Raw genomic sequence first — 55,322 nt, forward strand, 5'->3', positions numbered from 1 at the left:
CCCCGCTCAATTAATCTAAACGTCAGAAGCTTGCGGAAATCGTACCTACGATCGCGTCATCGGTCAGACCGTCGATGGACGGACCTTCAACTCCGATGTAGGCGATACCCACTTCCAGTATCCCATGTGATACGCTTGCCCCGATTGACCAATCGAGACCTGTTTCATCGGTTGCCCCAGCCAGAATCGGCGGCGCGAGAACTCCATCAGTATAGCCGAGGTGCGCAGAGAGCGACACCGGCGTGGAAGGCAATGAATAGCCAAGATCGGTATAGATATAGAGGTTGTCATCGCCGCCTAACGAATCCTGCTCGAAAGCATAGGCCGCGCCGACAGTGGCTTCGGCACCCCCGAGGTTGAAGCCGACCGAAGCATAAGGCTCCCAATAATCCGTATCGAGGCCCAGTTCTTCAGTGGGATAGACGTAATACAGCACACCTACGTCGAGAGCGACGCCCTCCGATACATCGCCCGACCAGCCACCGTAGATGTCGAATTCCATCTCACCGTAGCTGTCGCCGCCGTCGATGGACGATGCCCATGTACCGACATAAAAACCGCTTTCATGGGCGACATCGACACCGCCTTGAATGGCAGGGTCTCCCCCAGACAAAGACACGCCGCGAAAGCGGTAGTCGGTCGTCAGCGCCACATTGGCGGAAACAGTAACACCGTTATCATCTGCAGTTTCCTGCGCATGGGCCATCGATGGTACCGCAAGGCTCGTCACCATTGCAGCAAGAGAGACGGCAAATTTGCCGTGAAAGGACGTTAGCATTCTCGAACTCCTATTGGTTCGTTAGGGTGCTTCGTCCCACCTGCGCTTTCGACGGGTCCATATTTTAATACCGGCTCCTCGGTCGAAATCGCAATAATCGTGCCTCAATTGCCAAAAATACGCAAGAACCGCTCTTGAATGAAACCCTTTGGTATCAAAAAGCGTGTCTATTGTGCAACTGCGGTTCGTTGATGCCCCGGTTCCTCTCTTGCTGGTTTTGCTGCGCTACTCTAAGCGCTCGCTTCTCCTCTCCTCTGCAAAATCATCGTCATGTTCGATTCCATTCGTCGCATCTTTTCCAGTGGTCCTTCCGCTCGCCGGGTTGCACGCGTTCCAGAAGGCGAGCGTTGGTACGTCATCGGCGACATTCATGGCCGGCTTGACCTTTTCAAAGAGTTGAAGGCGGCGATCGATGCGGACGATGCGACCCGCCCCAGCGCGAAGACAACCATTGTATTATTAGGCGATCTTATGGATCGCGGACCGGATAGTGCCGGAGTGATCGCGCTCGCGCGCAAATGGGGTGAGGAACGTAATGTCCGGTACGTGTCGGGTAATCATGAGGAAATGTTTCTCGACAGCTTCAAAGATCGAGAAGTACTCCGCCATTTCCTGAAACACGGGGGACGCGAGACTGTTTTGAGTTATGGCATCAGTCTGGATGACTATCGGCGGATGGATCTTTCGCAGATGAAGGAGGCCATAAACCGGCAGGTGCCTATGGCTGACCGGGAGTTTGTGGAGAGCTTCGAAGATCTGATTATCGTTGGTGACTATGTGCTGGTGCATGCAGGCCTTAATCCGAAGCATCCTGTCGAAGAGCAGAAACAATCTGATCTCCGCTGGATCCGTGATCGCTTTCTCAAGCATCCTGAGCCATTCAGCCATGTCGTGATCCACGGCCATACGATTTTTGAGGAAGTGGAAGACACTGAACACCGGGTCGGTATCGATACTGGAGCATTCCGCACCGGGCGCCTTACCGCGCTAATGCTGGAAGGCGACCGACGTCGCATTATACAGTCGGTTGCCAGTGAAGATGGCACGATCAATATCGAAAAGGTGGACTGATTATGAAGATCGCGATGGTCGGCTCGGGTTACGTTGGCTTGGTCTCGGGCGCCTGCTTTGCCGATTTCGGGCACGAAGTTGTCTGCATCGACAAGGACCAATCCAAGATCGATCGCCTTCATGATGGCATCATGCCAATCTATGAACCGGGCCTCGCAGAGTTGGTAGGTACAAACGTTCAGGCCGGACGCCTCAGCTTTACCACCAGCCTTGTCGAAGGCATCCGCGGTGCGGACGCGATCTTCATCGCTGTTGGAACGCCTAGCCGCCGCGGTGATGGGCATGCCGATCTCTCTTTCGTATATGCTGTAGCCGAAGAGATCGGGGCTAATCTGGCCAATGATGCGGTTGTGGTGACCAAATCCACCGTTCCGGTCGGCACAGGCGATGAAGTAGAACGGATTCTCAAAGACAGTGGCACCAGCCACCGTATCTCTGTTGTGTCAAATCCTGAGTTCCTGCGGGAAGGCGCAGCAATAGGCGACTTCAAGCACCCGGACCGTATTGTGATCGGAGCGGAAGACGAATTCGGGCGGGACGTCATGCGCGAAATCTATCGCCCGCTGTTTCTCAATGAGTCCCCGATCCTGTTTACCGGTCGTCGGACCAGTGAACTGATCAAATATGCGGCCAATGCGTTTCTGGCTACCAAGATCACCTTCATCAATGAGATGGCGGATCTTTGCGAAAAAGTCGGCGCCGATGTGCAAGACGTTTCCCGCGGCATCGGTATGGACAATCGCATTGGACCGAAGTTCCTTCATGCTGGTCCAGGCTACGGGGGATCATGTTTTCCCAAAGACACTCTGGCCCTCCTAAAGACGGCGGAAGATTACGACAGCCCAACCCGCATCGTTGAGGCCGTGGTCAAGGTCAACGACGCTCGCAAACGAGCGATGGGGCGCAAGGTGCTCGACGCCATTGGAGGCATTGAGCAAGCGCGGGGCAAGAAGGTCGCAATGCTTGGTCTGACTTTCAAACCCAACACTGACGACATGCGCGATTCGCCCGCCATTGCCGTGGCACAGACACTCACCGATGCAGGCGTCGAGGTTGCAGCCTACGATCCCGAAGGCATGGAACTGGCCAAGCCGCTCATGCCGGAGGTGACCATGGTCGACGATCCTTACGTCGCGATTGAGGGAGCGGACGCTGTCGCGATCGTCACCGAGTGGGACGCTTTTCGCGCCCTTGATTTCGACCGCATCAAGGGTCTCGCCAACGCTCCTATCCTGATCGATCTGCGTAATATCTATCGTCCAGAGGACATGCGCGGGCTCGGCTTTGAATATCTGAGTATCGGGCGTGCCTGATTTCACCGCTCGTGCATTCAGGCACGAGCAACCGCATCATGTGAAAGACACTGCGATGAGTCTCGACGAATCCGAAGGACTGGATAATCCGATCGCGAAATGGACCGTGATCGTCACCATGACTGCTCTGGTCCTCATGCTCGCGATCGCCAGCTGGCTGGCCTTTTCGGTCAAGCTGGATACCGTCACCGAGGTCAGCGAGAAGAGCGGACAGATACATATCCGGGGGAGCGAAACCAAGTTCGTCGGCTATGCGAAAGGCACCTATTCGGGCCACGAGGTCCTGATCGAAGGCCTCCCCAGCACCGAGCAGTTGCAGGAGCTTCCCCTTGCCTGGCGGGCGCTGTGCGTCGTGCGTGACGATCCGCGTACCGACTGGAGCGAGTCCAATCCGATGCTGAAAGTCCATCTGCACTCGGACGAGATGAACGAAGCGTGCCGGCCCTTCGAAGGGCTGGAGATCGAAGGGTCGCCGCCGGTACCGGCAACCAACCCTCCGCCCAGCCTTCCCAAGGTGATCAGCGAGGAAATCGGTCAGCCGAACCAGTGATAGCGGTTCCGCCGCTTACCCAATCCGATAGCTGCCGCGATCAGCACCAACAGGCCGGATAGAGCGGCAGCGATGGCGATCGCCTGGTGCGACTGTCCGCCGCGCAGGAAGATCGCCAGCAGCGCCCAGCCAAAGACCAGCGCGTACCAGGGGTTGCCCCGGCTGCGCAGGACGGCAAGGCTAGCAATCACGCCCCCCACCAGAACCACGCCTGCTGCGATCATGGGGTGGGCGCTGCCGCCCCCGACCCCGTGATAGACCAGCGAGGCGGCGATATTCACGATGCTGGCGGCAGTCAGCCATGCCGCCAACGCGCTGAACGTCACCGCCACGATGATCCGCTCGGCACGTGAGAACGGCCGTTCGAAGTGGACCAGCGCGCGCAGGATCTGCAGCAGCGCGCCCAGCGACACCAAGATGATGATCGCGCTGACGAAGGTCAGGTTCGCGAACTGGGTATAGACCGCCCACACACCCTGCAGCGCGAGCGCCACCACGGACGCCCAGCCGATTTTGTCCAGCAGCACATTGTCCCGCTGCGCCGGGAACGCCTGCCAGATCGCATAGACCGCGCTGCCGAAGAACAGCGGCCCCCAGATCGCAAAAGCCCAGCCCGCCGGCGTGATCAGCGTTCGCACGCTGTCCGAGCGATCGCCGATGGATTCGCCCAGCCCAAGCTGTGGCAGGAAGGTCGCGCCGATCTGGACGATGACGGCAAGGACGATCGCAAGCCGCTGGATCGCGCTGCGGTGAAGATGCTGGTTCATGCCGCGCTCAACCGCCAGAGCGGCGAACCGGTTCCGCCATGCGGGCCGATATGCAGCGAAATGCCAGGGGGCCTGTAAGCCGGGTTCTGTTCCGCACGCGGTATGCCCAATGCAAGCAGAGGGACACCAGCCGCACGGCGGCAGCCATTCGTCTGGGCCATGGATTGCTCCATGGCTCGAGCAGCCAACCCGGGTGGTCGCCGTTTGCACGAGGGGCGAAACACCCCTGCCCTCTTGCGAGAGCGCGCCACCCCTATTCGGCCTTGCTCCGGGTGGGGTTTACCATGCGGGCCGCGTTGCCGAAGCCCCGGTGCGCTCTTACCGCACCCTTTCACCCTTGCCTGATCCCGCGAACGGGCCATCGGCGGTATGCTCTCTGTGGCACTTTCCCTATGGTTGCCCACGGCGGGCGTTACCCGCCACCCTTGTTTCGTGGAGCCCGGACTTTCCTCGCGACACGAAGTCACGCGGCTGCCCGGCCCCCTGGCACGCCAAGCGATAGAAGCCTTGGCCCTCCTCGCCAAGCAAAACCCGCCCTGCGTTACATCAACAGGGGTATTTGCAAAAACTCTGCCTACCGGCTTTATGTTTGATAAACAGCCGCCTGTTGCGGATTTTGGTGTTTGCGCTGTCAACTTCCACTTCCCGCCAGATATGATCGCTCCAGGTCCCCGACCGGCCCTAACGCCGCCACGCTTTTAAGCGCAGCGCCCATCACGCCAGCTAAGCAAGACGGTCCCGTGTAGGAAAGCACTCATTAAACACCCCCAGCTATATTCCCTCACACGCTCGTATCGCCCACCGACATTGCCGGCGGCGATAACAATGAGCGCACAGTATGATTGTGCAGCCGGTTTTGCCTTCGGCTGCCTCAGCCCTTTACTGTGGTTGATTGCTTGGGATGCGGGTCATGAAAGTTTACACAGTAGGTACAAAGCCCGTCGGTGGTCATTATCCAAGGGTGGATTGGGGAGAGGATGTTTTTCCGACGCCGCCTATGCTGGACGACAATTTCGACGATGGCCTGCCGAATGCCAATGGCCAGAAAGGCGGTGTACGCGTTTATGGAGGTGCGCTTCCTAAGGTGGTGCGCTGGGACGAAGCGGCCGACAATCCCCCGCCTGATTTCGACAATATGCCGACGATGAATGTGTCGGAACGCGCCAAGCGGGTGATCGAGTCCGTCGAGCCGGGCGTGCATCAGTTTTTCCCGGTCGAATATATCGACCGGCAGGACCAGCCGATCGAGACTCGATACTGGTTCTATATCTGCAATCGGCGGGACACCATTCACCCGACGAAAAGCAATATGCTGCTGAATAAGTGGGGGGAATACATTCCACCGATCGACGCAGTTCGCCGGAAACTCGAAATTCCACCCCATGTCGACACCAAGTCACCAGGAAAAATCGTAATCGACAGTTCGAAAATCGGTTCAGAACACATGTGGTGTGAACCACGCGCCGAAGGCGCACGCCTCATGTCGGAAGCGATGTGGCAGGCCATGCAGATTGCTGGCCTGACCGGCATGCAGCCCAAAGAGATCGAGACCGTCTGATGAGTTGCAACGACGGATCAAACAATACGATTGTGCAGCCGGTTTTGTCGTCGGCTGCCTCAACCCTTTTCTGCGGTTGATTGCTTGGGGGTGCGGGTCATGAAAGTTTACACAGTCGATGCAGAGCCGGTCGGCGGTCATTATCCGAGGGTGGATTGGGGCGAGGATGTTTTTCCTACCCCGCCCACGCTGGACAACAATTTCGACGACGGTCTTCCAAATACCAGCGGCCCGAAATCCGGTATGCCGCTTTATGGCGGCGCGCTTCCCAAGGTGGTGCGGTGGGACGAACCTGCCGACAATCCGCCACCCGATTTCGACGGTATGCCGACGATGAATGTGTCGGAACGCGCAAAGCAGGTAATCGAATCAATCGAGCCGAATACGCATCAGTTCTTTCCGGTTGAATATATTGATCGTCAGGACCAGCCAATCGAGATGCGATATTGGTTCTATATCTGCAATCGCCGGAACACCATTCACCCGACAAAGAGCAATATGGCGCTGAATCCTATGGGTACATTCAGCCCAGCGAGAGATATGCGAGAGATGGGGTGGGACTTACCGCCGCACGTTGATCCAAAACTTCCGCCCAAGACGCGGCTTGATTCTTCCAAACTTGGTGATGCTCACATGTGGCGAGAGGCGCGTTCTGGCAGTGGAATGCGCCTCATGTCGGAAGCGATGTGGGAAGCTATTCAGGCTGCCGGGCTAAATGGGTTGCGACCTAGTCAGATGGAAACCGTCTGACGGGGTTCAGTGACAGCACCTTTAAAACCGCCGATGGCTGAGCATGAAGGTCTTCGGGGTTTAATTTGATATTACGGCCCTTGGCCCTCCCGGCAACGTCTTCGGGAAATCAGCCATGAGCCGGACCTCCCGCTGCGGCACCGACGGATTCGCGAGGCACAGCATCGAACCCGGCAAAGCTCTGCCCAAGCGCCGCTTGCGCGAAGGCATCCGAGCAAAGCCCGTTTGCAAACGTCAGCAAATGCGGGTCGTGCCAGATATGATGATGACCCACCTGCCGGTTGTTGAAGACTAGCTTGCTATCCGGGTAACGGATCATCTTCGAGGTCTTAGGATCGAACTCGCTGTCGACCCAGTAGCCTTCATCCGGCTCATCCGCCGGAGCCTTCCAAACAAAGGTCGTATGCTCGCGATCGATGCTGTCGACCCGTTGGCAGATGATGAACCAGTAATAGGTCGCCACAGCCGGACCGTCGGGTGTCCGGCAGATTTCGACCGGCACGAACTGATGCACGCCCGGCTCGAACTGCTGGACCAGGTCGCGAAAGCGCGGTGAAACCATGAAGCCGGGCAGGAACTCGTCGAGATCGTCCGAGGCCCACAGATATCGTTTGGGGAGGGTCTCCGGCTTCAGCGGATAGCCCTGCTCGCGCGTGACGACATTATCCTTCTTGGCGCGCCAATGAACCGCATCGGGATCGGCGTACTCCAGCCTCGCATCAGCCTCGACGTTGGAAAGCCCGATCGGTCCGGAATCCGGCGCGTAGTCGCGGGTTTCCTTGTGGTACATGAACCAGACCATCACATTATCTCCATCGCCACGCATAATGGCCGTCCTGTCAACGCGCGCTCCTCGCTACTCGCTGCCTCCGTTCAGCAGCACGTTTTCCGGCGCGGCGCCGATCACGCCAGATAAGCTAGATGGTCCCGTGTACGAAAGCACTAAACGGCCGGTCGGTCAGAGCACGGGAGAGCCCTCACACACCTTCTTAAGGCGCTGAGGGATGGAGGTGCGCTCAAGCCGCAAGCGCCAGCCGCGTTATTTGCGCTTGTGCTGATAAGCGCTACGGTCCCCTGTCTCAGCTTGTTTTCCCGCCATGCAGAGGGGTTCGATGCGCGATTACCGGATTATGCCATGGTTTGTTCTTGGTGGAGCGGTTCTGGCCCTTGCCGCCTGTTCGAAAGCCGACAGTCGGATAGGTTTCGAAAAGCTCGACGACTGCCGTGACCGGCTTCCGACGGTACCCGGAAATATCTCCCCTCAGTCACCCGCTTGGCAGCCCGGTTGGCCCCGGTTTTCACGTTCGACATAACAGGGATGGATCGAGCAGCGCTGTCCGAACTCGCAAGGGATACCGGCGCCCGCGTGTTTGACATGTCCAGGCCCATTCCATCTCCAGAAGACATGCAGGAAGACACGCTTATCTATTGGCAGGGCGAAACTGCCTACCTTCGCTTACGCGACAGACCGGTTTCCATCCTCAATGCGACAGCAGCAGGTTGTACACTGCAACGCCCTGGGATGCGACTTGTCGGCTGGGTAATGAACCCATCGCCAAATGCCTCCGACACGCAAAATATTGATCGAATTCCTGAACAGGCAGTGGGAGTTTTGGGGGATGGCAGCTAACGACCCATTCCAGTCATTGCGAAACGCGGTGTTTGCGTTCAGATCCCCAGATATGAAAACAGCGCTCGAGCTTCACGAAACTGAACTTGACTCTGCCGATCGCGACTTCCTTGCACAAATCCGTGAGCATGGTTGGTTCAGCACACGCGTTTTTGATCCAGAAAAACAAGAACCTGATTTCACCTACTCAACCGGTCTCTTCCATAGCCTAGGCCATCCAGAAATCATTGTGTTCTCATTGCCAAAGCAGGTATCCCATGAGATTTTATGGGATCTTTACCGCGACATTCGCAAGGCCAATCTTCCGAAACCAGCCACACAGCTCTCGGGTATATTCGGGGACTATCAGGCTGTGCTCCTTCCTGTTTCAAAAGACTTCTACGCCGAGCATCTTGGTTGGAGTCGGTGGTTTTACCGCGGTGATAATTTCCCCTGCCTGCAGCTCATTTGGCCGGACCGTGCGGGGGTCTTTCCGTGGCAGCCGGGCTTCGATCCAGCATTCGCAGGCGATCAGCCCGATTTAACAGATGGCAGTTGGACTGGCCTTGCAGTCTGACGGCAGAAATCCACCCCAATCGCCGACTTTTCCGGTCGCGAATACTGCATACCAACCGGACCGACCGCTAATTCTGTAACAGGATAAAAAGAGGCCGTCTGCAAACGACCCGATTGCAGACATCAAGCGTCGGGCTTGCACTGCAGGGGGAAGTTGCGTGTAATTGGGCTGAAACCTAACCCGTTTGCCTGAGATGTTTCTCTTCGCAAACGACTGACTTCAACTCGGAGGGGCATCGAGCATGAAAAGGGGATGGAAGCTAGCAGTTCTAGCGCTTCTGGCCTCGATCGGTTCAGCGAGTGCGGCAAGCTCGCAGACAGATGCTTTCATAGAGGGCGAGCTATCACGAAGTGCGGCGCCGGGTCTGGCCTATGCGCAAGTGGAAAACGGAGAGATCACCGCGGAGGGGTTTGGCGAGCGGATCCAAGGAAGCGCTGAGAGCGTGACCTCGAATACGGCTTTCCCAATCGGTTCGGTCACCAAGAGCTTTACAGCGCTTGCCATTATGCAACTGGTAGAAGCCGAAAAGCTGACGCTGGAAGACCGTGTTTCGCAGCACTTGCCCGGTTTTTCCGACAGTTCGGCGCGTGGTGTGACGGTGCGCCAGCTTCTCAATCATACCAGCGGGTACTCGACCGTCCAAGGTAACAGCCGAATGGGTGATGCCGAAGCTTCGCAGCTTGGACTTGGCAAATATGCGGAGCAGCTTGGGCAAGTTGGCCCTGTAAACGCGCCAGGTGTTGTCTGGGAATATTCCAACGCGAACTATCAGATTTTGGGAGCGGTGATCGAGCAGGCAAGCGGCCAAAGATACGCAGACTACATCGACCGACGGATCTTCAAACCTATCGGTATGAGAAATAGCTCGGTGCTCATCGAATCTTACCCTGCTGATATGGTGACCGGGCATCGCCCTTGGTTTGGCAGTGTCCGCGCTTATGATGGCGATGAGGGGTACTCGATCAACGCACCGGCTGGCGGGATCGTGGCGAGCGCTGAAGACATGGGACGCTATCTTGCCATGTGGCTTAATGATGAAGACGATGTCGTTTTGGCCAGTACCAAGGCCAAGATGATGACAGCCTGTGGTCCTGCCTCACCCTCCTATGGACTCGGGTGGTCGATCGATAATGAGAGCGGATCTGTCTACCACACAGGACTGGTTCCCGGAGCTGAAGCGCTCATCTCCATCAAGCCCGCCGAAAAGAAGGGTGTCGTGGTCTTGGTGAACGCCAATGGCGGTTTGGGTTTTGCCGATATCTGGTATCTTATCGGTGGTGTTCAAGCGCGAGCCTTGGGCGAGCCCCATGACGATGATGGTTCTCGATGGGGGCCAAAAATTGCCTATCTCTCGATTGTAATCCTGCCACCTTTGTTTCTGCTGTTTGCAATCGTCTCCTGGAGGAGAAGATCATCCTTGGTCGCCAAAACCGAGAGCATGAGCGGGAAGCTCAGCCTTTGGCTCCCATTGTTCGCGATGCTTGCACTGGCATGGTTTGTGATCTGGCCGCTACCGAGGATATTCGGCGGCACGATCGCGACCCTTCAACTATATCAGCCTGACTTCGCGTGGTGCTTGATCGCTACGGCGATACTCGCACCCATTTGGGCATTGCTTCGTTTGGCATTGGCATATTCAGATAGCAGAGGCCCTGCCCATAGGGGGTGAGATTCCCGGAGATTGTTTGTCGGCTTCCCACCTCATATAAGCGGCCTGTCAGCTAACGACGCGATTGCGGAGATGAAATTACCCGGCCAAGCAAGGTCCATCGGGAGATCGAAATGGTAGATACTGAAGGTCGGCGCGTGATTGCTAAAGCGGCGTGGCTGCGGTGGTTCATGCTTTGGATGGCCATCATCCTAGTACTCGGCGTCGCCAGCATCTGGTTCGACTTCATCGCAATCATGGGTGTTTTGCTATCGGCACTGGCTGTTGTCCTACTCTACCAGAGGTTCATCAAAAAGCGTTCGTGGCGATCAATCATGTGGGGAGTTCACGCACGTGGGTAATGACCACTTCGCATCCAATTGCAGACTTTCCCGGCTATTTGCGTAGCGGATGAACGCAGGACGGCTCCTGACCAAAACGGGTTAACAGTGGTCGGGCTATAAACGAGAACACCGTTCGCGGTTCGAAGGCCTTGTGTCGTTCGCCGGAATTGGACAATCTGAGACCCGTGGCTCGTCGCAATTCGGGAAGTACGAAAAATTGGCTCCATTCGTCCGAATTTTTTCTGCTGCGAGCGCGATGATCGTTGGCAGTTTGCTGTCGACCCCAGCAGGCGCATCTTGCGATAGCGATGGTGACTTTCCCAACATCTACGACCTCGATGCGAGTTTTTCACCGGCATCCGGTGAGCTGTCGGTCAGGGGGAAAATGGTCCTCGTCGCCGATGCCGAGACCGCGTCAGTTGAATTGCTGCTCAATAAAGCGATGCATCTCGAACGCTTTGCAGCGACTGGCAAGCCAGTCAAAATGGCGGTGGAAGATGACATCGAAATCGCGGGGCAGCCCTTGCCTCGAACCCGCCGCATCACTCTGACACCCGCCGAGCCCTTCAACGCCGGAGAAAAGCTTGAAATCGACCTGCAATACCGCGGACGGCTGACTAACGATGATATCGAACTTGGCAGGGGAGCCGTCTCAACGGACTGGACCGAACTGACTTTCGAATCCGTCTGGTATCCAATTTGGCTCGCTGAACCGCTTGTCTGCTCGACAGTCGATCTGGTTCTTCCGGAAGGGTTCGACGCTATCGGTCCGGGGACCACCACTCAGATCGGTCCAAACAGATGGCATCTTGCGCCCGGCGCGCCCGTCCTTGGACGGATTACCTTCGCCGCATCCAACAGCTGGACCATAGAGCGACGACAATTCGGATCACTCTCCGTAGCACTCTACAGCGCAGTTCCCGAGCCGCGTGCGCCTCAGATATTCGGCACCGTCGAAGGCACTTACGCCTACTATCAGGACCTCTTCGGCGCACCGGACGGATCGGACAAATCGATCACCCTGCTTCTTCCGAATGGGGAAGTCGCACTCAAGCAGGCCAACCAGTCTTATTCGACCAATGGCGATTTCATCGCGATGGATCAGTCCGATCCCATCGTCCAGCTCGATGCGCTAAATCATGAGGTCGCTCATTTGTGGTGGTCTTCCGGGAGGTCAGGAACGCCGGACGAATTCTTGTCGGAGTCAGTCAGCGAGTATCTAGCCATGCGGCGAGGGGGTCAGATATGGGGAGATGACTGGCTTCGCCAGCGACGCGCGTCTTCCGCCAACCGTTCGGTAGCAATCCCAAGCTCGCTTCGACAAATCGACGGCCCGGGGGGCGACCGGCAGGGCCTCCTTTACGACAGGGGCCCCACGGCGCTCTGGGCGCTTCACGATCGGATCGGAGAAACTGCTGTCGACGATATCCTTCGCTCGGTCCGAAGCTCGCATATCGATACGCTCGAAGGTTTTCTAAACGAGGTCGAGCGTGAACATCCTGCCCCCGCTCGGGTGTTGAGCGAGGAACTCTAGTGATCGCTGTGGTGGTACTCAGAACTCAAGATGACGGTCGGCAACCCACCCATTAGCCGACGTTTCTACCCTATCGCGTATGCCCCCGGTCGCGGTCGAGCAGCAGCTGGAATAAAATCGCGCGTACTTCGCCGTCGATTTCGCCGTTGATCTTTTCCGGGCGCCAGCGGCGCTGGAAGGCTTCTACCGCCTTGTGCCCATCGGTGATGTCATAGCCATAGCGTTCGAGCGCGAGGTAGAAGGAGGCGTCGTTGTCGAAGGGATCGCCGCGCTCCAGCTTGGTGGGGCGCGGGAGGCAGAGGCCGTATTCGGCCAGCCGGTCCCATGGAAACAGTTCGCCCGGATCGATCTTGCGGGCGGGCGCGACGTCCGAATGGCCGACCACGTTGGCGCGCGGGATGTCGTAACGCTTCACGATCCGCGCGACGAGCGGGACCAGCGCTTCGAACTGCGCATCGTTGAATTCGCGATAGCCATATTTGTGGCCCGGATGATCGAGCTCGATGCCGACGCTCACCGCGTTCACATCCTTGTGGCCGCGCCAATATGAAAGCCCTGCGTGCCAGGCGCGCTTTTCTTCGGGCACCAGCCGCACGACCTCGCCGTGTTCGCCGATCAGGTAATGGGCGGACACCTTAGCTTCGGGATCGCAGAGGCGTTCGATGGCGAAGCCCTTGTCCTGCATTTCGGTGTAATGGATCACCAGCATCGAGATGGGCGCGCCACGCTCGTCGTGGTTGGGCGAGAGCACCTCGCGGTCGACCAGCTCGTCCTTGCTGACGGGCAGGCCTTCGCCCAGTTTGCCGAAATCTGACTTCATCCGATCAGTCCTTCCGCTTCGGGAAGGATGGCGCCCAGCACCAGCGTTTCGTCGGTGCGGGCATATTGTACGCCGCCACCCGATTGCGCGGCGAGCAGATGGATCATGTGGGCCGCCGCCGTGCGGCTGGAAAGCTCCGACCGGTCGAGCGAGCCGTCGAGCGCCTTGCCGATCGTATCGTCGAAGGCGATCTTGGTGCCGGTGGCGCGGACCACGATCTCGCAATTGCCGCCGCGCACCTCGGCCCCGATATCGAGCGAGCCGCCGCGCACCAGCGCATCATTCGCGATCTGGGCAAAGTTCAGCAGCACCTTGACCGCGGGCTTGGCCAGATTGGCCGCCTCGACCGCCCAGTTGATCTCGACCTTGTCACGGTCGGACACCAGCGCCTCGATCAGCGCCTTGGGTTCGCCCACATCGACCCGGTCGCCGAAACCGCCGGCAGCCCCGAAAGCGAGGCGGAAGAACTTGAGCTTGTTGGTGGATGTCCTGGCGCTTTGTTCAAGCAGCGCGATCACGCTTTTGCGCATCTCGGGATCGTCTTCCATGGCCAGCAATTCGAGCCCGTTGTTGAGGGCGCCCACCGGGCTGAGCATATCGTGGCACAGGCGCGAGCAAAGCATTGCTGCAAGATCGATCGATTCTTGGTCGTTCATGGAATTCCAGTCGAAACGCGATTTATACGGTCTTCTAGCGAGGGCAGGCTTCATAGGGAAGCGCTGCGAATCGCGCATCCCCTTCGCGCCAGAAGGTGACGCGGCCTGCCGCGATTATCGCCCAGATGAGCCGCTGTCCGGTCGCCATGGCCTCGTCGGTCGCGGACGGGCGGGCAAGGCCATTGGGGTGGGAATGGTAATAGCCCAGAACTTGCGGCCCGCCGCCGCGCGCATTGCGGTGGGCGTCGACCAGCGCCTGCGGGTCGATTTCGAAATGGCTTTCGGGGCTTGCATGGACATTGGCCGCGGGCACGATGGCGGTGATGGTATCGCCCTCGCCCAGCAATATGCCGCAACATTCGCGCAGGTGCGCGCGCGCGGCTTCGGAGAGCATGGCATCGAGAATGGCGGTTGAGACTTCCAGCTTCATCGAGCATGGCCCTAGCATGTCCGCCTCCGAAATCCTCACCGGAACTCTCGACGCCCCCGGCCGCCTCGACAAGGCGCTGGCCGAGGCGACGGGGCTTTCGCGCGAGCGGGTGAAGGGGCTGATTGCCGGCGGAATGGTGTCGATCGGCGGCTCTCCCGCAAAATCCGGTTCGGCCAAGCTTTCCGGGGGCGAGGAGTATCGCATCACCCTGCCCCCGCCCGAACCGCTGGAGACGGTCGCGCAGGACATTCCGCTCGAGGTGGTGTTCGAGGACGAGCATCTGCTGGTGGTAAACAAGCCCGCGGGCATGGTGGTCCATCCCGCGGCAGGCAATCCGGACGGCACCCTCGTCAACGCGCTGCTCCATCATTGCAAGGGGCAGCTTTCAGGCATCAACGGTGTGGCCCGGCCCGGCATCGTCCACCGGATCGACAAGGATACGTCGGGCCTGTTGGTCGTCGCCAAGAGCGATGCGGCGCATGAGGGGCTGGCGAAACAGTTTGCCGACCATTCGATCACCCGCCGCTATCTGGCCGTGTGTGCGGGCCATCCTAATCCGCCCGCGGGAACGGTGTCTGGTCGGCTCGGCCGGTCGGACAAGGACCGCAAGAAGATGGCCGTGCTGCCGGACGACAGCAGCCGCGGCAAACATGCGGTTACCCATTTCGAGACGGTCCGCCGCCTCGACCATGCCGCGCTGATCGAATGCCGGCTGGAAACGGGGCGCACGCATCAGGTCCGCGTTCACTGTGCGTCAATCGGTCATCCGCTATTGGGAGACCCTGTCTATGGACGTACTCCCAAGCCGCTCCGCGCGACGCTTCAGCAGCTGCAATTCGCCCGCCAGGCGCTCCACGCAGCTCGCCTCGGATTCAAACATCCTATCAGCGGCGAAAGCTTGGATTTCTGCGCCGAACTGCCTGTCGATATGCGGGAACTCATCGATGAAATCGCTCGTTGAAATCGATGAAACGCGAGTGCAATTCCGGCTACGTCCTGCTATTAGTGAATCAGTGGCCCGAATGACCGGATGCCCATCAGGGGTCCGGCGAGAGAGGTCGACGGTAGAAAGGTCAGGGTTAAAGTGAGTAGTTCCAGAAGTTTGAGCGTTCCGGCGCTTGGTGGTGAGCAGAGCCTCAACCGCTATCTTTCCGAAATCAAGAAGTTCCCCGTGCTGACGCAAGAGCAGGAATACATGCTCGCGAAGCGCTATGAGGAACATGAGGACAGCGAAGCTGCGGCGCAGCTGGTGACCTCGCACCTGCGTCTCGTGGCGAAGATCGCCATGGGCTATCGCGGCTACGGCCTGCCCGTTTCGGATCTCATTTCCGAAGGCAATGTCGGTCTGATGCAGGGCGTCAAGAAATTCGAAGCCGATCGCGGCTTCCGTCTGGCCACCTATGCCATGTGGTGGATCAAGGCGAGCATCCAGGAATACATCCTGCGCAGCTGGTCGCTCGTGAAGATGGGTACCACCGCCGCACAGAAGAAGCTGTTCTTCAACCTTCGCCGGATGAAGAAGAACCTTGATGCCTATGAAGACACCGATCTTCATCCGGACGATGTGAACAAGATCGCAACCGATCTCGGCGTGCCCGAGCAGGAAGTGGTCAATATGAACCGCCGGATGATGATGGGCGGTGACGGTTCGCTCAACGTGCCGATGCGCAACGGCGAAGAAGGTTCGGGCGAATGGATGGACTGGCTGACCGACGACCGTCCGCTGCAGGATGAAACCGTTGCCGATGCCGAGGAAAAGGAAGTGCGCCACGACATGCTCCTGGAGGCGATGGACGCCTTGAACGAGCGTGAACAGCACATCCTCACCGAACGCCGCCTGACGGAAAACCCGCAGACGCTCGAAGAGCTGAGCCAGGTCTACAGCGTCAGCCGCGAACGCATTCGCCAGATCGAAGTGCGCGCGTTCGAGAAGCTGCAGAAGGCGATGAAGGCCATCGCCGGAGAAAAGCTTCTTCCCGGCGTCGCCTGAGGCGAAATCCGCTAATGACACGAAAAGGGGTGCATCCTTCACGGGATGCACCCCTTTCTCGTTAGGCTACGTGTTTGCTCAGAACTGCTTGGTCATCTCCAGCGCTTCGGCGAACCGGCCTTCCGCTTCCGCATTGCGCAGGAAGAGCACGTTGTCGGTAAGAACCTCCGCCGGTGTTTCTTCCCACTCGAAGCTCTGCATCGTCTCGTCGATAAACTGGTCCAGCGGCATGTAACCTTCACGCATGGACTGACCGGGTGTCAGTTCGGTCTGCACGGCAGGCGGCGCAATCTCGATGATTTCCACCTGTCCTTCCAGCTTGGCGCGGAGCGAGACGGTATAGCTATGCATCGCCGCCTTGGTTGCCGAATAGGTCGCCGTGCGGGGCATGGGCACGAAAGCGAGGCCGGAAGTCACGTTGACGATTGCAGCATCGTCCTGCGCCTTCAGATGGTCGATCAGGGCGTCGGTCAACCTGATCGGGCCGAGCAGATTGATGGCGATCGTCGTCTCCGCGTCGTCAAGATCACGCGCGCCGGTAATATCCTCGAACCGCATGATCCCGGCATTGTTGACCAGCACGTTGAGCGCCGGGTGCGCCGCCAATACCGCCTCGGCAAAGCGCGCGATGTCTGCCGTATCGGCCACATCGAGCACCATGGGATGGATATTGGCATGACCCGCCGCCGTTTCTGCAAGCGCGCTTTCGGTCCGCCCGGCCACGATCACGGTGTTGCCGAGATCGTGCCAGCGATGCGCCAGCTCGCGCCCGATGCCGCTGCCGCCGCCGGTAATAAGAATGGTGTTGCCACTGATTTTCATGATGTCTTTCCGTTTTGGTGTGTGGACAGACAGCGAGATAATCCAATACTATCCTTTAGAAAGAAGGCACTCGAAAGTGCTGTACTTACCCAGGAGTAAGAAATGGCGAATGCGCCGGTTACGAGCTATTCGGACGACGAAAAAATCGATTTGCTGGTCAATGAAACCATTGCGCGCGTAGCGGATAAATGGACATTCCTGCTGATTGAAGCGCTGGAGGATCGCGGCGCAAAGCGGTTCAGCCAGCTATCGCGCGAAGTGCCGGGTATCAGCCAGAAGATGCTGACCCAGACGCTGCGCCAGATGGAACGTGAAGGCCTGGTATCGCGCACGGTCTTTGCCGAAGTACCGCCCCGGGTGGAATATGCGCTGACCGATCTGGGTCACGATCTGGGCGAGGCGTTCTGCGGCGTTTGGCACTGGGCAGAACGCAATATCGAGCGGATCGAACAGGCCCGTAAGGATTTCGGCGCGCGCGGCTGAGGCCGGTTTCCCGTTTCGTGGTCTTATTCGAGGATATCCGGGACACCGGCGCAGGCGTCATGTCTATCGGCCATGGTGGCGCCCGCACCCGCGGCGCTGGCGCCACTCACATCTCTAACGCGAGGCGATCATGTCCAGCTTCTGATCGAAGCTGCCATCCTTTTCGGCGTGGCGGAGCGGCTTCACATTGTCGACGAGCACTTCTTCGGGCGTCGGGTCCTGCGCGAATTGCGCCATGCTCTCAGTGATGAAATCGTCGAGCGGCATATAGCCTTCCCGGTGGGATTGCCCGGGGGTCAGTTCGGTCTGGACGCCCGGCGGGGCCAGTTCGATCACTTCGACCTGACCGGCGAGCAATTTGCGCAGCGAGACAGTGTAGGAATGGATCGCCGCCTTAGTGGCCGAATAGGTCGCCGCCTTCGGCATGGGCACGAAGGCAAGCCCCGAAGTGACGTTGATAAGCACTGCATCGTCAGCCTGCCGCAGATGATCGATCAGGGCATTGGTCAGGCAGATCGGGCCCATGAGATTGATCGAGATGACTTTCTTTGCGTCGGACAGATCGCGCGCCTCGGTAATATCCTCGTAAGGCATGATCCCGGCATTGTTCATGAGCACGTTAAGCGCGGGAAAATCCTCGATCAGTTTCGCGGCAAAGCTCGCCACCTGGCCCGGATCCGAGACATCGAGCTGGCGAAAATGGATATTCTCGCGCCCCTTCGCCGTTTCCTCCAGATCGGACGCTGTCCGGCCCGCCACGATCACGGTGTTGCCGGCATCATGCCAACGCTGTGCATATTCACGCCCGATGCCGCTGCCGCCGCCGGTCACGAGAATGGTGTTGCCGCTATTCTTCATCATGCATTTCCTATCGGTTTCGAATGACAACGAAGAAACGCCCAATCGTGTCCGCCGATTTGTAGGAGTTGCGTGCGCGAGTTTGGCTGATTAACCGCAGGACCATGAAACGATTGCTTTTCTGGATTGTGAAACTGGCGTTTGGCCTGCTGGCGCTCAGCCTGGTGCTGGTCGTCCTGTTCAAATTCGTGCCCGTGCCCGTTACGGCGACCATGGTGATGGACGAACATGGCATCACCAAGGATTGGGAGCCTCTGGCCGATATCGACCGCAATATGGTTCGCGCCGTGATCGCTGCCGAGGATGGCAAGTTCTGCACGCATGACGGCTTCGACCGTGAGGCGATCGAGAAAGCGATGGAAAGCAACGCCAAGGGCGGGCGTATTCGTGGCGGCTCTACCATCAGCCAGCAGACCGCGAAGAACGTCTTCCTGTGGCAGGGTGGCGGATATTTCCGCAAAGGGCTGGAAGCCTATTTCACGCTGCTGATCGAGAAGATCTGGGGCAAGCGGCGCATCATGGAAGTCTATCTCAACGTCGCCGAAACGGGGATCGGCACCTATGGCGTAGAGGCCGGGGCGGAACGCTATTTCGGCAAGAGCGCGGCATCGCTTACCCCGCTGGAATCGGCGCGCATGTCGGCCGCCCTGCCCTTGCCCAAGGAAAGATCGGTCAAGAATCCGGGCGGGTGGCTGCGCGGCCACGGCAACACTATCTCCGCAAGGATCGGACAGGTCCGCCGCGATGGGCTGGATGCCTGCGTCTACGAATAGCCACCGGATATTTACCAATTCCCGGCTGCCTTATCATTGGCTTACGCATGACCATCAGTGGCGTGATATCGTATCAAGCTGATTTAACGCGGAATTTCCTTGAACGCCGACCTGTCTTTGCCGTAGTTCAGGCCAAGCTTCGCAACCTAGGGGAAAACGCATAATGGGTATCGGGCACAGCCACGATCACGCACATGCCCCCAGTGGCGGCCATGCCCATGCGCCCGCAGACTTCGGTCGCGCGTTCCTGATCGGCATCATTCTCAACACCGGCTTCGTCATTCTCGAAGCCACCTATGGCTGGCTCTCGGGCTCCATGGCGCTGATCGCCGATGCCGGGCACAATCTTTCGGACGTGCTGGCACTGCTGCTGGCCTGGGGAGCCAGCGTGGCGGCGAAGAAGCCTGCCACCTCGCGCTTCACCTATGGCTACAAGAGCTCGACCATCCTCGCCGCGCTGGCGAATGCCGGATTGCTGCTGGTGGCCATCGGCGCGATCGCCTTCGAAACCTTCAACCGCATGGCCGAACCGGCCCCGGTTCAGGGCATGACTATGGTCATCGTTGCGGGCATCGGCATTGCCATCAACGCCGGCACCGCGATGATGTTCATGCGCGGGCGCCAGCACGACATCAACGTCCGCGGCGCCTTCCTTCACATGGCAGCGGATGCGCTTGTCAGCCTGGGCGTGGTAATCGCTGGCTTCGCGATCCTGATGACGGGCGCGCTGTGGATCGATCCGGTGGTGAGCCTAGTGATCGTGGCGGTGATTGCATGGGGCACTTGGGGGCTATTGAAAGACAGCGTCGAGATGAGCCTGCTGGCGGTGCCCAAGGGTGTCTCCGAAAGCGGGGTGCGCGGCTATCTAGCCGGGCTGGACGGCGTCACCGAGATTCACGATCTCCACATCTGGCCCATGTCCACGACCGAGACTGCGCTGACCGCCCATCTGGTCATGCCCGGCGGCCATCCGGGCGACGCCTTCCTGCGCGAAATTGCTGAGGAACTGGAGCACCACCACCGGATCGGGCACACGACGATCCAGGTGGAGATGTCGCGTGCGCCATGCGTTGCGGGATGCTGAATCCGATCCTCCCATTCACGAGAAGGACAGCTGGGCCTTCATAGCACTGCTTTCGCCGATCTCGGGGAGAAAGTAACCTTGCGCAAGTGGATGGTTTTCGCCTCAGTGCTCGTGCTGGCAGCTGCAATAGGCATTCATCAGGTTTCGAAGGCGAAGTGCTTTCAGCTTGTCGGCGAGGTGATTTGCCGGGTCGACACCGACAGCAAGGTCGTCGCACTGAGCTTCGACGATGGCCCAACGCCCGAGGGCGTGGACGCTCTCCTCCCGATCCTTGAGAGCCATGGGGTAAAGGCTACCTTCTTCCTGATCGGCGACCGCATGGACCGATTTCCCGGCACGGCCGAAAGGCTTCTCGCCGCCGGGCATGAACTCGGGAATCATACGTTCAGTCACAAGCGCAACCTTTTAAGATCGCAGTCTTTTTATAGAAAAGAAGTGCAGGAGGCCCAGGATCGCCTGGAAAAAGCCGGATCGCAAACGCTCTGGTTTCGGCCGCCCTTCGGTAAACGGCTTATCGGCCTGCCAATCGAAGTCGAGCGCGCTGGACTAACGACCGTCACCTGGAACGTAGAGGATCGCCCGGAGGATTTCGACGGAGACCCGGAAGCCTTCGCTGCCGACATCGTGGCCCGTGTCAAACCAGGTTCGATTATCTTGATGCACCCAATGTATCGTCACAATCAGACCGCGCGCGATGCCCTGCCGCTAGTCCTGACTGGCTTACAGGAACGCGGCTACGACGTCGTCACAGTCAGCCAGTTGATGCGTTATGCGGAGCACTGAACCGCTAAATTACAAGAAACGCCGTGCGACCCTTTGATCACACGGCGTTTGTATTCTTGTACGCGCGAGGAAGAGCTAGGCCGCTTCTTCCTTCGCGCCGTGGACCTGGATCGGGTCCTTCTTGCCTTCTACCACATCAGCATCGATCACGATTTCGGTGACGCCGTCCATGTCGGGCAGGTCGAACATCGTGTCGAGCAGGATGCCTTCCACGATCGAGCGCAGGCCGCGGGCACCCGTCTTGCGGGCGATTGCCTTCTCGGCGATCTTCTGAAGCGCGTCCTGCTTGAAGGTCAGCTCCACATTTTCCAGCTCGAACAGACGCGCATACTGCTTGCACAGCGCGTTCTTCGGTTCGGTCAGGATCGTGATGAGCGCTTCGGTGTCGAGATCGCGCAGCGTTGCGATCACCGGCAGACGGCCAACAAATTCTGGGATCAGGCCGAATTTGAGGAGATCTTCCGGCTCGCCCTTTTCGAGCAGTTCGCCCACCCGGCGCTTGTCCGGATCGGCGACATGCGCGCCGAAGCCGATCGAACGCTTCTGCAAGCGGTCGGCGATGATCTTTTCAAGACCCGCGAAAGCGCCGCCACAGATGAACAGGATGTTCGTGGTGTCGACCTGCAGGAATTCCTGCTGCGGATGCTTGCGCCCGCCCTGAGGCGGGACCGAGGCCGTGGTGCCTTCCATCAGCTTGAGCAGCGCCTGCTGAACGCCTTCGCCCGATACATCGCGCGTGATGGAGGGATTTTCCGCCTTGCGGGTAATCTTGTCGATTTCGTCGATATAGACGATGCCGTGCTGCGCCTTCTCGACGTTATAGTCGGACGCCTGCAGCAGCTTGAGGATGATGTTCTCCACGTCTTCACCCACGTAACCGGCTTCGGTCAGCGTGGTGGCATCGGCCATGGTGAACGGCACGTCGAAAGTGCGCGCCAGCGTCTGGGCCAGCAGCGTCTTGCCGCAGCCGGTCGGGCCGACAAGCAGGATGTTCGACTTCGCCAGCTCCACATCGCCCGACTTGCCGCCGTGCTTCAGACGCTTGTAATGGTTGTGCACCGCGACCGAGAGCACACGCTTCGCGCGGTCCTGGCCGATCACGTAATCGTTCAGCGTCTCAAAGATTTCCTTCGGGGTCGGAACGTCGCCGTCCTTCTTACCCGAGATGCCGGCCTTGGTTTCTTCGCGGATGATGTCGTTGCACAATTCGACGCATTCATCGCAGATGAACACGGTTGGCCCGGCAATAAGCTTGCGGACTTCGTGTTGCGACTTACCGCAGAAACTGCAGTACAGCGTGGATTTGCTATCGGTTCCGGTCAACTTGGTCATTTCCTGCTCTACCCGCACCACCTGCAATAATCAGGGGATTCGCCGACTCTAGGCCAGTGCGGGCTTGGGTCAATATCATAGGTAACGCAAACCCTTTGCCATAAGCTGAAGGCACAGGGCTGCGTTCACCCGAAGGACGCATGTGCATCCTTTCGCCGGCGGCTACCGGCGGAGTGCGGCGCTTATTCGGGTGCGCCGCCAGAACCCTTGTCCTCGTCCTTCATGGGTTCCGGCTCGCCTTCGTTTTCGGGGCGCGCCTCGAACACCTTGTCGACGATGCCGAACTTCATCGCTTCCTCGGCCTCGAGGAAGGTATCGCGGTCCATCGCCTTCTCGATCTCGTCGAGGCTTTTACCGGTATACTGGACGTAAAGATCGTTCATGCGCTTGCGGATCCGCAGGATCTCGCGGGCCTGGATTTCGATGTCCGATGCCATGCCGCGTGCGCCGCCCGAAGGCTGGTGCACCATGATGCGGGCATTGGGCAGCGCGATACGCATGCCCGGTTCGCCTGCGGCCAACAGGAAGCTGCCCATAGAGGCAGCCTGACCGATGCATACCGTCGATACCCGCGGCTTGATGTACTGCATGGTATCGTGGATCGCCATGCCGGCCGTCACCACCCCGCCCGGCGAATTGATGTACATGCTGATCGGCTTGGAAGGATTTTCGCTTTCGAGGAAGAGCAGCTGCGCCACGATCAGCGAGGCCATATTGTCTTCCACTTGGCCGGTCACGAACACAATCCGTTCGCGGAGCAGGCGGCTGAAGATATCGAACGCCCGTTCGCCGCGGCTCGACTGCTCGACCACGGTGGGCACCAGCGCGCCCGTGATGGGGTCGCGGTCAAACTGGCCCTGACTGCCGTGCGCGTCGCTGCCGAAGAGGTCGATCATGAGTATCCTTCCGTCTGAATTTCGGACGCCTATGTCGCCATGCGAGCCCCGATGTTCAAGGGGGCAGTCGCGCTCAAAGGTGACTTTCCCCCGCTCTCCTCACACTGCCGCGCCGTTCCTGCCCGGCGCGGTCCGGACAGGATGGCAAGCAGCACGCTTCGATTACGCAGCGCGCACGTGTTCGAGGAATTCGGCGACCTGGGTGCGAAGGACCTCCGCGCGGTCTTCGAGCGAGGTACAGCCGCTAAGCACCTGGCTCGCCGCGGCGCCGGTGGCCAGCGTCATGCGGCTGACTTCCTCCATGTCGCTGCTGACCATTTCGGCACTGCGCGCAGCGGCATCGATGCTCTGGGCGAGATCCTGCCCGGCCACGGCCTGCTGATCCACTGCGGCAGCGATAGAGGTCGAGGTAACGCCCAGCTGGCCCACTTCCTGGGTGATCTTGCGCAAGGCGCCCGCGCTCGCCGTCGAAGAGGACTGGATGAGCTTGATTTGCGCGTCCACTTCTTCGGTCGCGCGCGCCGTCTGCGCGGCCAGTTCCTTCACCTCGCTGGCTACTACGGCAAACCCGCGGCCTGCTTCTCCGCCGCGGGCGGCTTCGATGCTGGCGTTGAGCGCGAGCAGATTGGTGCGCTGCGCGATCTGACCGATCATTTCCACCACCTGGCCCACATGCGAAGCCATCTGGTCGAGATCGCCGATTGTGCGATCCGCATCGCCTGCCGCCTCATTGGCGAGGCCGGCGCGTTCTGCGCTCGAAGCGGCCTGACGGCTGATCTCGCCGATCGACATCACGAATTCATCGCTGGCTGCGGCCGCGCCCGTCACCCCCTGGCTTGTCTTGGCGAGAAGCTCTGTCGCATTGACGACGCGCCGCGAGGACTGTTCCGCATTTTCGGACATGGTGAGCGCCGCATCCTTGAGCTGCCCGCTGGCCGCGGCGACGTCTTGTGCCACTTCGCCCACCATATGCTCGAACGCATCGGCGAGATTCTGCAGCATCGACACCCGCTTGTCGCGCTCTGCGGAGGACGCGACCTGGTTTTCAAGCTCGTCGTTTGCAGCCTTGCGTGCATCTTCCTGCATTATCCGCAGGCTTTCCAGCGCGCGCGCCATTTCGCCGATTTCGTCCTGCCGGTCGAGCTCGGGAATTTCCAGGTCGCTCGCCCCTGCGGCGAGCAGAGCACTGGTTTCGCCGATATTGCGGATCGGGGCGACCACGCGGCGAGTCGTCATCCGGCGGCCGAGGTACAGGGTCAACAAAGACAGCGCGCCGAGAGCGATCATCAGCACCGCATAAAGCTGCACTTCCTTGTCGTTGGCGATGGTCAAAGCCATCAGTTCGCTCTCGCCTCGATCGCGGAGAAAGCTGGCCAGATCGCCAATGGAATAGCCGTGCTTGAAGATAGGAACCACGCTTGCGAAAATTTCGTCGTTCGGCGTGGTGTAAAGCGCGTCGAGCCCGGCTTTCATGTCCGCCAGATGGTCGCCGATGGCGGCCACCCGTGCCAGTGCTTCCTGGTCGGTGCTTTCATAAGCCCCTTCCAGCCGAGCATGGGTCGCTATCGCCTTGTCCACCAGGGCGATGGATGCAGATAGGTCTTCGGGATCATATCCTTCGTCGAGGAATGCGCCAAGGCTTCGCTGCGACGCATGAACGTCCGCGCTGAGGCTGGTAGAAAGAAGTACGCCTTCACCGATTTCGTCCAGGTCGACGGCATGGGCTTGAATGATCTGAAAACCGAGCGTCGCGACGAAGCAGAGGATCAGCACCCCTGCAGCGCAGGCTGCGAACAGCCCGTTCATCTGGTTGGCGATCGAGCGGGCCCGCGAGCCGAATGTGCTGGACGGGCTGACTGCGTCATTGCTGCTATAGGACACTGTGCAAAAACTCGCTGTATGTGGAAGCAGGATCACGCGATCGGCACTTGATGCCGTGACCCGTTGTAGAATTCACCGACCGAAGCTATCGCTGCCACATCCCAAGCCTGCGTAGCTGCTGCGCCCGTTGCCGATCTCCTTAGGGCCGGGCGGTAAGCGAAGCGTTAAGGACGTGAGGATTTTCTAATGCGTGGCGGAGCTAAGGCACTGTCGCAGTCCAACTGCGATATGCGCCCCCGGTGCTTCTGCCGCGACACGGCATGTAGGGGTTCGCTCGTCGTGGCAAAATCGTCGTTCATCGACGGGTGGTTGGGTTCCCGGGCTCCGGCCTTAGCGGAAGTTCGAATTGTGAGAGGTGGTTTCTTGCCAAAAATGTCTGCCAGTTTGATTGCGCTTGTGGCGAGCTTCGGTTCGATCACGCCGCTTGCTGCGCAGGTGCAGACCGACGCCTCGGTCCTAGAACAAGTGCCGGCAGAAGCATCGCAGACGACGCGCACTTTCGAACCCGCCTTCTTCACCGAATACGCGCCGCGCAACGCGCTTGACATGGTCAGCCGGATACCGGGATTTTCGATTTCCGGCGGCAATCAGGGGCAGCGCGGCCTTGGCCAGGCGGACCAGAATGTCCTCGTCAACGGAAAGCGGTTTTCCAGCAAATCGGATTCGGTCCAGGACCAGCTTCGCCGTATCCCCGCGGCCGATGTCGTGCGGATCGAACTGGTGGACGGCAACACGCTCGATATTCCCGGCCTCACGGGGTTGGTGGCGAATGTCGTTTGCGTCCGCCGCGGGGCATCTGCGCAGTTCCGGTGGGATCTGGGCTTCCGCCCGTATAACACCGATCCTCAATGGTATGGCGGTGAAGCCTCGCTCACAGGCAGCAGCGGCGCGCTAGACTACACGCTGTCGCTTTCGAACGAGAACAATCGCTTCGGCGCGGATGGCGAAACTCTGGTCTACGCCCCTGATGCCAGCCTGGCCGAAGAACAATACTCCCGGTTTTCCGGCGCGTTCGATAATCCGAAGCTCGCCACGAACTTCACTTATGCCTTGGGGCCGGCCTCCACGGCCAATCTCAATCTGAGCTACGGCGAAGATTTCTATAACCGCGATGAGATCGAGACCGGCACACCCGTGCTCGGCCCCCTTCGCCAGCGCGATGCCAGAATTCGCGAGGACGGACCGGAATATGAAATCGGGGGCGATGTCGAGTTTCCCTTCGGGCCCGGTAGCCTGAAACTGATCGGGTTGGAGCGGTTCGAGCGCGACAATTACTCCAGCACCCTTGTCGACAGTTTCTCGGACAACCGACCCGCCGTGGGCTCGCGCTTCATGCAGATCAATGAATCGGGGGAGCGGATCGGCCGGTTCGAATACAATTGGACGATGCTGTCGTCCGACTGGCAAGTTGCGGGCGAAGCCGCTTTCAACCGCCTCGACCGCCGTTCGTCATTGTTCAGGCTGGACGAGGATGGCGCTTTTCAGGAGCTCGACTTTCCTTCCGGCACAGGCGGCGTGGAAGAAGACCGCTATGAAACCAGCCTGTCGTGGTCGAAGCCGCTTTCACCTGCCATTTCGCTCCAATTCATCGGGGCCCTGGAGTTTTCGGAAATCGAGCAGTCGGGCGTGGCGGCCAATGCCCGTTCCTTCAAGCGCCCGAAGGGTTCCTTCGCCGCGACCTGGAAGCCGGAAGACGATTTCGATGTCTCGCTGACCTTCGCGCGCAGGGTCAGCCAGCTTTCGTTTGGCGATTTTCTGGCCAGCGTTTCGCTGGGCGATGACAATCAGAACGGCGGCAACAACCAGCTCGTCCCTTATCAGAGCTGGAATATCGAGCTGCAGGCCAACAGGAATTTCGGCGAATGGCTGTCGCTTCAGTTCGATGTGCGGCAGGCCTGGTTCGAGGATTTCATCGACTGGTTTCCGCTTCCCGGCGATGGCGAGGCGCGCGGGAATATCGGATCGGCGCAGCGCCTCCATCTCGGGCTCGATGCGACTGTGCGGACCGATCCCCTCGGGTGGAACGGGGCGCGCTTCGATGTGCGCCTGCGCAGCCGGGACATGGATGTGATCGATCCGTTCACGGGTGAAAAACGCCCGTTCTCGGGAGACACGATCGACCTGGTCGACGTGGATTTCCGCTATGACATTCCGCAAAGCGACTGGGCCTGGGGCGCAAGCCTCTATTCCGAGGGGAAGGCGCCCTATTCCCGGCGCTATGAGTTCGGGCGGGAATGGGAAGGCCCCACCTTCGCAAATTTGTTCGTGGAACATAAGGATGTGTTCGGCCTGACGGTCGAGGGTAGCATCGGCAACGTGCTGGGCGCGCGGGACCGGTTCTACCGCACCGTCTACGACACACCGCGGCCGGACGGGCTGATCGCCTTCAGCGAGATGCGGGACAGGCGCATCGGGCCAAGCTTCCAGATGTCGATAAGCGGAAGCTTGTAAACCACGCTTGCAATACCCGGGCGCGGTGTCACGGTGGTTTCATGATCCTGCGTATGTCACCGCTCGCCCTCCTGCTCGCTTCCACACCCCTCGTGGCTCAGCAGGCGGAGGATAATGCCGAAGCCTATCTCGACCGAATTGCCGCACTGGACGATGCGGGCCCGCAATTGAATGCCGTCATTTCAGTGAACCCCGATGCTGCGGCGCAAGCTGCGGAAGCTGACGCGCGGGACCTGATGCTCGATGGCCGGACAGTGCTCATCAAGGACAATATCGAAACACGTGAATTGCCCACCACGGCGGGCAGCCTTGCCTTGGCCGAAAACCGCACAGGCCGCGATGCCCCGCTGATCGCAAATTTGCGCGCTGCCGGGGGTGTGGTGCTGGGCAAGACGAACCTGTCCGAATGGGCCAACATCCGCGATAATGATTCCACCAGCGGGTGGAGCGCGGTGGGCGGCCTGACCCGCAACCCCCACGCAATCGACCGCAACAGCTGCGGTTCGTCTTCTGGCAGCGGGGCTGCGGTTGCCGCCGGGTTTGCCTGGGCAGCAATCGGGACCGAGACCAATGGGTCGATCACCTGTCCGGCCAGCATCAACGGCGTGGTCGGCTTCAAGCCCAGCGTCGGTCTCGTCAGCCGTACCCATGTCGTGCCCATCTCCAGCACACAGGATACCGCCGGCCCGATGGCGAACAGCGTTGCCGATGCCGCGCTTCTCCTATCCGCGATCGCGGGAGAGGATGCTGCCGACAGCGCCACCGTGGGTGTGCCGCGCCGCGCCGACTATCACACCGGCCTGTCCAACTTCTCGCTTTCCGGCGTACGCATCGGGGTGATGCGCGGCCAGCAGGGGGATCGGCAGGACGTGCGCGATGTCTTCGGCGCTGCGCTCGCCGATCTGCAAGCTGCAGGGGCGGAGCTGGTCGAAATCGAGTTCGAGATCGACGAGGAAGTCTACGGCGCCAGCTTCACCGTGCTGATGTATGAATTGCGCGAGGAAATGGGGAAATATCTCGCCAGCCTCCCCGGCAACGACATGCCACGCTCGCTGGCCGACCTCATCGCTTTCAACGAAGCCTATCCGCAGGAGGAAATGCGCTGGTTCGGGCAGGATCTGTTCACCCTGGCCGAAAGCACGACCGATGCCGAAGCCTATGCCACGGCCCGCGCCACGGCACTGCGAATTGCAGGAGAAGAAACACTCGACAAGCTGATGGCTGACAACAAGGTCGCCTTCTTCGTGGCCCCTACCCGCGGACCGGCATGGGTCAGCGATCTCGTCAATGGCGACAATTTCAACGGCAGCATCGGCTTCGGCACGCCCGCCGCCGTCGCGGGCTATCCGCATCTGACCGTGCCGATGGGCGCGGTAGAGGATCTTCCCGTCGGTCTCAGCTTCTTCGGGGGCAAATGGAAGGACTTCGAAGTGCTCCAGCTGGGCGCAGCCTACGAGGCCGTTCGCAGCGCGCAGCTGGCAGAGCCGGACTTCAAGCGGTGGCAGCCTGCCCCACGGTCAGGCAAGTAGCCCGGAATGGAACTCGACTCCCGCATATTGATGTTCGTCATCTTCGGGCTCGGGCTCACTCTCGCAGTGACGCTCGAGCGCGTGCTGGCACGCTTCTGGCTCTCGCTGCCGATCCTCTACGTCGGCGTCGGCTTCCTGCTCTTTTCGCTGCCGCTCGGCCTGCCGCACATCAATCCGACCATGGACGGGTTCGACGCGGTTGCGCTGGAATATCTCACCGAATTCATCGTCATCGCCTCGCTCATGGCGGCGGGTATCGCGATCGACCGGCCGGTCAGCTGGCGCAACTGGCGGCAGATCTGGCCGCTGCTGGTGATCGCCATGCCCCTGACCATTGCCGCCGTCGCCCTGATGGGCTGGTGGTGGGTGGGCCTCGCCCCGGCCAGCGCGCTCCTCCTGGGCGCAGCCCTCGCCCCGACCGATCCGGTGCTGGCGCGCAGCGTGCAGGTCGGCCCGCCCGGCGAGAACAAACGCCATGACGTACGCTTTTCGCTGACCGTCGAAGCCGGCCTAAACGACGGGCTGGCCTTCCCCTTCACCTATCTCGCCATCGCGGCGATCGGGATGAGTTCGCTGGGCATGTGGACGCTGGAATGGGCGGCACTCGATCTCGTTTGGCGGATCGCGGCGGGCATTGCGGTTGGTTGGGCCGTCGGCCGCGCGGGCGCGTGGTACGTGTTCGAGCGCGAGGCGGATTCCCCCATCGAGGAAATCGACGAGGAAAGCGAAAGCGCTGATCAGCCCAAGTATTCCACGAGCGAAGGCCTGGTTGTGCTGGGCACGCTGCTGCTGGCCTACGGGCTGGCAGAGCTCGCCGAAGGATATGGCTTTCTTGCAGTGTTCGTTGGCGCGGTCACGGCGCGCCAGCGCGAAAACCGCAGCCGGTATCACAAGCTGAGCCACCACTTCATCGACCAGATCGAACAGATCGTGCTGGTGGTCGTGCTGTTCGGCTTTGGGGCGATGCTTGCCAGCGGCGTCTTGGGCGCGCTGACCTGGCGGGGTGCCGCCATCGGTATCGCGCTGATCTTCATCATCCGCCCGCTGGCCGGCCTGTTATCGGAATCGGTCTGCAACCTGCCCTTCCCCGGCAAGCTCGCCGTCGCCTTCCTGGGCGTGCGGGGCATGGGTTCGATCTACTACCTTGCCTATGGCCAGAACCACGGGAAATTCTTCCAGTTCGACCAGCTGTGGGCGATCGCCAGCTTTACGATCCTCGTCTCGATCATCGTGCACGGCGTAGTTGCCGGCCCGCTCATCCGCATGATCGAAGAGCGCAAGTGGCACATCCATCTGGGCGAGGACGAAGGCCTGCCCAGCCTCAGCCCGGACAACCCCACGATCATGCGCAAGTCGGACCGTACATCCTGACAGGCAGGCCGGAATTGGCAGGCCTATCTGTAACTCCGGAATGCTGTGCCGCATCTCCCAGCGGCATATAGTAAAAGGGCGGCAGGATCGCTCCTGCCGCCCTTGCCTGATTTGATACCGAAAGCCGCTTACTTCTTGTCGGCAGCTTTCTTGGCCGGTGCCTTCTTCTTGGCAGGAGCCTTCTTTGCAGCAGGCTTCTTTTCTTCCGTCTTGTCGTCGGACTTTTTCGCGGCGGCCTTCTTGGCAGGAGCCTTCTTCGCGGCAGGCTTCTTTTCGGCCTTCGCATCGTCTGCCTTGTCGGCTGCGGCTTCCTTCTTTGCAGGAGCCTTCTTCTTGGCCGGCGCCTTCTTCTTGGCAGGCTTGGCTTCGGCTTCGGCGCCTTCTTCCGCTTCGATGGCGGCTTCGAGTTCCTCGCGCGTCACTTCGCGGTCGGTGATCTCGGCCTTGTCGAACAGGAAGTCGACGACCTTGTCTTCGTAAAGCGGAGCACGCAGCTGGGCGGCAGCCATCGGTTCCTGCTGGATGTACTGGATGAACCGTTCACGGTCTTCCTGGCGATATTGCTGGGCAGCCTGCTGGATGAGCATGCTCATTTCCTGCGAGGTCACCTGAACGTTGTTCGCCTGGCCGATTTCGGAAAGCAGCAGGCCGAGACGGACGCGACGTTCAGCGATGTCGCGATATTCTTCCTTCTCGTCTTCCATTTCCTTCAGCGTAGCTTCGGGATCTTCCGAACGAGCGGCTTCCTGCTGGAGCTGAGCCCAGATCTGGTCGAATTCGGCATCCACCATGCCCTGCGGCACGGGGAAGTCGTGACCGGCAGCAAGCTGGTCGAGCAGCGAGCGCTTCATCTGCGTGCGGGTAAGGCCGCCAGTTTCCTGCTCGAGCTGGCCGCGCATCAGTTCCTTGAGCTTGTCGAGCCCGTCGAGACCGAAGTTCTTGGCGAAATCATCGTCGATGGCGGTTTCACCCTCGACCTTCACCTGCTTCACGGTGACGTCGAATTCGGCCTTCTTGCCGGCGAGATGCGTCGCCTGGTAGTCTTCGGGGAAGCTTACCTCGATGGTCTTCTCGTCGCCGGTTTTCACGCCCACGAGCTGCTCTTCGAAGCCGGGGATGAACATGCCCGAACCCAGAACCAGCGCTGCGTCGTCGGCCTTGCCGCCTTCGAATTCCTCGCCGTCCACGCGGCCGACGAAATCGATGATCAGCTGGTCGCCATCGGCGGCCTTCTTGGTCTTCGCGGCGTCCTTGTAGCTCTTGTTGTTCTCGGCCAGCTTGCCGATCGATTCCATCACTTCCTCGTCGGTGACGGGAACGGTCAGGCGTTCGATCTTCAGATCGTCGGTCGAAGGGGCTTCCACTTCGGGCAGAACTTCGAGTTCGATGGTGAGCGTGGCGTCCTTGCCCTGCTCATAGCCTTCGCCGATTTCGACCTTGGGCTGCATCGCCGGCTTCAGCTTGTTGTCCTGCATGGTCTTGTCGACCGATTCGCGGATCATCGCGTTGACGGCGTCGGAGTGAAGCTGGTCGCCATGCATCTTGCGCACGAGATTGGCAGGCACCTTGCCGGGGCGGAAGCCGGGCATTTTCACCTGCGGGGCGATCTTCTTGATCTCCGAATCGATGCGGGCATCGATATCCTTGGCAGGAATGGTGATCGCGTAGGCGCGCTTGAGGCCTTCGTTGGCGGTTTCTTTGATCTGCATGGGTGTCGAAACTCGTAAGTTACTGTCTGTCTGAGCGAGGGTTCACGACAGAGCGGAATTGGTGCGGGCGAAGGGACTCGAACCCCCACATCTTTCGATACTGGTACCTAAAACCAGCGCGTCTACCAATTCCGCCACGCCCGCAAACCGTGAAAGCGAATCCGCGCGCAGACGGGGTCCGCCGCGTATATAGGGGCGTGCCTCTAGTCGGATGCGGCGAAAAGGGCAAGCGCGGCGACAGGGTGTATGCGAATTGTGGAACACACCCGCCTTCAAGGCCGTTCGTATGGGGAAAGGATCGCACCCATGAGCGACTATGAAACCCCCAAGGTCCCGCCTGCCACACCGCCCACGATCGACCCCGACGTGAAGCCGAAGACCGCAGCCGAAATGGAGGCTGACGGCCAACGCGAGGGCGATGTGCTCGCCCACGAAACCAAGCCAGACGAAATCGATGTCGAGGCCGAGAAGGCCATGCGCCCGGCCATGGAGGGCGGGGAGGATGGCGAAGGCGAACAGGCGCTCGACGCTGCCACCATGCTCCCACCCGACTAAGGCACCCTGTTCAGGAGACCAGTCATGGCGACCCAGCCAGATCCCGATACCATCAACCCGGGCGCCCCGCCCGAAATGCCGCCCAGCTCCCCTCCGAACGAGGCGCCCATGAAGGAGCCGCCTTCGGTCGAGCCGGTACAGCCCGACTATGACGAACCCGATCGCGGCCCCGACGAAATCTGACCTGTTCTGCCAGGCGCCCCGGTGCGAATGATCTTGCCGGGGCGCACCGCGCACAGTACAGGCGCGCCCCATGAGCGAAGATACCAAGACCGACGACAAGCCCCAGACGCCCCCCATGCAGCTTTCGGTTCATCCCGATAGCGAGCATTTCGATGTCGACGTGCTCCAGCGCGGTGTGGGCATCCGCTTCAAGGGCCGCACGCGTACCGACATCGAGGAATACAATATCTCCGAAGGCTGGGTCCGCGTTCAGGCGGGCAAGACGGTCGATCGCAACGGCAAGCCGCTGACCCTAAAGCTCAACGGTCCGGTCGAGGCATGGTACGAAGATCTCGGCGATAATCCGCCGCTCGCGAAGGCCGACTGAAACAGGCCTTTCCTACATCCGGCTTTTGATGGCAGAGCGGCTTTCATGGACTGTCCGCCCCTTCGAAAATCGCACATTTCTGCCGCCTGGGCCTGCATTCGGCCCGGCGGCATTTTTTCTTCCAGGTCCGTGCTCCATGTGCTCCATCCTGTAGGAAACGCCCTGCGGCCTTGCCAAAGCCGTGGCTATCGCCCACCTCCCCGCAAGGCACGATCATGACAGATACAGCAAAACCCACCGTAATCATCATCGGCCGACCCAATGTCGGCAAATCCACGCTGTTCAACCGGCTCGTGGGCAAGAAGCTCGCGCTGGTGGACGACCAGCCGGGCGTCACGCGCGATCGCCGTATGGGCGATGCGGAAATCGCCGGGCTGGAATTCACCATCGTCGATACCGCAGGCTGGGAAGACGACGATCCCGAAAGCCTGCCCGGCCGGATGCGCAAGCAGACCGAAGTCAGCCTCGAAGGGGCCGACGCTGCCCTGTTCGTGGTCGATGCACGCGCCGGCCTGACCCCGCTGGACGAGGAAATCGGCCGCTGGCTGCGCGGGCAGGATGTGCCGGTGGTGCTGGTGTGCAACAAGGCGGAAGGCCGGGCGGCCGAACCGGGCATTCTTGAAAGCTACAGCCTTGGCCTGGGCGAACCGATGGGTATCTCCGCCGAACATGGCGAAGGTATTGCCGATCTGTTTGCCGGCCTGTGGCCGATCATCGGCGCGAAGTCGGAAGCTGCCGAAGCGGCTGCGGAACTCCAGGCCGAACTGGACGAGGAAGACCTCGACGGCCCGCTGAAGCTGGCCATTGTCGGGCGGCCCAATGCGGGCAAGTCCACGCTGATCAACCGGATGCTGGGCGAAGATCGCCTGCTGACCGGCCCCGAGGCAGGGATCACCCGCGATTCGATCGCCGTGGATTGGGAATGGTTCGACCCCAAGGCGAACGAGCAGCGCGAAATCCGCCTGATCGATACGGCGGGCATGCGCAAACGCGCCAAGGTGACGGAGAAGCTGGAACGGCTGTCTGTCGCCGATGCCAAGCGCGCGGTGGACTTTGCCGAAGTCGTCGTGCTGCTGCTCGATGCGACCAAGGGGCTTGAGCATCAGGATCTCAAGATCGCCAGCCAGGTGCTGGAAGAAGGCCGCGCCCTGATGGTGGCCATCAACAAGTGGGACATCGCGGAAAACGCATCCTACCTGTTCAACGGCATTCGCGAAGCGCTGAACGAGGGTCTTAGCCAGGTGCGCGGCGTGCCGCTGTTCGCCGTGTCGGCCAAGACCGGCAAGGGCCTCGACACCATGCTGTCGGCCGCATTCGAGCTGCGCGAGGCGTGGAGCCGCCGCGTGCCCACCGCCGCGCTCAACCGCTGGTTCGACGATGCATTGGCGGCAAATCCGCCGCCCGCACCCGGCGGTAGGCGGATCAAGCTGCGTTATATCACGCAGGCCAGTGTCCGCCCGCCGCGCTTCGTGGTCTTCGGCACGAGGCTCGACGATCTGCCCAAGAGCTACGAACGCTATCTCGTGAACGGCATCCGCGCCAAGCTGGGCTTCGATGCGGTTCCCGTCCGGGTCGTGCTGAAGAGCCCGAAGAACCCTTACGATTCGAACCGCGGGGGCGGCGGCAAATTCAGCGGCGGGAGCGGGCGTGATTGATCTGCTGACCGTGTTGCCCGGCTTCGAACTGATCGAGCGCACCAGTTCGACGGTTCGCGTGCAGCATGTCGTCCAGCTCAGTCTGGCCCCGGCCTTCCTGCTCGCGGGGATCGGCGCGGTCATGAATGTGATGACCAACCGTCTGCTGTGGGTAGCCAACAAGATCGAACGCATCCTTGCTGCGGACGAACGCGGCGAGGCTGGCGATCAGCTGGTCGAAATTCCCGCGTTGGAAGCGCGGCGGATCCTGGCGCAGCGCGCCGTGATGCTCAGTACTGCAGCTGCGTTCACGATCAGCATCGTGATCCTGTTGCTGTTCATAAGCGCTTTCGTGCACACCCCGCTTGGAACGCTGGTCGCGCTTACCTGGGTCATTACCATGGGGCTGCTCATGGCAGGCTTAGCGTACTTCCTCCTCGAAACGCGCACGGCAGCGCGTCGCAATCTGGAGAGAATGAAGGAACGCCAGTTCGGACCCAGAGATGATGATGCTAGCGACGATTCGTCGCAGAAATAGAGCCACTTCGCGCCCGATTGCCCCGGCCACAAGATGACCGCAAAACGGTTGTCACGCGTTAATCGGCATGGCCCCACCCCCTTTCCTACATGAAAGGAGATGTGCCATGCAGCGTATCGAGATTGCCCTACTCCCCGCATCGGGGATTTTGGGTGGACCGGTTAAAGTCGAGGCCTTGGATCTGCCGACTGCACTGACCATCGCCGACATCAATGTCGAAGCAGGCTCGGCACAGTTATGGTGCGACGGTAAATGTATCGGGACGCTCACGAAACATGGCGGGCGTCACGCCACGTTCTGGGAGCTGAGCCGGACCTAACCCTGCTCGCCCTCGCCCGCCGGCTTGGAGTTCAGCTGGACATAGTTCTGCAGTCCCATGCGTTCGATCATGTCGAACTGGGTCTCGAGGAAATCGACATGCTCTTCCTCGCTCGCGAGAATGTCCTCGAAAATCTGGCCAGAATGGAAATCGCGCACCGACTGGCAATGCTCGGCAGCTTCCTTGAGCAGCGGGATCGCTTCCATTTCCATGGCGAGATCGGCGCGCAGGATTTCCTCTACCGTTTCGCCGACCTTCAGCTTGTGGATCGCCTGGAAGTTCGGAAGGCCGCCGAGAAAGAGGATGCGTTCAGCCAGAATGTCGGCATGTTTCATCTCGTCGATCGATTCGTGCCGTTCGTAATCGGCAAGCCTGCTCACGCCCCAGTCTTCCAGCACACGGTAATGAAGCCAGTACTGGTTGATCGCCGTCAGCTCGTTGGTGAGCGCCTTGTTGAGGAATTCGATGACCTTGGGATCGCCCTTCATGGCATTCGCCTCCGTTGCGATGGAATTTCGGGGATTATGCGCGCGAGCGTAGATGCGGGCAAGGCAAGGCGCGTTCGAGCGCGTGGGAAATCAACGGATTTGAGCCGGTGATGGACTCCTGTGATCAGGCGGCAACCGTGTCCGGTTTGAAGGAAAGCTCACGCTCTTCGAACAGGATCGCATCGGCTTCGTCCAGGCAAGAGCCGCATGCCGGGCGCTTGCCCAAGGAAGAGTAACAGGCCTCTGCATCGCCGGGACACCGCCGCGCAGCCTGGCGCAACTCGCTTTCCCGGATGGCATTGCAGATACACACATACATGATCGGCCGCTCCCTTGCGATTGATTCGCAAACGCAGATGTAATGCGATCAATTCTCAATAGCAAGGTTACCGGCGAAAGGTGAAACGTTTACCGTAGGTGAGGCAGCGCCACAGCCATTCGAGTGGGCCATACCGGAACCGCTCAAGCCAGGGTTTGGACCAGGCCAGCATAACGACCCAGCTTGCGATAACGACCAAATAAAGCTCGCTCCGACCAAACTGCCCGAACAGATCGAGGCCCCAGTTTCCGAAGACGAATAGCATCACGAAGGACGTGCCGAGGTAATTCGTAAAGGCCACCCGTCCCGCCGCGGACAGACGATCTCCGAGCCAATTGCCCGCGCTGGGAGCATAAAGCGCGAGCAGAGCGACGTAGCCGAGGGTCATAAACAGCCTCGGGAAATGCGAGGTGCCAAGGAAAGCACCCAAGGTCGAATAATAGGTGAAGCCTCCCTCCAGAGTGGCGATGGCAATCCACGCTGTAAGCACGCCTCCGGATAACATCGCAGCCCACCCCCAAAACCGCTGCCTTCTGTAATCAAGCCTGCCCTCGAAAAGGCCGTAACGATAAAGCGCCATGCCTATCAGCATGAGCGGAAGGGTCTCGAAGATAATCAGCCAGCTGGATGCGAGAGGATTGGTGCCGTGCTCCTTGACGGTGTGGCTGACGAATTCCGAATAGGACCCGTCTTGGCGAATCGTGGTTTCAAGTCGGCCGTCCGCCAGATCCGTCTCGGCGGCGGATTGAAAATCCTCCTGCACTTCGGCCAGTTCCGCATTGTCGGGTACGGGGCCATCGGCAGTTATCTGCATGAACACCATACTGATGGCGTAGAACAATCCCCCCAGAATATACCCCAAGGCGCCGATTATCATCTGCTTGCGAGGGCTGAGCCTGATGAAGAGCAAAGCCAGCAGTCCGGCCACAGCGTAGGAGAAGAGAATATCGCCCCGCCAGATCAGGAAAAAATGCATTAGGCCGAACAGGCCCAGCCACAGCAGCCGTTTGACCTGAAGCCAGCGCGTGGCCCCCTTAGCCCAAGCTTTTTCCATGAACAGGTAAACGCCGGCGCCGAAAAGGAGGGTAAACAGGCCTCGCATCTTGCCATCGATCAGCACCAGCTGAGCCGCCCACATCCAGTCTTCCGACTGCGAGTGACCGGTCGTGAAGGCTTCCGGGTACATGTAAGCGGTGAACGGCTGCCCCATCGCAAAGATATTCGCTGCCAGAATGCCGAGAACCGCAATACCGCGAATAAAGTCCAGACTGGCGATCCGGCCGCTGGCGGGGGCGACCGGCTTGGCGTTGTCAGGCGTTGCCAGTTTCGATTCGCTTATATCGTCCATATCGGTACCCCTGCCGTCCATCGGGTATTGGTAGCCGACAATCCCGGATATCCCACCTCTGTTCGGCCTGAATTCACAGTTTCCAGCCAATTCCGCACAGGGGCGCCAACAGAGCGCTTCCGAAACTCAAACAGCATTAACCCTAAATTAGGGGTAGTCTGCGATCCCCCTAAATCGAGACCGCCGCTCACCAGCGGCATAAGGATTGATACAGGCGCTATAGGGGGACCTAGCCTTGCGTGTACTGGCATTGGCATCGCAGAAGGGCGGATCGGGTAAAACCACGCTCTCCGGACATCTGGCCGTTCAGGCCCAGCGAGCGGGCGCTGGCCCGGTCGTCCTGATCGACATCGACCCGCAGGGTTCGCTGGCCGATTGGTGGAACGAGCGTGAGGCGGAACTTCCCGCCTTCGCCCAGACCACCGTGGCCCGCCTCGCAGCCGACCTGGCGATCCTTCGCCAGCAGGGCTTCAAGCTCGCCGTCATCGATACGCCGCCAGCCATCACCATGGCCATTCAGTCGGTCATCTCCGTGGCAGAGCTCATCGTCGTTCCTACCCGCCCCAGCCCGCACGATCTTCGTGCGGTGGGCGCTACGGTCGACCTGTGTGAACGCGCCGGCAAATCGCTGATCTTCGTCGTCAATGCGGCAACGCCCAAGGCGAAGATCACATCGGAAGCCGCCGTCGCGCTGTCGCAGCACGGTACTGTCGCACCGATCACGCTTCACCATCGCACCGATTTCGCGGCCTCGATGATCGATGGCCGCACGGTGATGGAAGTCGACCCTGAAAGCCGTTCGGCTGCCGAGGTCACCGCGCTGTGGAAGTATATTTCCGATCGGCTCGAGAAGCAGTTCCGCCGCACCGTCTTCGCCGCACCTGGCCAGCAGGCCGCCGCGCAGCAGCCTGGTGCCTATCGTCCCGCCGGTGGCTTCGGCCGTCGGGTCGCCCAGTAAGAGCAACTTTAGGAAGGGCGGAGGCCAGCCGGATGTCAGACGCCAATTTCGCTTCGCTTTCTTCGACTCTGCTTGCACGCAAGGGTGGGGCCAAACCCGCCATGCGTCCGCAATCCGCAGCGCTGGGCCCGGTAGATGGCGTAGCCGCTGCCGCAAACCTCGAAGACCTTGGTTGGAACGACATGGGCGAAGACGCTCCTGCAAGCCAGCCTGAACCAAAGTCCCTGGCCGCGGTTCCACGCAGCCCTGCTTCCGCGTCGCTCGCCGAATCGGGCCTTATCAAGAAACCTGCCCTTCCTCCTATCGAGGAACGGGAAAGTCTTGATGCCGAAGGCGGCGAAACCGACGATGCGTCGGATCGCGTGGTGCCGATCAATTCGCTGCAAGACAGAGACCGCAGCGGCGGACAGAACGAAGTACGCGAATCGCTGGAGCGCATCGTTGATCGCCTGGAAGGCGGCAAACCCGCCGCCAGTGCCGAGCCTGAAGACGATGACGCCTATGACGAAGCGCCCGAAGTGGTACTTCCTCGCGCGTTGAAGCCTTCGCCGTCTCGCTCGAAATCGACGGCTTCGGGCAAAAGAGCAGCGTTCACGCTGCGGCTCGACCAGGAGCGTCACCTGATGCTCCGCCTGGCCTGCACCGTCCGCGGCAGCAGCGCCCAGCAGCTCGTCACCGATGCTCTCGACGGCCTTTTGGCCGAAATGCCGGAAATCGCCATGCTGGCCGCACAGGTCCAGCGACGGCCGAATTGAAGACTTGAAAGACGTGGGATCGCCTTCTCAGGGAAAGTAAGATGACAACAAGAAACGCAACTTTCATCAGGCTCGCCGTCAGTACGGCCCTCGTCAGCACTGCGCTTGCCGGATGTAGTGGCAATGTCGCCCCGAGTGCCGCGCGTTCGGTCGGCAAGGCCGAAGTGGCCCTGGCCAAAGGCAAGAGCGACAAGGCTGTCACCCACGCTGAAGCAGCGGTTCTGGCCACTCCGCGCGATCCATATGTGCGGACCCTGCTCGGCAATGCCTATCTCGAAGCGGGGCGCTTTTCCTCGGCGGCCCAGAGCTTCCAGGATGCGATCGACCTTGGCGACACGTCTCCCCGGACCGCAGTCAGCCTTTCGCTTGCGCTGACGGGCATGGGCGATCGCGCTGCAGCGATCTACGCCCTCGAAAAGAACGAATCCGCTATCGATCCGGCCGACTTCGGCTTGGCTATCGCACTTGCCGGACAGCCGCAGCGCGGCGTTACCGTGCTCTCCAACACTCTGCGCGCAGGGAACAACACTGCCAAGGTTCGCCAGAATCTTGCCTATGCCTATGCGATGAGCGGCCAGTGGCGCGAAGCGCGCCTGATGGTCGCTGAAGACGTTCCTGCGGACATGGTCGGCGACCGCATGGCGCAGTGGGGGGCCATGGCCCGCCCTGAGCTCTTCCGGGCGCGCATTGCCAGCTTGCTGGATGTAGAAATCGTCGACGATCCGGGTCAGCCGCAGATGCTCGCGCTGGCGAACAACCCCAGTGTGGACATGCTGGCGGCGGAAACGATCGAAGAACCCGATGCGACTGTTCTGGCAGCGAACGAAGAACTGCCCGCGGTTGCGCCGACCGCTCCGATCGAGCGCCTCGCTCTGGATGGCAACTTTCTCGAAAGTGCCGACGTAGAGACCGAGACGGTCTCAGCTAAGCCTAAAGCTGCGCCCGCCCGCGTCGCCGCGGCGCCCGCTGCACCAGAGCGTATCCAGGCGGTCACACCGGCACCTGCCCCGCGCAAGGCAGCGGCTTCCGCACCGCGACTGTCGCTCGCTAGCGGCGATTACAACATTCAGCTCGGCTCCTACTTCTCGATGGATGATGCCGAGGAAGGCTGGAGCAAGTTCCAGCAGATGTATCCCGAACTGGCCGACGCGGAACGCGTGATCAGCAAGGCTCGCGTCAACGGCAAACTGTACTTCCGCGTTGCGGCAGTCGGATATGCGAAGGATAGCGCACGGGCCCTGTGCTCGAACGTCAAGGGTAAAGGCGGCAGCTGCATCGCTTACGCCCAGAGCAATCCGCTTCCCGGCGCAATTGCGAACGGTAAAATCAGGGTCGCAGCGCGCTAAGCCAAGTTTGCGGCCTATCAAGAGCCACCGAAGACTGCCCCCTTCCGGCTTGCCCGGAAGGGGTTTTCTTTTTGCCAATTATAAGTCGACCGAAACGCCGCCCTTCCAAAGGCCGATAACACGGCCCTGCGTTGGCTGCCCGTCGAACGGCGTATTCCCGGCGGTTGCCGCCATTTTTGCGCTCTGGATGATCCAGGGTTTGTCCGGATCCACGATCGCCACGTCTGCTTCGAACCCGGCGCGCAGGGCCCCGGCCTTGACGCCCAGCAACTGCGCAGGGTTCAACGACACCAGATCGAATGCCCGCGGCAGATCTATCAGTTCGTCGCGCACCAGCGACAGCACCATCGCAAGCAATGTTTCCGCCCCCGCCATGCCCGGTTCGGCATCGGCAAAAGGCAGGCGCTTGTCTTCCGGCCCGCGTGGATCGTGGCCGCTGGATATGACATCGATCGTGCCATCGGCGATCGCTTCGCGCACCGCTTGCCGGTCATCCTCCTGCCGTAGTGGCGGAGACAGGCGCGCAAAGGTGCGAAACTCTGCAGTCGCCAGGTCCGACAACATGAAATGCGATGGCGTCACCCCGGCAGTCACACGCTGCCCTGCCGCCTTGGCCGTGCGGATCATCGCAAGGCCGGCGCGGGTCGTAACCTGCCGGAAATGAATATGCGCCCCTGCCATGTCCGCCAGTGCAAGATCGCGCGCAATGGCAATCGCTTCTGCCTGTGGCGGCGCGCTGGGCAATCCGCGGCGAGTGGCATATTCCCCCGCCGTGGCCACAGCCTGGCCCACCAGCGCTGCATCTTCCGCATGGGCAATCACCGGCATTTCCAGCATCGCCGCATATTGCAGCAGGCGCAGCATGGTCCCGCTATCGGAAATCCATTGGCGACCGGTAGCGATCCCTTTCGCCCCGGCTTCGCGCATCAAGGCAAATTCGGCTATCTCTTGTCCTGCAAGACCGCGCGTCGCAGCGGCCAGCGGATGGACCCAGAAATCCGGCTTACCGCTCTTCGAAATATAGGACACCCTGCTTGGAAGATCGAGCGCAGGGGATTGGTCCGGCATCAGGGCCGCGCGCGTGATCCCACCGAAATGGAACGCCGGCTTGTCCACGGCGAAAACACCCAGATCGACAAGCCCGGGTACGATCAGCTTCCCGCGCGCGTCGACCGTCTGACCAGCGCCCATTTCGCCTTCGGACAGAACGCCGTTCTCCATTGCGATGGAGCCTTCACGCACACCGTCGGTGGTGACGATCCTGCCGTTCGCAATTGTTATCGGGGCCGCCTGTTTCATGCTGCGTCTCCCCAACCTTCGATCTGTCTTGCCCGGCGCGTCAGTATGTCGAGGCAGGCCATGCGGATCGCCACGCCCATCTCCACCTGTTGGGTAATGATCGAACGGTCGATCATGTCCGCGACCTCGCTATCGATCTCCACCCCGCGGTTCATCGGACCGGGATGCATCACGAGCGTTTGTTCATTCGCCCGCGCAAGCCTGGTTTTCGTCAGCCCGTAAAGGTGATGGTACTCGCGCGCAGAAGGAATGAACTGCCCGCTCATTCGCTCTGTCTGAAGGCGTAACATCATGGCGACGTCGGCGCCTTTCAACGCAGCGTCGAAGTCATGATAAACTTCCGCGCCCATTGCTTCGATACCAACCGGCATCAGGGCCGGAGGCGCACAGAGGCGAACGGTAGCGCCAAGTGCTTGCAGGCACAGCAGATTGGAACGCGCGACGCGGCTGTGCAAAATGTCCCCGCAGATAACGATGACCTGGCCTGTAAAATCGTCACCGCTCTGCCCGCGTTCGCGCAAGGCATGGCGCAAGGCCAGTGCATCGAGCAATGCCTGCGTCGGATGTTCGTGCTGTCCATCTCCAGCGTTGAGGACAGGACAATCGACCTTGTCCGCAATCAGCCTGGTCGCTCCGCTCGACCCGTGGCGGATCACGATGGCGTCTGCACGCATCGCATTCAGAGTGATCGCCGTATCGATCAGCGTCTCGCCCTTCTTCACGCTCGACGTTGCCGCATGCATGTTCACCACGTCCGCACCGAGCCGTTTGCCAGCAATCTCGAAACTGAGCAGCGTCCGCGTTGAATTCTCGAAGAAGGCGTTGATGATGGTGAGGCCGGCAAGGGCGTCGGAGTGCTTGGCGCTCTGGCGGTTCAGATCGACCCATTGTTCCGCCTCGTCGAGCAGGAAAAGGATCTCGTGCCGTTCCAACTGCCCGATGCCGAGCAGGTCACGGTGCGGAAAGGCCAGCGCGCCCGCCGGATAACGGGCCGCAGACGGCGTGGTGTCGGATGGTGTCATTAAAGCCATGCCCTTAATCGAGGCCTATCGCACCCTCAAGCATATTCCGGTGGCGCATCGCCCAACCCTGCCCTAGTCTTTGATCCGGACACTTTCAGGGGAAGAATTTTCATGCATTTCGCAGGCAAGGTCTGGCGTTTGCTGGTCGGTATCAAGGACGCCTTGGTGCTGCTTTTCATGCTGCTGTTTTTCGCGCTGCTGTTTGCAGTTCTCACAGCGCGGCCCAGCCCTGCCCAGGTGCGTGACGGCGCGCTTCTGCTGAACCTTGACGGGTTTATCGTGGAAGAAGCGGCCCCCATCGATCCTTTCGCCGCGCTGATTTCCGGCAGCGTGCCGACCAGCGAATATCAGGCGCGTGATCTTGTCCGTGCCCTCGACGCTGCGGCTGCGGATGAACGCATCACCGCCGTCGTACTCGATCTGGACAGCTTCCTGGGCGCAGGCCAGGTCCATCTCGCCGAAGTGGGCGAAGCGATGGACCGCGTGCGCTCGGCCGACAAGCCGGTACTCACCTATGCCACCGCCTATGCCGATGACGGCGTGTTCCTGGCAGCCCACGCCAGCGAAGTATGGGTCGATCCGCTTGGCGGCGCAGTCGTCGCAGGTCCCGGCGGCAACCGCCTTTATTACAAGGGCCTGCTCGACAAGCTGAAAGTCAACGCGCGGGTCTACAAGGTCGGCACCTACAAGAGTGCGGTGGAACCCTACATCGAGACGGGCATGTCCGATCCGGCGCGCGAGAATGCGCAGGCGCTCTATGGCGCTTTGTGGGAGGAATGGCAGGCCAACGTCAAGAAGGCGCGCCCCGCTGCCGATCTGCAAATGGTGGTCAGCGATCCTGCCGCCTGGGTCGAAGCGGCCAATGGCGATCTGGCAAGCGCCGCCAAGACGGCTGGGCTGGTCGACAGGATTGGCACCAGGACTCAGTTCGGCGAACGCGTTGCCGAGCTCGTGGGCGAAGACGAATGGAGCGATCTTCCAGGCGCTTATCCCTCGACCAATCTCGCCGCTTGGCTCGAAGCCAACCCATGGTCCGGCAATGGCAAGGAAATCGGCGTCGTGACGATCGCCGGCAATATCGTTGATGGCAGCGCCGGGCCCGGCACTGCGGGGGGTGAACGCATTGCGGAGCTCCTCGACGAAGCACTGGACAAGGAATTCGCCGGTCTGGTCGTTCGGGTGGATTCTCCGGGGGGTTCGGTCACTGCGAGCGAGCAGATCCGGAACGCCATTCTGCGCCACAAGGCACGCGACATTCCGATTGCGGTGTCGATGGGCAATGTCGCAGCGAGCGGGGGCTACTGGGTCTCGACCCCGGCCGACCGCATCTTCGCGCAGCCCGAAAGCATCACCGGTTCAATCGGCATCTTCGCGATCATCCCAACCTTCGAAGATGCAGCGGAAAGCCTGGGCGTAACCAGCGATGGCGTAACCACCGGTCCGCTGTCCGGACAGCCCGATCCCATAGGCGGCTTCACGCCCGAAGTGGATCGGATCCTCCAGGCCACGATCGAAGACGGCTATCGCGACTTCCTCAGCCGGGTGGCCACCTCGCGCAAGATGGACCTCCAGCAGGTCGACCGGGTCGGCCAAGGCCGGGTCTGGGACGGCGGCACTGCGCGGCAGCTCCGCCTGGTCGACGAATATGGCGGAATGCCGGAAGCGCTCGCTTGGGTGGCCGCACAGGCCAATCTTGCGGATGGCGACTGGTCTCCGGTCTATCTGGGGGACGAGCTTGGCACTACGGATACGATCCTTCGCCAGCTGCTGATCGGCGAGCAGGACGCCAAAGGCCGGGATGTCTTCGCCACGCTCGCCGGCAATCACCGGGCACTGGCAGACATGATCCTTGCCGATACCCAGCGCCTACTCGGCACGGAGGGCGCACAAGCCTACTGCCTCTCATGCCCAGCATCGCCCGCCACCAATGCTAACAGCCCGCCCCCGCCGGACAGCATATGGGCGAAGTTGGTGATGTTATTCGCCGACTGAACGGCTTGCAAAAGCGCTGACCGCAACGTAAAGGCCCGCCCCTGCCCGGCATTCGGTGCCGTCATGGGCGGGCGCGTAGCTCAGTGGTAGAGCACACCCTTCACACGGGTGGGGTCGCAAGTTCAATCCTTGCCGCGCCCACCATTTAGAGGGGGTAAGCCAAATCAGGCCTTCCCCACGGTTCCTTTTTCACGAAGTCTTTTCGCCATATAACCCCCAGCACCAATTGCGAGCATGGCCGGTAGGCTCATGCGACGAAGGACAGTCGCCGCAATTACACCTAGGGCGGCGCCGCCTACGCCTCCAACGCTTCCAGTCTGCTTTGCCAATTTGTCGCCTGCGTAGGCACCTATAATCTTACCAATCATCTCAAATCTCCTTTGCTCGAATAACGGTTGATCCGGAGCCGTGTTCCTCTCCTTCGTTTCGACCAAATGAGTGGCCGCTGACGCTTTAGCTCGAGGCACGTACCGCCGAACTCTCGCCTCTCGAGCTCTTTGCCGTCACATCGAAAGCTTGGGTGTAGGATTCGAAGCGTTCATGCACTTCATCCCGAGAGAGTCCGAATTCGGCGAGCGAGTAGGAGTGCGGCGTGCGTTTGGAAGCAGCGGTGCGGTCGAGATATTTCTCCATTCCGTTGAGCGCCGGATCGATGTCGAGGCCCAGGAAATCGTACACCCGCTTCATGGACGTGGGCCAGTCGCGGTCCATGTCGTCGAAGTGGACATCGATCGCCTGAGACGCGGGGATAATTTGTCTAACTTCTTGCATACGCGAGACCATGAGGTCGGTCTTACGGAGCCATTCGCGGCCGATGGTTTTGGGGTCCACATCGTCGGCGTAGATGATGGTCTGGTTCCAAGCGAGGCTGGCCGCGCTGCCGACGATCGCCTGCGGGTCGCGGTGGGTGAAGATGAGCCGCGCGTCGGGAAAAACTTCAAGTAAAGCAGGGAGATCCAGCATATGCTGCGGGGTCTTGAGCACCCAGGGACGCAGCGAGCTCTCCTGCTGCGACCAGCCGATCAGGCGCAGCAGATTGGCCATGTGGCGATAGGCCGGAACAGCGCTTTCCTCCTCGCACCAGCGGGCGAAGGTCGGCACGCGCCACTGCGCCTCGAACTTCATCCCGTAGAAGCTGGCCGCGATCAGCCCGAGCTCCTCTTCAGGTTCGTATGGCCCGGTCGGATGGATCGAGAGCGTGCGCGGGTTGGCGAGCCGTGCGACTTTGAGGATCCTTTTCGCCAGAACCGGCCTGAAATCCTCCCTGGACCCTGCCAGAACCTTCTCGAAATCGGGACGGGGTACCGGACTGATCGTTTCGAAACTGCGCAGATGGGCGAAGCGATCGTCCGAGGCCAGCAGGCGGTGCAAACGCGTCGTGCCCGACCGCATCGGCCCCACGATCACCACCGGCTTGCGGATCGGGCGCGCCAGAATTTCCGGATGCCGCTTGAACCACATCTGCGCATAGAGCCGGTCGCGCAGGAGGTGGTGGATGGTCTTCATCCCCGACAGCTCGCCCGCGGCATTCAGCCCCGCTTCGACCCGCGCGGAATCGAGCAGCACGTCGAGCGGGCGGGTGAACCAGTCATCGCCGAAATCGTCGAGCCCGTGTTCCTCGCTCACCTGCTCGAGCAGCGTCTCGCGGTTCCAGCAGGCAGGGTCGACCAGCCCCAGCTTGCGCCCTGCCCCGACCCCTGCGTTGAGGATGTCGATAAAGCGGGTGCGCCGCGGCGGTACGAGTGGCTTGTCCTGCAAGTGTCTGTCACTTTCTTGTTCTGTTTTGCGGCCCATGGTCCTGCCATGATGCGGGTCAGGGCAACAATGATCCGCCAGAGGATCGGTGCCGCAGCTTTTCCGCACTGGAAATAGGCGGGCACAATCGGCATAGCCCCGCCCATGCACGACATCGCCTATATCAGAACCAATCCCGAAGCCTTCGATGCCGCCATGAAGCGCCGCGGCGCCGAGCCGGTTGCCGACCGTATCGTGGCGCTCGACGCCAAGAAGCGCGAGGCGCAGACCCGCGTTCAGGAAGCGCAGAGCCGCCGCAACGAGGCCTCCAAGGCGATCGGCCAGGCCATGGGCCAGGGTGACAAGGACAAGGCCGAGGCGCTGAAGGCCGAAGTGGCCGAGATCAAGGCCAGCATGCCGCAGTGGGAAGAGGCCGAGCAGCAGGCCGGTGCCGAGCTGGACGACCTCCTCGCCCGCCTGCCCAATCTCCCTGCCGAAGACGTGCCCGAAGGCGCGGACGAGGAAGACAATGTCGAGATTGCGACCTGGGGCGACAAGCGCGAGTTCGCTTTCGAACCCAAGGAACACGCCGATATCGGCCCGGCGCTGGGTATGGAGTTCGAGACCGGCGCGAAGATTTCCGGTGCGCGCTTCACCTTCCTGCGCGGCGACATGGCGCGCCTTCACCGCGCGCTCGCACAGTTCATGCTGGACAGGCAGACCCGCGAGAACGGCTATACCGAATGTAACCCGCCGGTGCTGGTGAACGACGACGCCATGTACGGCACGGACAAGCTGCCTAAGTTCGCCGAAGACAGCTTCCGCACCACCGACGATCGCTGGCTCGTCCCGACCTCGGAAGTCCCCCTCACCTATTCGGTGGCGGGCGAAATCCTGCCCGACCTCGCCAAGCCGATCCGCATGACTGCGCATACGCTGTGTTTCCGCAGCGAGGCAGGCTCTGCCGGACGCGATACACGCGGGTTCATCCGCCAGCACCAGTTCGAGAAGGTCGAGCTGGTCAGCGTCTGCCGCCCCGAAGACAGCGAGGCCGAACATGAGCGCATGACCGGATGCGCCGAAGGCATATTGCAGGCGCTGAACCTGCCCTATCGCAAGATGCTGCTGTGCGTCGGCGATATGGGCTTCGGCGCACGCAAGACCTACGATCTGGAAGTCTGGCTGCCCGGCCAGGGGGCCTATCGCGAAATATCTTCCTGCTCGAACACAGGCGAATTCCAGGCCCGCCGCATGAATGCGCGCTATCGCCCCGAAGGCGAAAAGAAGACGCGCTTCGTCCACACGCTCAACGGGTCCGGCCTCGCCGTGGGCCGTACGCTGGTGGCGGTGATGGAGAATTACCAGAACGAGGATGGCAGCGTGACGGTGCCTGAATGCCTTGCCCCCTATATGGGCGGTGTGGAAGTTCTAAGTCCCAGTTGAGATACCGTTTGCCCTGAGCCTGTCGAAGGGCCGCCCTTCACTTCCAGCTTGGCGCAAGAAAGAAGTACGGTGCTTCGACAAGCTCAGCACGAACGGCTTATGAAATTACTCCCCGGAGAGCGAACCGCATGAAAATCCTCCTCACCAATGACGATGGCGTGCACGCCCCCGGCCTCGAAGTGCTCGAAGCGATTGCGCGGCAATTCTCGGACGATATCTGGATCTGCGCCCCGGACGAGGAACAGTCCGGCATGGGCCATGCCCTCACCCTGACCCGCCCCGTCCGCCTGCGCAAACATGGCGAGCGGCGCTTTTCTGTTACCGGCACACCGACCGATTCCGTGACGATGGGCCTGCGCCAGGTGATGGACGGCCCGCCCGATGTGATCCTGTCGGGCGTCAATCGCGGCGCCAATCTGGGCGACGACATTACCTATTCCGGCACGGTATCGGCAGCCATCGAAGGCGCGCTGGCGGGCATCCGGTCGATTGCGATGAGCCAAGTGATCGGGCGCGACGATGCGGGCCACGACATGTCCTTCGCTGCAGCGGAAGCGTGGGGCGCGAAGGTTCTCGGCCCCCTGCTCGACACGCCGCTGCCCGATCGCACGCTGGTCAATGTGAACTTTCCGCCGCGCGCGCCCGAAGACATCAAGGGTATCCGCGCGGTGGCGCAGGGCTTTCACGATTATTCGCGCGGCACGGTGGTGGAAGGGCGCGATCCGCGCGGTTTCCGTTATTACTGGTTCGGCCTGCAGGCGATCGAGCACACGCCCGATCACGGCACCGATCTGGAAGCCATCGCCGATGGGTATGTATCGGTCACTCCGCTGCAGCTCGATCTGACCCACCACACCTCGTTGCAGGCGCTGGGTCAGCGTTACGGGAATTGAGAATGCTTGACCGCATGCCTGCCCTCGCGCACCAAGGCCGTGCATGAGCGAGCGCAAGCAAATCGACAAGATCGAGCCGGGGGGAGGAAGCGCGCGGGTCTATCGCGGCCCGCGTTTCCAGCCGCTGCGCCGGGCGACCAAGATTCCCGTATGGGGCGATCTGGGCATCAGGCTGGGCCTTGCCCTGTTCCTGATCATGGTCGTGGTCATGATCCACTGGTGGGATCGCGAAGGGCTGGTCGACAATCTGGACGGTGAAGTCAGCTTTCTCGACGTGATCTATTTCACCATGATTTCGATCACCACCACGGGCTTTGGCGATATCGCCCCCATATCCGACCGTGCGCGGCTGGTCGAAGCGGTCATCGTGACGCCGGTCCGCTTTGCCGTGCTGTTCATCTTCGTGGGCACGGCCTACAACTTCCTCATCAAGCGTAGCTGGGAAAAATTCCGCATGGCCCGCATCCAGGATCAACTCAAAAACCATATCATCGTGCTCGGCTATGGTATCTCCGGTTCGGAATCGGTGGCCGAACTGATCGAACGCGGCACTGATCCCAGCACCATCGTGGTGATCGACCCGAGCGAGGAGCGGCTGCATGCCGCCGAATCCATGGGCTGCAACGTGATGGCGGCCGATGCCACGCGGGACGAGACGCTGAAGGCGGTGCGGATTTCGGAAGCGCAGAACGTGCTGATTTCCGCCGGGCGCGACGATACCACCATCCTGATCACGCTGACCGTGCGTGCGCTGGCCCCGCAAGTGCCGATCAGCGTGGTGGTGCGGGCAGCCGATAACGAATCGCTGGCCCGGCAGGCGGGCGCGAACAACGTCATCAATCCCGTACGCTTCACCGGCCTGTTGCTGGCGGGCAGCGCGAAGGGCGAACATATCGCCGATTATCTGGCGGATCTGGCCAGCGTTTCGGGCCGCGTCCAGCTGGTGGAACGCGAAGTGACGGAAGAAGAATGCGGCTGCGCGATCAGCGAATTGCGCACTGGCGGCAGGGGCCTGCGCGTCTATCGCAACGGCCGCGCGATCGGGTTCTGGGAAGAGGAATGTCAGAACCTGCAAAAGGGCGATATCATCGTGGAGATCGTTGCCACCCCCAATGGCGAGACCAGGGGCGACGGCCACCGCCGCGACGACGAGCTGCGTCAGGGGGCCTGAGGCCTCACCCCATCCAGAGGAAGACGCCGCCCATCGCCAGATAGGCCAGCAGCCAGAAACCCCAGTCCGACAGCGCCCGGCGGATGGGTTCCTCGCGGCGCACTGCAGTGATGAAGATTGCCGGACCGATGAAGGTCAGCGCCAGTCCGCCGGACATCATGAAATAGAGCCACCATTTCATCTGCAGCGTTTCGGTGCCGACCCGCGCGAACATGTGGCCCAGCATGGCGGCGCTGGCGAACATCAGCAGCGCGGCGATCGCATGCAGCAGATAGGGCGGCCGCGGGGTCGACCGCTTGCCATAGAATGCGACGCCCAGCAGCGCTGCGACGAACCATGCGGCCACAACCGCAATCCAGTTTACCGGTCCCATGCCGTGCCTTCTAGCCTTGGCGGCGCCATTCGTGTAGGGGCGCGCGCGAATTTACGGACATTGCTATGAACACCTCCACCACCTCCATCCCCGACCAGAAGAAGGTCGGCATGGTTTCCCTCGGCTGCCCCAAGGCGCTGGTCGACAGCGAACGCATCCTCACGCGCCTGCGCGCCGATGGCTATGCGATGAGCCCCGATTACGCCGGCGCGGACGTGGTGCTGGTGAACACCTGCGGCTTCCTCGACAGTGCGAAGGAAGAAAGCCTGCAGGCGATCGGCGAGGCGATTGCCGAGAATGGCCGCGTGATCGTGACCGGCTGCATGGGCGACGAGGCGGATGCCATTCGCGCCGCGCACCCGAGCGTGCTGGCCGTGACCGGCGCGCATCAATACGAAGCGGTGGTGGAGGCCGTGCATGAACATGCCCCGCCTTCGCAGGGTCCGTTCATCGACCTGATACCGCAGCCGGATATCAAGCTGACGCCGCGGCATTACAGCTATCTCAAGATTTCCGAAGGCTGCAATCACTCCTGCGCCTTCTGCATCATTCCGGATTTGCGCGGCAAGCTGGCCAGCCGCCGGATCGATGCTGTGCTGCGCGAGGCGGAAAAGCTGGTCGCTGCGGGCACGAAGGAACTGCTGGTCATCAGCCAAGACACCAGCGCCTATGGCGTCGACACCCGCCACGAGAGCCGCGAATGGAAGGGCCGGGAAGTACGCGCGCACATGACCGACCTCGCGCGCGAGCTGGGGCAACTCGACATCGGCGGCGGTGTGCCGCCCTGGGTGCGGTTGCATTATGTCTACCCCTATCCGCATGTCGATGCGGTGATCCCGCTGATGGCCGAAGGTTTGCTCACGCCCTATCTCGACATTCCCTTCCAGCACGCCAGCCCCAAGGTGCTGCGCGCGATGAAGCGCCCGGCGAACGAAGCCAAGGTGCTCGAACGGCTGAAGGGCTGGCGCGAGATCTGTGCCGAAATCGCGATCCGCTCCAGCTTCGTGGTCGGCTTTCCGGGCGAGACCGAGGACGATTTCAAATATCTGCTCGACTGGCTGGAAGAAGCCCAGCTCGACCGCGTCGGCGCCTTCCGCTTCGAGCCGGTCGAAGGCGCGCAGGCCAATACGCTGCCCGATCCCGTGCCCGAGGCGATCAAGGAAGAACGCTATGCCCGGATCATGGAAGTGACCGAGCGGATCAGCGCCGCCAAGCTGCAGGCGCGGATCGGCAAGACCATTCCGGTCATCATCGACGAGGTCGGCGAACCCGACGAAGACGGCGATATCGGCGCCACCGGCCGCAGCCAGGCCGATGCGCCGGAAATCGACGGTGCCGTCTATCTGCGCAACGTGCCCGCCACGCTCAAGGCAGGCGATATCGTCTCCGCCATTGTCGAGGATGCCGACGCCCATGATCTCTTCGCTGCACCGGCCTGAGACTTTGACGTATCCGACACTGCCCTGCTCTTCTCCGGAGCCCGCGAATTGCGCCCCGTCCGTTCATTTCACACCCGAAGGCATTGCAATTTCTGACAATTCCGGCTTTGCATGGTGCAATGACACGCACGAACTTTTCCCTAGGTCACTTACTACTCAGTCCTTAACTACTCATTCGCGCGGTTTACCTGGGGTCGGAGATGAATCGGTAATTTCGTAGAAAGAATATTAAGCATAGTCGCTTCATAGGGATGCGCGATGACGACCGTCCGCTCTTTGGACCGCATAACCCGGATACTGCGCCGACCGATGTCGCGCCTCCCCGCAGGGGCTGCGCAGCGCGTGAAGGACTTGCTGGTAAGCGCGCTGATCGCTTTCGTCCTATTCGTCGGGACCATGCTCAGCCCGATCGACCAGCTAAGCTGGGTTCTCCAATCGCGCCTGGCGACGCATGAACCGTCGGGCGACATCGTCTTCGTCAGCACCGACAGCGACATAACCCACAGCGCCCAGCCGGAGGGCCGGACCGAGCTCGCCGCAGCCCTTCGCGCGCTAGCTGATCAGGATGTAGCGCGGGTCTACATCGACCTCGCTTTCCCCACCCGCTCAACAAATCAGGCGGACAGGGATCTGGCCGAGGCGATCGCCACGCTGGGTCCACGGGTCGTTTTGGTCGACCAACTCGAACGCAAAGTCACCTCCGGTGATCGAGCCATTCGAACCATACCCACTATCGCCGGAGACGCGCGTCGAGTCGTTTCGCGGGATACCACCAATTGGATGGGTTACACGTGGACCCGTGATTTCACACACGAGATCGAGGGCAAACGCCTTCCCTCACTCGCAGCATCTCTCGCCGGCATCGAAGATCTCCGTAACGGGGAGTTCCGGATCGATTACGCCCTGGATTCCCAAGACATCACCCATCTCGAGATGGCGGATTTCCTGACCGGAGGGACTACCGCGCGACTGGCTGGCCGGATCGTGGTGATCGGTAGGGAGGCCCGAATTGCTCAAATACAAACACGAGCGCCGGGTAATTTCGTGGTGCCGGAAAGTTATCCGGATATCTACGGAGCCGAAACGCTTAAGGCGGGAACGATCAAGTTTATAGGCGGCTTTCAGGCTCTGACTTTTTATTTCCTCCTGACGCTCTTTGTTCTGCTCGTGGTGCGCTCGACCAATCAGAGACGAGTGGCTTATGCCCTACTTGCCATTTCGCTACCGGTCGTCCTTTACCTCGGCAACGTTCGGGGCATTAGAGCCGAGCTTTCCTATCCCGCCGCACTATTAATTTTATACGTTTTGTTGCGTTCACGATCTCGCTGGAAAGACCGGCTGGCCCTCGTTGATGATGAAACAGGCTTGCCTAAACTACGTGCCCTCGAATTGGAACTTGCGCAGGATATTCATGCAAGAGGGCATATCGTCGTGGCGCGCATTCACGGTTACGAGCATGTTTTCAAAACGCTACCTCGGGTGGATCGCGCGAAATACACTCTCAAGCTTGTCGAACGTCTGCGCACGACCAACACCGACCGAGTACTTTATTCGGAAGGGCACCACATCGCTTGGCATTCAGGCGAGGACGATGAGGAGCAGCTAGCAGACCATCTCGACGGCCTTAGAGCAATGTTCGCTGCGCCAATTTATGTTTCGGGTTCCTCGATCGACGTTGGGATAAGCTTTGGTGTCGCCAAGCTTGATGGGGATCCTGCAGCCAGGCTGGCTGCGGCAGTTGCCGCCGCAGAAGAAAGCTCCGAAGCGCTTCAGCCAATCAAAATTGCAGAAAGCAATTCACGTTTTGACGAGTTGTGGGATCTCTCATTGCGAGCTCGAATCGACGAAGCGATGGAAGCGGGAGAGATCTTTTGCGTCTACCAGCCTAAGATAGATACAAGAAGCGGCACCATGACCGGGGTGGAAGCGCTGGTGCGCTGGAAGGACCCCGTGCGTGGCTTCATTCCCCCGATGAACTTCATCGCACAATGCGAAAAAGCCGGACGAATGGAAGCTCTCACTGAATTCGTTTTCCGCACGGCGTGTGCCGCGGGTCGCCTGCTGCATTTCCGTGGACGTTCGCTCACCGTTTCGATCAATGTTTCGGCAACTTTGCTCTCGGACATGAAAGTGGTGAGCCTGATGAGAAATGCCTTGCATTCCACCGGGTTTGACCCCCGCTTCCTTGTTCTGGAAGTTACCGAGACGTCACGCATCGGAGATCTTCAAACTGCGGAACTCGTACTGAATGAGCTGAAATCGATGGGTGCGCGGATATCGATCGACGATTTTGGAGTGGGTGAGACCAACTTCGAAACCTTTTTCGCACTTCCGTTCGATGAGGTGAAGATTGATCGATTGTTTGTCGCCAACATGGTGAAGAGCGAAAAAGCAAAAGCCATCGTCAGCAGCATCGTGAAGATGGGAAAAGAGGCCCGAATCGGTGTTGTCGCTGAGGGCGCCGAAGATACAGAAACTGTCAAAATGCTCACCGAAATGGGCTGCACTCATGTCCAAGGCTATATTTTAGCATACCCTATGATCCTTGAAAAGATAATGGAATTCAGCGGCTTAGAAGAAAGCAGCGCCGCCAAGGCATAAATTCCACTTTACAAACAAGTTAGTTTAAAAGAAAACCTCCTAGTGTTTACCACTAAGGAGGTTTTTTATGTTTGACTTTTGGGGCTGGTTGATGGGCAAATAAGCCCATATTATACAGCAATACTTGAAAGGGCCTCTTTATTAGGGGCCCTTTTCGTGCAAAACTTATTTTTTTACT

General features: G+C 60.4%; 52 protein-coding genes, 2 tRNA genes and 1 other RNA gene. 34 read left to right on the top strand and 21 right to left on the bottom strand.

What is annotated here, in order from left to right:
• Positions 1 to 22 precede the first annotated feature (22 nt).
• The gene (locus ACYQ0G_RS13145) at positions 23 to 778 is read right to left on the bottom strand and encodes a TorF family putative porin (protein ID WP_460103388.1); all 756 of its coding nucleotides are present in this window, start codon (positions 776 to 778) and stop codon (positions 23 to 25) included.
• 270 nt (positions 779 to 1,048) lie between these two features.
• Here ACYQ0G_RS13145 and ACYQ0G_RS13150 point away from each other — a divergent pair, with 270 nt between their 5' ends.
• The 3 genes from ACYQ0G_RS13150 to ACYQ0G_RS13160 are packed head-to-tail and all read left to right on the top strand — an operon-like array spanning position 1,049 to position 3,712.
• Positions 1,049 to 1,849: a metallophosphoesterase gene (locus ACYQ0G_RS13150; RefSeq protein WP_460103391.1), complete on the top strand. Its 801-nt coding sequence runs from the start codon at positions 1,049 to 1,051 to the stop codon at positions 1,847 to 1,849.
• Positions 1,850 to 1,851: 2 nt separating this feature from the next.
• Entirely contained in the window at positions 1,852 to 3,162 is a 1,311-nt protein-coding gene (locus tag ACYQ0G_RS13155; protein WP_460103393.1) for a UDP-glucose dehydrogenase family protein, read from the top strand.
• 55 nt (positions 3,163 to 3,217) lie between these two features.
• On the top strand, positions 3,218 to 3,712 hold the full coding sequence (locus tag ACYQ0G_RS13160) for a hypothetical protein (RefSeq protein WP_460103395.1): 495 nt from the start codon (positions 3,218 to 3,220) through the stop codon (positions 3,710 to 3,712).
• Here the strand turns inward: ACYQ0G_RS13160 and ACYQ0G_RS13165 are convergent.
• Both ACYQ0G_RS13165 and rnpB read right to left on the bottom strand, forming a co-directional pair.
• Entirely contained in the window at positions 3,697 to 4,479 is a 783-nt protein-coding gene (locus ACYQ0G_RS13165; RefSeq protein ID WP_460103398.1) for a hypothetical protein, read from the bottom strand. The genes ACYQ0G_RS13160 and ACYQ0G_RS13165 overlap by 16 nt on opposite strands.
• Before the next feature lie 59 nt (positions 4,480 to 4,538).
• An RNA gene (gene rnpB, locus ACYQ0G_RS13170) (RNase P RNA component class A) lies at positions 4,539 to 4,966 on the bottom strand.
• 423 nt (positions 4,967 to 5,389) lie between these two features.
• On the opposite strand from rnpB, the gene ACYQ0G_RS13175 reads away from it, so the two are divergent.
• Together ACYQ0G_RS13175 and ACYQ0G_RS13180 are read left to right on the top strand one after the other, a co-directional pair.
• A complete protein-coding gene (locus ACYQ0G_RS13175) occupies positions 5,390 to 6,037 on the top strand; it encodes an imm11 family protein (RefSeq protein WP_460103400.1) in 648 nt (215 codons plus the stop codon).
• A 99-nt stretch (positions 6,038 to 6,136) separates the two neighbouring features.
• Positions 6,137 to 6,787 carry an imm11 family protein gene (locus ACYQ0G_RS13180; protein WP_460103401.1) on the top strand — a complete coding sequence of 217 codons (651 nt, stop codon included), beginning with the start codon at positions 6,137 to 6,139 and terminating at the stop codon, positions 6,785 to 6,787.
• A gap of 109 nt (positions 6,788 to 6,896) precedes the next feature.
• Here the strand turns inward: ACYQ0G_RS13180 and ACYQ0G_RS13185 are convergent, their stop codons facing one another.
• Positions 6,897 to 7,613 (bottom strand): imm11 family protein, encoded by a 717-nt coding sequence (locus ACYQ0G_RS13185; protein ID WP_460103404.1) that lies wholly within the window; start codon positions 7,611 to 7,613, stop codon positions 6,897 to 6,899.
• Between the two features lie 856 nt (positions 7,614 to 8,469).
• On the opposite strand from ACYQ0G_RS13185, the gene ACYQ0G_RS13190 reads away from it, so the two are divergent.
• The 4 genes from ACYQ0G_RS13190 (at position 8,470) to ACYQ0G_RS13205 (ending at position 12,499) form a co-directional block, all read left to right on the top strand.
• Entirely contained in the window at positions 8,470 to 8,973 is a 504-nt protein-coding gene (locus ACYQ0G_RS13190) for a DUF4262 domain-containing protein (RefSeq protein ID WP_460103406.1), read from the top strand.
• A 241-nt stretch (positions 8,974 to 9,214) separates the two neighbouring features.
• A complete protein-coding gene (locus ACYQ0G_RS13195; protein WP_460103408.1) occupies positions 9,215 to 10,642 on the top strand; it encodes a serine hydrolase domain-containing protein in 1,428 nt (475 codons plus the stop codon).
• A 113-nt stretch (positions 10,643 to 10,755) separates the two neighbouring features.
• Entirely contained in the window at positions 10,756 to 10,983 is a 228-nt protein-coding gene (locus tag ACYQ0G_RS13200) for a hypothetical protein (protein ID WP_460103410.1), read from the top strand.
• Positions 10,984 to 11,221: 238 nt separating this feature from the next.
• Entirely contained in the window at positions 11,222 to 12,499 is a 1,278-nt protein-coding gene (locus ACYQ0G_RS13205) for a gluzincin family metallopeptidase (protein ID WP_460103413.1), read from the top strand.
• 70 nt (positions 12,500 to 12,569) lie between these two features.
• Here the strand turns inward: ACYQ0G_RS13205 and ACYQ0G_RS13210 are convergent, their stop codons facing one another.
• Genes ACYQ0G_RS13210 through ACYQ0G_RS13220 form a run of 3 tightly spaced genes read right to left on the bottom strand, consistent with a single transcriptional unit; the run spans position 12,570 to position 14,405 of the window.
• A complete protein-coding gene (locus ACYQ0G_RS13210) occupies positions 12,570 to 13,319 on the bottom strand; it encodes an N-acetylmuramoyl-L-alanine amidase (protein ID WP_460103415.1) in 750 nt (249 codons plus the stop codon).
• Positions 13,316 to 13,975 (bottom strand): histidine phosphotransferase family protein, encoded by a 660-nt coding sequence (locus tag ACYQ0G_RS13215; RefSeq protein WP_460103417.1) that lies wholly within the window; start codon positions 13,973 to 13,975, stop codon positions 13,316 to 13,318. The genes ACYQ0G_RS13210 and ACYQ0G_RS13215 overlap by 4 nt, the downstream gene beginning before the upstream one ends.
• Before the next feature lie 34 nt (positions 13,976 to 14,009).
• Entirely contained in the window at positions 14,010 to 14,405 is a 396-nt protein-coding gene (locus ACYQ0G_RS13220) for a M67 family metallopeptidase (protein WP_460103418.1), read from the bottom strand.
• A gap of 16 nt (positions 14,406 to 14,421) precedes the next feature.
• On the opposite strand from ACYQ0G_RS13220, the gene ACYQ0G_RS13225 reads away from it, so the two are divergent.
• On the top strand, positions 14,422 to 15,366 hold the full coding sequence (locus ACYQ0G_RS13225; protein ID WP_460103420.1) for an RluA family pseudouridine synthase: 945 nt from the start codon (positions 14,422 to 14,424) through the stop codon (positions 15,364 to 15,366).
• Positions 15,367 to 15,489: 123 nt separating this feature from the next.
• The gene (rpoH, locus tag ACYQ0G_RS13230; protein ID WP_460103423.1) at positions 15,490 to 16,395 is read left to right on the top strand and encodes an RNA polymerase sigma factor RpoH; all 906 of its coding nucleotides are present in this window, start codon (positions 15,490 to 15,492) and stop codon (positions 16,393 to 16,395) included.
• 78 nt (positions 16,396 to 16,473) lie between these two features.
• On the opposite strand, the gene ACYQ0G_RS13235 is transcribed toward rpoH, so the two are convergent.
• Complete coding sequence (locus ACYQ0G_RS13235) at positions 16,474 to 17,217, bottom strand: SDR family oxidoreductase (RefSeq protein ID WP_460103425.1); 744 nt, start codon at positions 17,215 to 17,217, stop codon at positions 16,474 to 16,476.
• 102 nt (positions 17,218 to 17,319) lie between these two features.
• Here ACYQ0G_RS13235 and ACYQ0G_RS13240 point away from each other — a divergent pair, with 102 nt between their 5' ends.
• Positions 17,320 to 17,700: a winged helix-turn-helix transcriptional regulator gene (locus tag ACYQ0G_RS13240; protein ID WP_460103427.1), complete on the top strand. Its 381-nt coding sequence runs from the start codon at positions 17,320 to 17,322 to the stop codon at positions 17,698 to 17,700.
• Positions 17,701 to 17,814: 114 nt separating this feature from the next.
• Here the strand turns inward: ACYQ0G_RS13240 and ACYQ0G_RS13245 are convergent, their stop codons facing one another.
• On the bottom strand, positions 17,815 to 18,558 hold the full coding sequence (locus ACYQ0G_RS13245) for an SDR family oxidoreductase (RefSeq protein ID WP_460103760.1): 744 nt from the start codon (positions 18,556 to 18,558) through the stop codon (positions 17,815 to 17,817).
• Between the two features lie 104 nt (positions 18,559 to 18,662).
• Between ACYQ0G_RS13245 and mtgA the strand changes: the two genes are divergently transcribed.
• From mtgA to ACYQ0G_RS13260, 3 genes are all read left to right on the top strand, one after another.
• Positions 18,663 to 19,331 (top strand): monofunctional biosynthetic peptidoglycan transglycosylase, encoded by a 669-nt coding sequence (gene mtgA, locus ACYQ0G_RS13250; RefSeq protein WP_460103429.1) that lies wholly within the window; start codon positions 18,663 to 18,665, stop codon positions 19,329 to 19,331.
• A gap of 163 nt (positions 19,332 to 19,494) precedes the next feature.
• Positions 19,495 to 20,415, top strand: coding sequence for a cation diffusion facilitator family transporter (locus tag ACYQ0G_RS13255; RefSeq protein ID WP_460103432.1), 921 nt, complete (start codon positions 19,495 to 19,497; stop codon positions 20,413 to 20,415).
• A 90-nt stretch (positions 20,416 to 20,505) separates the two neighbouring features.
• Complete coding sequence (locus ACYQ0G_RS13260; protein ID WP_460103434.1) at positions 20,506 to 21,198, top strand: polysaccharide deacetylase family protein; 693 nt, start codon at positions 20,506 to 20,508, stop codon at positions 21,196 to 21,198.
• A 75-nt stretch (positions 21,199 to 21,273) separates the two neighbouring features.
• Here ACYQ0G_RS13260 and clpX read toward each other — a convergent pair whose 3' ends face one another.
• The 3 genes from clpX to ACYQ0G_RS13275 form a co-directional block, all read right to left on the bottom strand.
• Positions 21,274 to 22,530 (bottom strand): ATP-dependent Clp protease ATP-binding subunit ClpX, encoded by a 1,257-nt coding sequence (clpX, locus tag ACYQ0G_RS13265; protein ID WP_460103437.1) that lies wholly within the window; start codon positions 22,528 to 22,530, stop codon positions 21,274 to 21,276.
• 182 nt (positions 22,531 to 22,712) lie between these two features.
• Positions 22,713 to 23,426, bottom strand: a complete 714-nt coding sequence (locus ACYQ0G_RS13270) for an ATP-dependent Clp protease proteolytic subunit (RefSeq protein WP_460103439.1) — start codon at positions 23,424 to 23,426, stop codon at positions 22,713 to 22,715.
• Between the two features lie 162 nt (positions 23,427 to 23,588).
• Positions 23,589 to 25,307, bottom strand: a complete 1,719-nt coding sequence (locus ACYQ0G_RS13275) for a methyl-accepting chemotaxis protein (RefSeq protein ID WP_460103442.1) — start codon at positions 25,305 to 25,307, stop codon at positions 23,589 to 23,591.
• A gap of 372 nt (positions 25,308 to 25,679) precedes the next feature.
• Here ACYQ0G_RS13275 and ACYQ0G_RS13280 point away from each other — a divergent pair, with 372 nt between their 5' ends.
• From ACYQ0G_RS13280 to ACYQ0G_RS13290, 3 genes are read left to right on the top strand one after another with little or no spacing between them, the layout of a single operon-like run.
• On the top strand, positions 25,680 to 27,758 hold the full coding sequence (locus ACYQ0G_RS13280; RefSeq protein WP_460103762.1) for a TonB-dependent receptor plug domain-containing protein: 2,079 nt from the start codon (positions 25,680 to 25,682) through the stop codon (positions 27,756 to 27,758).
• Positions 27,759 to 27,799: 41 nt separating this feature from the next.
• Positions 27,800 to 29,287, top strand: a complete 1,488-nt coding sequence (locus tag ACYQ0G_RS13285) for an amidase (RefSeq protein ID WP_460103445.1) — start codon at positions 27,800 to 27,802, stop codon at positions 29,285 to 29,287.
• 6 nt (positions 29,288 to 29,293) lie between these two features.
• A complete protein-coding gene (locus ACYQ0G_RS13290; protein ID WP_460103448.1) occupies positions 29,294 to 30,658 on the top strand; it encodes a cation:proton antiporter in 1,365 nt (454 codons plus the stop codon).
• 128 nt (positions 30,659 to 30,786) lie between these two features.
• Here the strand turns inward: ACYQ0G_RS13290 and tig are convergent, their stop codons facing one another.
• Entirely contained in the window at positions 30,787 to 32,367 is a 1,581-nt protein-coding gene (gene tig, locus ACYQ0G_RS13295) for a trigger factor (RefSeq protein WP_460103451.1), read from the bottom strand.
• A 59-nt stretch (positions 32,368 to 32,426) separates the two neighbouring features.
• Positions 32,427 to 32,511, bottom strand: a tRNA-Leu gene (locus ACYQ0G_RS13300).
• Positions 32,512 to 32,673: 162 nt separating this feature from the next.
• Between ACYQ0G_RS13300 and ACYQ0G_RS13305 the strand changes: the two genes are divergently transcribed.
• The 6 genes from ACYQ0G_RS13305 (at position 32,674) to ACYQ0G_RS13330 (ending at position 35,963) form a co-directional block, all read left to right on the top strand.
• Entirely contained in the window at positions 32,674 to 32,922 is a 249-nt protein-coding gene (locus tag ACYQ0G_RS13305; RefSeq protein ID WP_460103453.1) for a hypothetical protein, read from the top strand.
• A gap of 24 nt (positions 32,923 to 32,946) precedes the next feature.
• Positions 32,947 to 33,105 carry a hypothetical protein gene (locus ACYQ0G_RS13310; protein WP_460103456.1) on the top strand — a complete coding sequence of 53 codons (159 nt, stop codon included), beginning with the start codon at positions 32,947 to 32,949 and terminating at the stop codon, positions 33,103 to 33,105.
• Positions 33,106 to 33,175: 70 nt separating this feature from the next.
• Positions 33,176 to 33,472 (top strand): DUF3297 family protein, encoded by a 297-nt coding sequence (locus ACYQ0G_RS13315; RefSeq protein ID WP_460103458.1) that lies wholly within the window; start codon positions 33,176 to 33,178, stop codon positions 33,470 to 33,472.
• Between the two features lie 215 nt (positions 33,473 to 33,687).
• A complete protein-coding gene (gene der / locus ACYQ0G_RS13320; RefSeq protein ID WP_460103461.1) occupies positions 33,688 to 35,127 on the top strand; it encodes a ribosome biogenesis GTPase Der in 1,440 nt (479 codons plus the stop codon).
• Positions 35,120 to 35,644 (top strand): DUF2721 domain-containing protein, encoded by a 525-nt coding sequence (locus tag ACYQ0G_RS13325; protein ID WP_460103463.1) that lies wholly within the window; start codon positions 35,120 to 35,122, stop codon positions 35,642 to 35,644. The genes der and ACYQ0G_RS13325 overlap by 8 nt, the downstream gene beginning before the upstream one ends.
• A gap of 106 nt (positions 35,645 to 35,750) precedes the next feature.
• A complete protein-coding gene (locus ACYQ0G_RS13330; protein WP_460103465.1) occupies positions 35,751 to 35,963 on the top strand; it encodes a hypothetical protein in 213 nt (70 codons plus the stop codon).
• On the opposite strand, the gene bfr is transcribed toward ACYQ0G_RS13330, so the two are convergent.
• From bfr to ACYQ0G_RS13345, 3 genes are all read right to left on the bottom strand, one after another.
• Positions 35,960 to 36,451: a bacterioferritin gene (gene bfr, locus ACYQ0G_RS13335; RefSeq protein WP_460103468.1), complete on the bottom strand. Its 492-nt coding sequence runs from the start codon at positions 36,449 to 36,451 to the stop codon at positions 35,960 to 35,962. The genes ACYQ0G_RS13330 and bfr overlap by 4 nt on opposite strands.
• A gap of 124 nt (positions 36,452 to 36,575) precedes the next feature.
• Positions 36,576 to 36,770: a (2Fe-2S)-binding protein gene (locus ACYQ0G_RS13340; RefSeq protein WP_460103471.1), complete on the bottom strand. Its 195-nt coding sequence runs from the start codon at positions 36,768 to 36,770 to the stop codon at positions 36,576 to 36,578.
• Positions 36,771 to 36,837: 67 nt separating this feature from the next.
• Positions 36,838 to 38,118: a DUF418 domain-containing protein gene (locus tag ACYQ0G_RS13345; RefSeq protein WP_460103474.1), complete on the bottom strand. Its 1,281-nt coding sequence runs from the start codon at positions 38,116 to 38,118 to the stop codon at positions 36,838 to 36,840.
• A 235-nt stretch (positions 38,119 to 38,353) separates the two neighbouring features.
• On the opposite strand from ACYQ0G_RS13345, the gene ACYQ0G_RS13350 reads away from it, so the two are divergent.
• The 3 genes from ACYQ0G_RS13350 to ACYQ0G_RS13360 are packed head-to-tail and all read left to right on the top strand — an operon-like array spanning position 38,354 to position 41,177.
• Positions 38,354 to 39,076, top strand: a complete 723-nt coding sequence (locus ACYQ0G_RS13350) for an AAA family ATPase (protein ID WP_460103476.1) — start codon at positions 38,354 to 38,356, stop codon at positions 39,074 to 39,076.
• Positions 39,077 to 39,108: 32 nt separating this feature from the next.
• Complete coding sequence (locus ACYQ0G_RS13355) at positions 39,109 to 39,831, top strand: hypothetical protein (protein ID WP_460103479.1); 723 nt, start codon at positions 39,109 to 39,111, stop codon at positions 39,829 to 39,831.
• 41 nt (positions 39,832 to 39,872) lie between these two features.
• A complete protein-coding gene (locus ACYQ0G_RS13360; RefSeq protein ID WP_460103483.1) occupies positions 39,873 to 41,177 on the top strand; it encodes an SPOR domain-containing protein in 1,305 nt (434 codons plus the stop codon).
• A 78-nt stretch (positions 41,178 to 41,255) separates the two neighbouring features.
• Here the strand turns inward: ACYQ0G_RS13360 and ACYQ0G_RS13365 are convergent, their stop codons facing one another.
• Together ACYQ0G_RS13365 and ACYQ0G_RS13370 are read right to left on the bottom strand one after the other, a co-directional pair.
• Positions 41,256 to 42,476, bottom strand: a complete 1,221-nt coding sequence (locus ACYQ0G_RS13365; protein WP_460103486.1) for a dihydroorotase — start codon at positions 42,474 to 42,476, stop codon at positions 41,256 to 41,258.
• Positions 42,473 to 43,498 carry an aspartate carbamoyltransferase catalytic subunit gene (locus tag ACYQ0G_RS13370; RefSeq protein WP_460103488.1) on the bottom strand — a complete coding sequence of 342 codons (1,026 nt, stop codon included), beginning with the start codon at positions 43,496 to 43,498 and terminating at the stop codon, positions 42,473 to 42,475. Before ACYQ0G_RS13370 ends, ACYQ0G_RS13365 begins: the two co-directional genes overlap by 4 nt.
• A 111-nt stretch (positions 43,499 to 43,609) precedes the next feature.
• Between ACYQ0G_RS13370 and sppA the strand changes: the two genes are divergently transcribed.
• Both sppA and ACYQ0G_RS13380 read left to right on the top strand, forming a co-directional pair.
• Positions 43,610 to 45,490 (top strand): signal peptide peptidase SppA, encoded by a 1,881-nt coding sequence (sppA, locus tag ACYQ0G_RS13375; RefSeq protein WP_460103491.1) that lies wholly within the window; start codon positions 43,610 to 43,612, stop codon positions 45,488 to 45,490.
• Between the two features lie 69 nt (positions 45,491 to 45,559).
• A tRNA-Val gene (locus ACYQ0G_RS13380) sits at positions 45,560 to 45,634 on the top strand.
• 309 nt (positions 45,635 to 45,943) lie between these two features.
• On the opposite strand, the gene ACYQ0G_RS13385 is transcribed toward ACYQ0G_RS13380, so the two are convergent.
• A complete protein-coding gene (locus ACYQ0G_RS13385; RefSeq protein WP_460103494.1) occupies positions 45,944 to 47,284 on the bottom strand; it encodes a sulfotransferase family protein in 1,341 nt (446 codons plus the stop codon).
• Positions 47,285 to 47,389: 105 nt separating this feature from the next.
• On the opposite strand from ACYQ0G_RS13385, the gene serS reads away from it, so the two are divergent.
• From serS to ACYQ0G_RS13400, 3 genes are all read left to right on the top strand, one after another.
• Positions 47,390 to 48,667 carry a serine--tRNA ligase gene (serS, locus tag ACYQ0G_RS13390; protein ID WP_460103496.1) on the top strand — a complete coding sequence of 426 codons (1,278 nt, stop codon included), beginning with the start codon at positions 47,390 to 47,392 and terminating at the stop codon, positions 48,665 to 48,667.
• 128 nt (positions 48,668 to 48,795) lie between these two features.
• The gene (gene surE / locus ACYQ0G_RS13395) at positions 48,796 to 49,560 is read left to right on the top strand and encodes a 5'/3'-nucleotidase SurE (protein ID WP_460103499.1); all 765 of its coding nucleotides are present in this window, start codon (positions 48,796 to 48,798) and stop codon (positions 49,558 to 49,560) included.
• Between the two features lie 43 nt (positions 49,561 to 49,603).
• The gene (locus tag ACYQ0G_RS13400; protein ID WP_460103501.1) at positions 49,604 to 50,731 is read left to right on the top strand and encodes a potassium channel family protein; all 1,128 of its coding nucleotides are present in this window, start codon (positions 49,604 to 49,606) and stop codon (positions 50,729 to 50,731) included.
• Between the two features lie 4 nt (positions 50,732 to 50,735).
• On the opposite strand, the gene ACYQ0G_RS13405 is transcribed toward ACYQ0G_RS13400, so the two are convergent.
• Positions 50,736 to 51,104 (bottom strand): DUF1761 domain-containing protein, encoded by a 369-nt coding sequence (locus tag ACYQ0G_RS13405; protein WP_460103503.1) that lies wholly within the window; start codon positions 51,102 to 51,104, stop codon positions 50,736 to 50,738.
• Between the two features lie 65 nt (positions 51,105 to 51,169).
• Between ACYQ0G_RS13405 and rimO the strand changes: the two genes are divergently transcribed.
• Positions 51,170 to 52,543 (top strand): 30S ribosomal protein S12 methylthiotransferase RimO, encoded by a 1,374-nt coding sequence (gene rimO, locus ACYQ0G_RS13410; RefSeq protein ID WP_460103505.1) that lies wholly within the window; start codon positions 51,170 to 51,172, stop codon positions 52,541 to 52,543.
• Positions 52,544 to 52,801: 258 nt separating this feature from the next.
• Positions 52,802 to 55,144 carry an EAL domain-containing protein gene (locus ACYQ0G_RS13415; protein WP_460103508.1) on the top strand — a complete coding sequence of 781 codons (2,343 nt, stop codon included), beginning with the start codon at positions 52,802 to 52,804 and terminating at the stop codon, positions 55,142 to 55,144.
• Positions 55,145 to 55,322 lie beyond the last annotated feature (178 nt).

This window comes from Qipengyuania triglochinis, assembly GCF_054655615.1.

Excerpts from the sequence above, each read along its gene's own strand:
- ACYQ0G_RS13145 (WP_460103388.1), bottom strand. The coding sequence starts at position 778 with ATGCTAACGTCCTTTCACGGCAAATTTGCCGTCTCTCTTGCTGCAATG.
- ACYQ0G_RS13150 (WP_460103391.1), top strand. The coding sequence starts at position 1,049 with ATGTTCGATTCCATTCGTCGCATCTTTTCCAGTGGTCCTTCCGCTCGC.
- ACYQ0G_RS13155 (WP_460103393.1), top strand. The coding sequence starts at position 1,852 with ATGAAGATCGCGATGGTCGGCTCGGGTTACGTTGGCTTGGTCTCGGGC.
- ACYQ0G_RS13160 (WP_460103395.1), top strand. The coding sequence starts at position 3,218 with ATGAGTCTCGACGAATCCGAAGGACTGGATAATCCGATCGCGAAATGG.
- ACYQ0G_RS13165 (WP_460103398.1), bottom strand. The coding sequence starts at position 4,479 with ATGAACCAGCATCTTCACCGCAGCGCGATCCAGCGGCTTGCGATCGTC.
- ACYQ0G_RS13175 (WP_460103400.1), top strand. The coding sequence starts at position 5,390 with ATGAAAGTTTACACAGTAGGTACAAAGCCCGTCGGTGGTCATTATCCA.
- ACYQ0G_RS13180 (WP_460103401.1), top strand. The coding sequence starts at position 6,137 with ATGAAAGTTTACACAGTCGATGCAGAGCCGGTCGGCGGTCATTATCCG.
- ACYQ0G_RS13185 (WP_460103404.1), bottom strand. The coding sequence starts at position 7,613 with ATGCGTGGCGATGGAGATAATGTGATGGTCTGGTTCATGTACCACAAG.
- ACYQ0G_RS13190 (WP_460103406.1), top strand. The coding sequence starts at position 8,470 with ATGAAAACAGCGCTCGAGCTTCACGAAACTGAACTTGACTCTGCCGAT.
- ACYQ0G_RS13195 (WP_460103408.1), top strand. The coding sequence starts at position 9,215 with ATGAAAAGGGGATGGAAGCTAGCAGTTCTAGCGCTTCTGGCCTCGATC.
- ACYQ0G_RS13200 (WP_460103410.1), top strand. The coding sequence starts at position 10,756 with ATGGTAGATACTGAAGGTCGGCGCGTGATTGCTAAAGCGGCGTGGCTG.
- ACYQ0G_RS13205 (WP_460103413.1), top strand. The coding sequence starts at position 11,222 with ATGATCGTTGGCAGTTTGCTGTCGACCCCAGCAGGCGCATCTTGCGAT.
- ACYQ0G_RS13210 (WP_460103415.1), bottom strand. The coding sequence starts at position 13,319 with ATGAAGTCAGATTTCGGCAAACTGGGCGAAGGCCTGCCCGTCAGCAAG.
- ACYQ0G_RS13215 (WP_460103417.1), bottom strand. The coding sequence starts at position 13,975 with ATGAACGACCAAGAATCGATCGATCTTGCAGCAATGCTTTGCTCGCGC.
- ACYQ0G_RS13220 (WP_460103418.1), bottom strand. The coding sequence starts at position 14,405 with ATGAAGCTGGAAGTCTCAACCGCCATTCTCGATGCCATGCTCTCCGAA.
- ACYQ0G_RS13225 (WP_460103420.1), top strand. The coding sequence starts at position 14,422 with ATGTCCGCCTCCGAAATCCTCACCGGAACTCTCGACGCCCCCGGCCGC.
- ACYQ0G_RS13235 (WP_460103425.1), bottom strand. The coding sequence starts at position 17,217 with ATGAAAATCAGTGGCAACACCATTCTTATTACCGGCGGCGGCAGCGGC.
- ACYQ0G_RS13240 (WP_460103427.1), top strand. The coding sequence starts at position 17,320 with ATGGCGAATGCGCCGGTTACGAGCTATTCGGACGACGAAAAAATCGAT.
- ACYQ0G_RS13245 (WP_460103760.1), bottom strand. The coding sequence starts at position 18,558 with ATGAAGAATAGCGGCAACACCATTCTCGTGACCGGCGGCGGCAGCGGC.
- mtgA (WP_460103429.1), top strand. The coding sequence starts at position 18,663 with ATGAAACGATTGCTTTTCTGGATTGTGAAACTGGCGTTTGGCCTGCTG.
- ACYQ0G_RS13255 (WP_460103432.1), top strand. The coding sequence starts at position 19,495 with ATGGGTATCGGGCACAGCCACGATCACGCACATGCCCCCAGTGGCGGC.
- ACYQ0G_RS13260 (WP_460103434.1), top strand. The coding sequence starts at position 20,506 with ATGGTTTTCGCCTCAGTGCTCGTGCTGGCAGCTGCAATAGGCATTCAT.
- clpX (WP_460103437.1), bottom strand. The coding sequence starts at position 22,530 with ATGACCAAGTTGACCGGAACCGATAGCAAATCCACGCTGTACTGCAGT.
- ACYQ0G_RS13270 (WP_460103439.1), bottom strand. The coding sequence starts at position 23,426 with ATGATCGACCTCTTCGGCAGCGACGCGCACGGCAGTCAGGGCCAGTTT.
- ACYQ0G_RS13280 (WP_460103762.1), top strand. The coding sequence starts at position 25,680 with ATGTCTGCCAGTTTGATTGCGCTTGTGGCGAGCTTCGGTTCGATCACG.
- ACYQ0G_RS13285 (WP_460103445.1), top strand. The coding sequence starts at position 27,800 with ATGATCCTGCGTATGTCACCGCTCGCCCTCCTGCTCGCTTCCACACCC.
- ACYQ0G_RS13290 (WP_460103448.1), top strand. The coding sequence starts at position 29,294 with ATGGAACTCGACTCCCGCATATTGATGTTCGTCATCTTCGGGCTCGGG.
- tig (WP_460103451.1), bottom strand. The coding sequence starts at position 32,367 with ATGCAGATCAAAGAAACCGCCAACGAAGGCCTCAAGCGCGCCTACGCG.
- ACYQ0G_RS13305 (WP_460103453.1), top strand. The coding sequence starts at position 32,674 with ATGAGCGACTATGAAACCCCCAAGGTCCCGCCTGCCACACCGCCCACG.
- ACYQ0G_RS13310 (WP_460103456.1), top strand. The coding sequence starts at position 32,947 with ATGGCGACCCAGCCAGATCCCGATACCATCAACCCGGGCGCCCCGCCC.
- ACYQ0G_RS13315 (WP_460103458.1), top strand. The coding sequence starts at position 33,176 with ATGAGCGAAGATACCAAGACCGACGACAAGCCCCAGACGCCCCCCATG.
- der (WP_460103461.1), top strand. The coding sequence starts at position 33,688 with ATGACAGATACAGCAAAACCCACCGTAATCATCATCGGCCGACCCAAT.
- ACYQ0G_RS13330 (WP_460103465.1), top strand. The coding sequence starts at position 35,751 with ATGCAGCGTATCGAGATTGCCCTACTCCCCGCATCGGGGATTTTGGGT.
- bfr (WP_460103468.1), bottom strand. The coding sequence starts at position 36,451 with ATGAAGGGCGATCCCAAGGTCATCGAATTCCTCAACAAGGCGCTCACC.
- ACYQ0G_RS13340 (WP_460103471.1), bottom strand. The coding sequence starts at position 36,770 with ATGTATGTGTGTATCTGCAATGCCATCCGGGAAAGCGAGTTGCGCCAG.
- ACYQ0G_RS13345 (WP_460103474.1), bottom strand. The coding sequence starts at position 38,118 with ATGGACGATATAAGCGAATCGAAACTGGCAACGCCTGACAACGCCAAG.
- ACYQ0G_RS13355 (WP_460103479.1), top strand. The coding sequence starts at position 39,109 with ATGTCAGACGCCAATTTCGCTTCGCTTTCTTCGACTCTGCTTGCACGC.
- ACYQ0G_RS13360 (WP_460103483.1), top strand. The coding sequence starts at position 39,873 with ATGACAACAAGAAACGCAACTTTCATCAGGCTCGCCGTCAGTACGGCC.
- ACYQ0G_RS13365 (WP_460103486.1), bottom strand. The coding sequence starts at position 42,476 with ATGAAACAGGCGGCCCCGATAACAATTGCGAACGGCAGGATCGTCACC.
- ACYQ0G_RS13370 (WP_460103488.1), bottom strand. The coding sequence starts at position 43,498 with ATGACACCATCCGACACCACGCCGTCTGCGGCCCGTTATCCGGCGGGC.
- sppA (WP_460103491.1), top strand. The coding sequence starts at position 43,610 with ATGCATTTCGCAGGCAAGGTCTGGCGTTTGCTGGTCGGTATCAAGGAC.
- ACYQ0G_RS13385 (WP_460103494.1), bottom strand. The coding sequence starts at position 47,284 with ATGGGCCGCAAAACAGAACAAGAAAGTGACAGACACTTGCAGGACAAG.
- serS (WP_460103496.1), top strand. The coding sequence starts at position 47,390 with ATGCACGACATCGCCTATATCAGAACCAATCCCGAAGCCTTCGATGCC.
- surE (WP_460103499.1), top strand. The coding sequence starts at position 48,796 with ATGAAAATCCTCCTCACCAATGACGATGGCGTGCACGCCCCCGGCCTC.
- ACYQ0G_RS13400 (WP_460103501.1), top strand. The coding sequence starts at position 49,604 with ATGAGCGAGCGCAAGCAAATCGACAAGATCGAGCCGGGGGGAGGAAGC.
- ACYQ0G_RS13405 (WP_460103503.1), bottom strand. The coding sequence starts at position 51,104 with ATGGGACCGGTAAACTGGATTGCGGTTGTGGCCGCATGGTTCGTCGCA.
- rimO (WP_460103505.1), top strand. The coding sequence starts at position 51,170 with ATGAACACCTCCACCACCTCCATCCCCGACCAGAAGAAGGTCGGCATG.
- ACYQ0G_RS13415 (WP_460103508.1), top strand. The coding sequence starts at position 52,802 with ATGACGACCGTCCGCTCTTTGGACCGCATAACCCGGATACTGCGCCGA.